Source organism: Streptomyces sp. NPDC058051, from assembly GCF_042885475.1.
In the GTDB taxonomy this organism is placed as follows: domain Bacteria; phylum Actinomycetota; class Actinomycetes; order Streptomycetales; family Streptomycetaceae; genus Streptomyces.
In genome coordinates this window covers 230,686-288,356 of sequence record NZ_JBHVRW010000005.1, presented here as the reverse complement: position 1 = coordinate 288,356, position 57,671 = coordinate 230,686, and the positions used below count along the sequence as shown (strand labels likewise).

Genomic DNA, 57,671 nt, shown 5'->3' with positions numbered 1-57,671 from the left:
TGATCTCCAGGACGGCCTGCTCACCGTCGCCGATGACCGCGCAGTCGATGAACTCGGCGATCGGCTCCGGGTTGAACGCGGCGTGTCCGCCGGCCAGCACGATCGGGTCGTCGACCGTGCGGTCCCCGGCGTCCAGCGGGATGCCCGCGAGGTCCAGGGCCGTGAGCATGTTGGTGTAGCCGAGCTCGGTCGAGAAGCTCAGCCCGAAGACGTCGAACGCCTTGACCGGTCGGTGGCTGTCCACGGTGAACTGCGGGACGCGGTGCTCGCGCATCAGTTCTTCGAGGTCCGGCCACACGCTGTAGGTGCGCTCGGCGAGGACGCCCTGGCGTTCGTTGAGCACCTCGTAGAGGATCATGACGCCCTGGTTGGGGAGTCCGACCTCGTAGGCGTCCGGGTACATCAGCGCCCAGCGGACGTCGCATTCGTCCCACGGCTTGACGGTGGAGTTCAGCTCACCGCCGACGTACTGGATGGGCTTCTGCACATGCGGGAGCAGAGCTTCGAGCTGTGGGAAGACCGAATCGACAGACATCGCGCACTTTCGAGAGCCGGCAAGGGTGACCATCAAGCGTACCCCGCCGCTCAGCCTCTCAGCGCAGCCGTCAGACGTGGCCCCGACGCCCGCTTCCAGACGTGCGGCAGCTCCCGTTCCCGGTCGGCGGCGGCCGCTTCCTCCCGCCCGTACAGCAGTCCCCAGGTGAACGTCGGCTCGCCCGCCGCGTGTGCCTGGACGGCCAGGGCGCGCAGGGCGTCACGGGCCACCACGCTGTCCTGGTGGTCGCCGAGGAGGCTCTGCACGGCCTTCATCCGTTCGGCGATCCGCTTGGCCGGCTTCCCGAGCGCGGGCCGGGCCGCCTCCGCCGCGTAGCGGGCGCGTTTGGCGGCCTTGCGGGCGTCGTGCAGGGCGAGGTCCCTGGCGTGGCCGGGCGGGAGGTCCAGGGCGTGGCCGACGCGGGTCGCGAGGCGTTCGTAGTCCTTCAGCACGGCGCGGGGCAGTGCCCGTTCGGGGGTGTGGGAGGCGGCGGGCAGCAGCGGCGGGGCGGCGAGCAGGGTGTCGAGGCTCTCCAGGAGTGCCAGGTACCGCTTTCCGTCGAGTACGGCGACGGTCCGGCGCCGGGATCCGCCGCTGCGGGCCACCGACCAGATCCTGAGCCTGCCGCGGACGGGGCCGAGGAGCAGGGTGCGGGGCAGCTCGTCGAGGCCGGACCGCAGCCGGGCGCCGAGGACCTCCTGGTCGCGGTCGACGCCGAGTTCGGCCGCCAGCCACTTCAGCTCGTCGCCGACCGGATCGGTGACGTTCCGGTCGAGGACCTTCCGGTACGTCCGCAGCGCGCTGCGCAGGCGGCGGGTGGCGACGCGCATCTGGTGCACGGAGTCGGGGAGGTCGCGGCGTACGGCGGGGTCGAGGGCGACGATCGCCTCGGTCTGGCGGCGGAGGTACGCGAGGACGTGGTCGCCCGCGGTGGGGTGGGGGGTCTCCTCCCCCTCGTCCCGCTTCCGCTGCCCCTCCGGTGCGGTCTCGGCGAGCGCCCTGGCCAGCTTGGACGGCAGGGCGGAGGGGAGGACGCCGGCTTTGCGCAGCAGGCGTTCGACGGCGTCGAGGAGGGCGGGGTCGCCGTCGTCGGCGAGTTCGACCTCGATCTCGGTCCAGCCGGCCGTGCCCCCGGTGCCCGTGAGCCGGTCGGCCCGCACCGTGTCGACACTGGCCTCGGCGAGCAGCGCGCCGTCGGCGTCGAGCAGGTGGTGGACGTCACGGGTGGTGCGCAGCCGTACGACGGGGACGAGTTCGCTCCTTCGGACCCGGGAGCGGAGCAGTCCTGCGAGGGAGCGCGGGAGTGTGTCGGAGAGCGGTTCCCGCAGTTCGTCCCGGATGCCGGAGGCGACCGGGAATTTGAGGTGCCAGCCCGCGTCGCCGCCTCCGGTGCGGCGGCGCAGGGTGAGGGCGTCCGCCGCGAGCCGGAGGTCTGCGGTGTCGTAGTAGACGGCGTCCAGTTCGTCGGTGCCCCGGTGGTCGACGGCTGCGACACCGGCCGCCCGGCCGAGGTCGGGGAGCCGGGTCTCCGCGGTGGCTTCGTACTTCCGCTCGATCTCACGCTTCGAGTCCGCCATGAACCGAATCTAGACGTGTTGCGCCCGGATGGGCAGTGCTCTCGACCTGGATCAGGCGCTTATCGGGCGCTGCACCCTGATCGACTGGAGCAGTCCGACGGCGACCCAGACGGCGAACATCGAGGATCCTCCGTACGAGACGAACGGCAGGGGAAGCCCGGCGACCGGCATGATGCCGAGGGTCATCCCGATGTTCTCGAACGCCTGGAAGGCGAACCACGCGATGATCCCGGCGGCGACGATCGTGCCGTACAGCTCGGTCGTCTCGCGGGCGATCCGGCAGGCGCGCCACAGGACGATGCCGAGGAGGACGAGGATCAGCCCGGCGCCGACGAAGCCGAGCTCCTCGCCCGCGACGGTGAAGACGAAGTCGGTCTGCTGCTCGGGGACGAACTGGCCGGTGGTCTGCGTGCCCTGGAAGAGGCCGGTTCCGGTGAGGCCGCCGGAGCCGATCGCGATGCGTGCCTGGTTGGTGTTGTAGCCGACGCCCGCCGGGTCGAGTGCGGGGTTGGCGAAGGCGGCGAAGCGGGCGATCTGGTACTCGTCGAGGAGACCGAGCTGCCAGATGGCGACGGCGCCCGCCGTGCCCGCGCCGAGGAGGCCGAAGATCCAGCGGTTGGAGGCGCCGGAGGCGAGGAGCACACCGAGCACGATGACGACCATGACCATCACGGAGCCGAGGTCCGGCATGCCCATGACGACGGCCATCGGGACGGCGGCCAGAGCGAGGGCCTTGGCGACGGTGCGGTGGTCGGGGTGGAGCTGGTCCCCCGCGTCGACGCGCTCGGCCAGCAGCATCGCCATGACCAGAATGATGGTGATCTTGGTGAACTCGGACGGCTGGAGCGAGAAGCCGCCGCCGATGATGATCCAGGCGTGCGCGCCGTTGACGGTGGCGCCGAGCGGTGTGAGGACCGCCAGCACGAGGAGCACGGAGATGCCGTAGAGGATCGGGACGGCGCCGCGCAGCGTGCGGTGGCCGAGCCAGAGCGTGCCGACCATCAGGGCGAAGCCGATGCCGGTGTTGAGGGCGTGCCGGAACAGGAAGTAGTACGGGTCTCCGTGGGTGAGCGAGTCACGGCCGCGGGTGGCCGAGTAGACCAGCAGCGAGCCGATGAAGGAGAGCGCGATCGCGGCCCAGAGCATCGGCCAGTCGAGTTTGCGCATGACGGAGTCGCGGGCGACGAGTTTGCCCCAGGCGGAGCGTTCGGGGGCGTACCGCGAGACGGAGAAGCCTGCCATCAGTCACGCCTCCCGAGCACCGCTGCGAGGGTCTGCTCCTGCGGCGTCTTCTGCGAGTCCGGGTCGTACGGCTTGATCTGCGGGGCGTCGATCGAGCCGTCGTGCTGGATCTTCGGCAGGGACTTCTGCGGGGTGGGCAGCAGTGCCTTCTTGAGGTCCTGCTTGCCGGAGTCGTCGAGTCCGTAGAGCGCGTCGTAGATGTTGCGCACGGCGGGCCCGGAGGCGCCGGAGCCCGTACCACCCTGGGAGATCGTCATGACGATCGAGTAGTCCTTGGTGTACGTGGCGAACCACGACGTCGTCTGCTTGCCGTAGACCTCGGCGGTACCCGTCTTGGCGTGCATGGGGATCTTGTCCTGCGGCCAGCCGCCGAATCGCCAGGCGGCCGAACCGCGGGTCGCGACTCCGGCGAGGGCGCCGTCGATCTGGTTGCGGGTCTTGCGCGAGAAGGGCAGCTTCCCGTGCGACGTGGGCTTGATCTCCTGGACGGTCTTTCCGTCGCCGCTGACGATCGCCTTGCCGACGGTGGGGTCGTAGAGCGTGCCGCCGTTGGAGATCGCGGCGTAGATGGTCGCCATCTGGATCGGGGTGACGAGGGTGTCGCCCTGGCCGATCGAGTAGTTGACGGAGTCACCGGCGCGCATCTTGTTGCCTTCGAGGCAGTTCTCGTACGCGATCTTCTCGACGTACGAGCCGTCCTTCTTGCCCTGCTTGCACCAGGCGTCCTTGTTCGCCTTGTAGAAGTCCTGCTTCCACTTGCGGTCGGGAACGCGGCCGCTGACCTCGTTGGGGAGGTCGATGCCGGTCTCCTTGCCGAGGCCGAACTGGTGGGCGGTCTTGTAGAACCAGTCCTTGGCGTTCTTCTTCGGGCTCATGCCGCCGTCCTTCAGCCACTCCTTGTGCGCGATGCCGTAGTAGACGGTGTCGCAGGAGACTTCGAGGGCCCGGCCGATGGTGATGTCTCCGTAGCCCTGCGACTCGAAGTTCTTGAAGGTCTGGCCGCCGACGTTGTACGAGCTGGGGCAGGGGTAGTGGCCGTCGAAGGCGTAGCCGGCGTTGACCGCCGCGGTCGAGGAGATGACCTTGAAGATCGAGCCGGGGGCGGCCTGTCCCTGGATGGCCCGGTTCAGCAGCGGGAAGTTGGACTTCTTGCCGGTGAGTTTGGCGTAGTCCTTGGCGGAGATGCCGCCGACCCAGGCGTTGGGGTCGTAGTTGGGCAGTGAGGCCATCGCGACGACGCGGCCGGTCTTGGCCTCCATGACGACGACGGCGCCGGAGTCGGCCTTGTAGTTCTCGCCGGTGTTCTTGTCGAACGACTGGCGGGCGACCTTCATGGCCTCGTTGAGTTCGTACTCGGCAACGGCCTGGACCCGGGCGTCTATGGACGTGACGACGCTGGAGCCGGGCTCCGCCTCGTCGTTCTTCGCCTGGCCGATGACGCGGCCGAGGTTGTCGACCTCGTAGCGGGTGACCCCGGCCTTGCCGCGCAGTTCCTTGTCGTAGGTGCGTTCCAGGCCGGAGCGGCCGACCTGGTCGGAGCGCAGGTACGGCGAGTCGGTGTCCTGGGCCTTGGTGATCTCTTCGTCGGTGACGGGCGAGAGGTAGCCGAGGACCTGGGCGGTGTTGGCCTTGCCGGGTGCCGGGTAGCGCCGTACGGCGGTGGGCTCGGCGGTGATGCCGGGGAAGTCCTCGGCGCGTTCGCGGATCTGGAGGGCCTGCTGGGTGGTGGCCTCGTCGGTGACCGGGATCGGCTGGTAGGGCGAACCGTTCCAGCAGGGCTGCGGCGTCTTCGCGTCGCAGAGCCGGACCTTGTCGAGGACCTCCTGGGGCTCCATGTCGAGGACGCCGGCGAGCCGGGTCAGTACGCCCTTGCCGTCGTCCTCCATCTTCAACAGCTCGGTGCGGCTGGCGGAGACGACGAGGCGGGTCTCGTTGTCGGCGAGGGGCACGCCGCGCGCGTCGAGGATCGAGCCGCGGACGGCGGGCTGGACGACCTGCTGGACGTGGTTGTTCTTCGCCTCGTCGCTGTACTCCTGGCCGTTGCGGATCTGGAGGTACCACAGGCGTCCGCCGAGCGTGAGCAGCAGGGAGAAGACGAGGACCTGGATGACGACGAGACGGATCTGGACCCGCTGGGTGCGGCCGGTCTCGGGGATGTTGCTCACGGGGCGCCCCCGGTGGTGGTCGGGCCGGAGGTACGCGAGGTGTCCCCGCTGGGGTACCGCGTCACAGTCGCTTGACTCCCTTGATCCGTCCGGCGCGTGCCGCCCGGTTGCGGGCGGCCTTGATGCGCAGTCCGCCGCGCTGGCTGCCGATCCGCAGTCCGGTGCCGGAGGCCAGCCAGCCGGCGGCGACGTCGCCGCCGCCGGACGACTCGGCGAGCGGATCGTTCACCGTGCGTCTGGCGATCGCCATGATGAGGGGCACCACGAACGGCGCGAGGAGCAGGTCGTAGACGGCCGCGGTGAACAGCAGGCTGCCGAGGCCCACATGACGGGCCGCCGTGTCCCCGACGAGTGCGCCGACGAGTGCGTACAGCAGCGTCGAGCCGATCGCCGCGCCGACGACCGCGACCATCGGGACGAAGGCCGACTTGAGCTGCCCGTTCTCGGGCTTGACCAGTCCGGCGAGGTAGCCGATGACGCAGAGGACCAGCGCGTAGCGTCCGGCGGCATGGTCGGCGGGCGGTGCCAGGTCGGCGAGGAGGCCGGCGCCGAAGCCGATGAAGGCGCCGCTGACATGCCCGTACACGAAGGCGAGTCCGAGGACGACGAGGAGCAGCAGATCGGGCACGGCGCCGGGGAGTTGGAGGCGGGCGAGCACGGAGACCTGGACGACGAGGGCGAACACGACCAGGACGACGGAGAGCAGAGTCCGGTTCAAGCGCATGGGGATCAGCTCTACCTCTGCTCGTCTACCGCGTTGTCGACGCCCGGTGAAGCGTTCGGACTGTCGTTCGGGTTCGGGCTGTTGCTGGGGTCGGGACTCTCGTGGATGTTCCCGACGACGTTGCCCTCGGTGTCGACGATGTCGCCGTTGGGCGAGATCGTGACGGTGACGGTCGGGGTGGGCTTGGGCTTGGCGGGCTTGGTGGGTGCCTTCGGCAGGACCAGGTCGCGGGGGTCCTCGCGGGGGGCCTGGACGACGACGCCGACGATGTCGAGCTTGGTGAACCCGACGAACGGGCGGACGTAGACCGTACGGGTCAGGCCGCCGCCGGACGGGTCGACGCGGACGACCTCGCCGACCGGGACGCCGGGCACGAACGGCTTGTTCTTGCTGGAGCCGAAGGTGACGAGGCGGTCCCCCTTGTTCACCTTGGCCTTGCCGTTGAGGAACTGGACGGACAGCGGCTGGGTTCCCTGGCCCGTGGCGAAGCCCAGCTCGTCGGTCTTCTCCATACGGGTGCCGACGGTGAAGTCGGGGTCGTTGGCGAGGAGCACCGTGGCGGTGTCCGGGCCGACGGTGGTGATCCGGCCGACGAGACCGTCGCCGTTGATGACGGTCATGTCGCGCTTGATGCCGTCGTCGGAGCCCGCGTCGATCGTGACCGTCCAGGAGAAGCCCTGGGCCGCTCCTATGGCGATGACCTCGGCGGCCTTGATGCCGTACTGTCCGGCGGCCGACTTCTTCAGCATCTTGTCGAGTTCGCGGACCCGGTTGCGGTTCTGGTCGTCGCTGCCGAGCTTCGTCTTGAGCGCGGCGTTCTGCTGCTCCAGTTGCGCGATGCGGTTGTGCCGTGTGCCGGAGTCGCGTACCGCCCCTATGGCGTTGCCCACCGGGTCGACGGCCGTCGCCACTCCGTTCTCGACCGGCCCGAAGACCGTGGCGGCGGCCCGCCGGGCACCGTCCACGGGTGACTCCTCACCGCCGCGGATGTCCACCGTGATCAATGCGAACGCGATGGCGATCAGCAGCACCAGGAGCAGCCGGCTCTCTCGTGTGTCCCTCACGTGCGGCGGCCGTGCCTTCCTCGTCGGAATGTTCGTGCCTGTATATCAACGTTCGGCCGTACGCAGCGGCAGTGGTCCGCGCGGCAGACCGCATGTCGCGTACGTCCGCGAGCCGTGCCGTGGACGCCCACGAGCCGTGCCGTGGACGTCTGCGGGGCCGGGCCTGCTACCTGCGGGGCTGGGCGTCCAGCACCTGCTGGAGCGCCTCGAACTCCTCGACGCACTTGCCGGATCCGAGCGCCACCGAGTCCAGCGGGTCCTCGGCGATGTGGATCGGCATGCCGGTCTCGCGGCGCAGCCGCTCGTCCAGTCCGCGCAGCAGCGCGCCGCCGCCGGTCAGGACGATGCCGCGGTCCATGACGTCACCGGACAGCTCGGGCGGGCACTTGTCGAGCGTGGTCTTCACGGCGTCGACGATCGCGTTGACCGGCTCCTCGATGGCCTTGCGGACCTCGGCGGCCGAGATGACCACGGTCTTGGGCAGTCCCGAGACCAGGTCACGACCGCGGATCTCGGTGTGCTCCTCCTTGTCCATGTCGTACGCCGAACCGATCGTGATCTTGATCTGTTCGGCGGTGCGCTCACCCAGGAGGAGCGAGTACTCCTTCTTGATGTGCTGGATGATCGCGTTGTCCAGCTCGTCACCGGCGACCCGGATCGACTGGGCAGTGACGATTCCGCCGAGCGAGATGACCGCGACCTCGGTGGTGCCGCCGCCGATGTCGACGACCATGTTGCCGGTGGCCTCGTGGACCGGCAGCCCGGAGCCGATGGCCGCCGCCATGGGCTCCTCGATGATGTGCACCTGGCGCGCGCCGGCCTGCGTCGACGCCTCGATGACGGCACGTCGCTCGACTCCGGTGATGCCGGAGGGCACGCAGACGACGACCCGCGGGCGGGCCAGGTAGCGGCGCTTGTGGATCTTCAGGATGAAGTAGCGGAGCATGCGCTCCGTGATCTCGAAGTCGGCGATGACGCCGTCCTTCAGGGGCCGCACGGCAACGATGTTGCCCGGCGTGCGCCCGATCATCTTCTTGGCCTCGGACCCGACCGCCAGGATTCCGCCGGTGTTGGTGTTGATGGCCACGACGGACGGCTCGTTCAGAACGATGCCGCGCCCCCTGACGTACACCAGCGTGTTGGCAGTCCCGAGGTCGATAGCCATGTCACGGCCGATGAACGACATTGAGTTCCCCTTGTTCCCCATGAGGATGCGTCGGGCCTTCCGAGAAAGCGATGATGGCTTGTTCTGGTCGGCGAGGTGAGCGCGGCGGGTGTGGAAGATTCCATCGTAGTGCCGTGAGCACGGCCACCGCGCGAGGGGCCTTCGCCGGTGTGGGCGGAACGGGTGGCCGTCCCACTCATGGTGACGTTACGTCGGAGTGATGCGTTCCCGCGATCCACGACCCTATGCCGAAGGGCGACCGAATTAATTCGGTCGCCCCAGGTCATCAGCGGCTGAACGGCTGATCCGAGGTCAGGAGAGCCCCGGGAAGAAAAGCTTCAGTTCGCGCTCCGCGGACTCCTCGGAGTCCGACGCGTGGATGAGGTTCTCCCGGGTGATCGTGCCGAAGTCACCACGGATCGAGCCGGGCGCGGCGGCGATCGGGTCGGTGGGGCCGGTCAGTGTACGGACGCCCTCGATGACCCGCTCGCCCTCGGCGACCAGCGCCACGATCGGGCCGGACTGCATGAACTCGACGAGCGGCTCGTAGAACGGACGCCCGACGTGCTCCGCGTAGTGCTGCTCCAGCGTGGCGCGGTCGAGGGTGCGCAGCTCCATTGCGGTGATCCGCCAGCCGGCCTTGCGCTCGATCCGCCCGACGATCTCGCCGACGAGTCCGCGCCGGACGGCGTCGGGCTTGAGGAGGACGAGGGTGCGCTGGGTCATGGTGTGCGGCTCCTTGCAGGCAAGCGGGTGCGGTGAGGCGAGGCTACAGGGGTACGGTGACGGGCCCGCGGCCGGGTTTGGCCCCGGGGCACCGGATCAGCCACCGGCGGGGCTGTCGGCCGCCTCCTGTGCGGTCGCCCAGCGGGCCTTCGCCTCGTCGATCTTGCGGCCGTAGTGCACCGAGGCCCACCACAGTGCGCCGAAGACCACGCCGAGGATGAACATCATGGGGACGAAGAAGCCGCTGAGCACCAGGGCGATCTGCAGCACCCAGCCGAGCTGCACCCCGCCCGGGCGGCTGATCATCCCGCAGAGCAGCACGGACAGCAGCATGCCGATGCCGCAGACCGTCCAGACCGTGGCGTTCGTCAGGTCGTCGGACTTCATCGCGACGAGTCCGGCGAAGCCGATCACGAAGAACTCGCCGATCAGTGTCGATGCACAGAGCGTACGCACGTCGGTCAGTGCCTTCCCAGGAGCAGTCGGGCCTCGCCGACCGTGATCACGGAACCGGTCACCAGGACTCCGGCTCCCGCGTACTCGTCCTCTTCCTCGGCGAGGGTGATCGCCGCCTCCAGCGCGTCGTCGAGGCGTGGTTCGACCTGGACGCGCTCGTCGCCGAAGACCTCGACGGCGACGGCGGCCAGCGCGTCGGCGTCCATCGCGCGGCTGCTGGAGTTCTGGGTGATGACGACCTCGGCGAAGATCGGCTCGAAGGCTTCGAGGAGCCCCTTGACGTCCTTGTCGCCGCTGGCGCCGACGACCCCGATCAGCCGGGAGAAGCCGAACGCCTCGGAGAGCCCGTCGGCGGTGGCACGGGCGCCCGCCGGGTTGTGGGCCGCGTCCAGGACGACGGTCGGGCTGGAGCGGACGACTTCGAGGCGGCCCGGCGAGATCACCGAGGCGAAGGCCCGGCGGACCGTCTCCGCGTCGAGCGCCCCGGGCTGCTCGGCACCGATCCCGAAGAACGCCTCCACGGCGCAGAGCGCCACCGCCGCGTTGTGCGCCTGGTGGGCGCCGTACAGCGGGAGGAAGACCTCCTCGTACTCGCCGCCGAGTCCGCGCAGCGTCAGCAGCTGCCCGCCGACGGCGATCTCGCGGGAGACGACGCCGAACTCCATGCCCTCGCGGGCGACCGTCGCATCGACCTCGACGGCCTTCTTCAGCATCACCTGCGCGGCGTCGACCGGCTGCTGCGCGAGGATGACCGTGGCGCCCCGCTTGATGATCCCGGCCTTCTCACCCGCGATCTCGGCCGGCGTATTGCCCAGCCGGTCGGTGTGGTCCAGCGAGATGGGGGTGACGACGGCGACGGAGGAGTCGATGACGTTCGTCGCGTCCCAGGTGCCGCCCATGCCGACCTCGACGACGGCGACATCGACCGGCGCGTCGGCGAAGGCCGCGTACGCCATGCCCGTCAGCACCTCGAAGAAGGAGAGCCGGTACGGCTGCTGGGCGTCGACCATCTCCACGTACGGCTTGATGTCCTGGTACGTCTCGATGAACCGCTCGGGATCCATCGGGGATCCGTCCAGACTGATCCGCTCGGTGATCGACTGGACGTGCGGCGAGGTGTAGCGGCCGGTACGCAGATCGAAGGCGCCGAGCAGGGCCTCGATCATGCGGGCCGTGCTCGTCTTGCCGTTGGTCCCGGTGATGTGGATCGAGGGGTACGCGCGCTGCGGCTCGCCGAGCACGTCCATCAGCGCGGCGATGCGCGTGACGGAGGGCTCCAGCTTGGTCTCGCCCCAGCGACCGGCGAGCTCCTGCTCCACCGCCCGCAGTGCCTTGTCCACCTCGGGGTCGGCGGGGCGGGCGGGGACGTCCTGACCCTGCGGCGGTCCGGAACGGGCGCGCAGCGTACGGCTCCCGGCCTCGATCACCGCCAGGTCGGGATCGCGCTGGGTCGCTTCGTCGACGATCTCCGCGAAGGTCTCGTCGGGATCGGAGGCGTCGTGCGGGTCGGAAGGGCGGGGCTCACTCACGGGGCCAGTCTACGGATGGGCGCGGACATCGCGCGCAGCGCCCGGTGGTGCGGGGGGCCGGGCCCGGCCGTACGCGGACGGCGAAGCCCCCGCACGGCCTGCTGAGGGCGTGCGGGGGCTTCGTCCCGGGTGGTCAGCCCTGCGGCAGATTCGCCAGCTGGGCGGTGATCCGCTCGATGTCCGCCTCGGCCTTGGCGAGCCGGCCGCGGATCTTGTCGACCACGTTGTCCGGGGCCTTGCCGAGGAACGCCTCGTTGGAGAGCTTGCCGACCGCCTGCGCCTTCTCCTTCTCGGCGGCGCCCAGGTCCTTCGTCAGGCGCTTGCGCTCGGCCTCGACGTTGATCGTGCCGGACAGGTCGAGGGCGACCGTGGCCCCGGCGACCGGCAGGGTGGCGGTCGCCTGGAAGCCGTCACCGGCGGGCTGCAGGCGCAGCAGCTGGCGGATGGCGGCCTCGTGCGGGGCGAGCGCGGTGCCGGTCAGGGTGAGCTGGGCCGGGACCTTCTGGCCGGGCTGCAGGCCCTGGTCGGAGCGGAACCGGCGGACCTCGGTGACGACCTGCTGGACGAGTTCGATCTCTCGCTCGGCCGCGTCGTCGCGGAACCCGGAGTCGCTCGGCCAGTCGGCGATGACGACGGACTCCCGGCCGGTGAGCGCGGTCCAGAGCGTCTCCGTGACGAACGGGACGACCGGGTGCAGCAGTCGCAGCATGACGTCGAGGACCTCACCGAGGACCCGGCCCGAGACCTCGGCCGGCTTGCCGCCCGCGAAGAACGTGGTCTTGGACAGTTCGACGTACCAGTCGAAGACCTCGTCCCAGGCGAAGTGCCGCAGTGCCTCGCTGAGCTTGGAGAACTGGAAGTCGTCGTAGTACGCGTCGACTTCGGCGACGGTCTTGCCCAGGCGGGAGAGGATCCAGCGGTCGGTCACCGACATCTCGTCGGCGGACGGCAGTTCGCCCTCGATCGTCGCGCCGTTCATCAGGGCGAAGCGGGTGGCGTTCCAGATCTTGTTGGCGAACTTGGCGGAACCCTGGACCCACTCCTCGCCGATCGGGACGTCGGTGCCGGGGTTGGCACCGCGCGCCAGGGTGAAGCGCAGCGCGTCGGAGCCGTACTTGTCCATCCAGTCCAGCGGGTTGACGACGTTGCCGAACGACTTCGACATCTTCTTGCCGAACTCGTCACGGACCATGCCGTGCAGGACGATGGTCTTGAAGGGCGGGACGCCGTCGTTGACGTAGAGGCCGAACATCATCATCCGGGCGACCCAGAAGAAGAGGATGTCGTAGCCGGTGACCAGGACGGAGTTCGGATAGAACTTCGCGAGGCTGTCGGTCCGCTCGGGCCAGCCGAGGGTGGAGAACGGCCACAGCCCGGAGGAGAACCAGGTGTCCAGGACGTCAGTGTCCTGCGTCCAGCCCTCGCCGGTGGGGATCTCGTCGTCCGGTCCGACGCAGACGACCTCGCCGTTCGGGCCGTACCAGACGGGGATGCGGTGGCCCCACCAGAGCTGGCGCGAGATCGTCCAGTCGTGGAGGTTGTCGACCCAGTCGAAGTACCGCTTCTCCATCTCCTGCGGGTGGATCGTGACGCTGCCGTCGCGGACGGCGTCACCGGCCGCCTTGGCGAGCGGCGCGACCTTGACCCACCACTGGAGCGACAGCCGGGGCTCGATGGTGGTCTTGCAGCGCGAGCAGTGGCCGACGGAGTGGAGGTACGGGCGCTTCTCGGTGACGATCCTGCCCTCGGCGCGCAGTGCGCCGACGATGGCGGAGCGGGCCTCCAGACGGTCCAGGCCCTCGAAGGGGCCGGGGACGGTGATGACGGCGCGCTCGTCCATGACCGTGAGGAACGGCAGGTCGTGACGCTTGCCGATCTCGAAGTCGTTCGGGTCGTGGGCGGGGGTCACCTTGACGGCGCCGGTGCCGAACTCCGGGTCGACGTGGTGGTCCGCGACGACGGGGATCGTGCGGTCGGTCAGCGGCAGCTTGATCTGCCTGCCGACGAGGTGCCGGTAGCGCTCGTCGTCGGGGTGGACGGCGACCGCGGTGTCACCGAGCATCGTCTCGGCGCGGGTCGTGGCGACGACGATCGTGTCGTCACCGTCCCCGTACGTCATGGAGACGAGCTCGCCGTCGTCGTCCTGGTACTCGACCTCGATGTCGGAGATCGCGGTCAGACAGCGCGGGCACCAGTTGATGATGCGCTCGGCGCGGTAGATCAGGCCGTCGTCGTACATCTGCTTGAAGACGGTCTGGACGGCGGTGGACAGGCCCTCGTCCATGGTGAAGCGCTCACGGGACCAGGCGACGCCCTCGCCGAGCCGGCGCATCTGGCCGGAGATCTGGCCGCCGGACTCGTTCTTCCACTTCCAGACGCGTTCGACGAACGCCTCACGGCCCAGGTCGTGGCGGGACTTGCCCTCCTTGGCCAGCTCACGCTCGACGACGTTCTGGGTGGCGATGCCGGCGTGGTCCATCCCGGGCTGGTACAGCGCCTCGAAACCCTGCATGCGCTTGCGGCGGACGAGGGCGTCGATCAGCGTGTGCTCGAAGGCATGCCCCAGGTGCAGGCTGCCCGTGACGTTCGGCGGCGGAATGACGATGGAGTACGGCGGCTTGTCGCTGTGCTCGTCGGCTTCGAAGTAACCACGTTCTACCCAGCGCTCATACAGCTTCCCCTCTACCTCGGCCGGTGTGTACTGGGTCGGCAGTTCGGGGTTGCTGGCTGGCGTCTGCTGAGTGTTCTCGGTCACGGGGGACAGTTTAGAGCCGTCGCGGTCGTGCATTGAAACGGGATTGTTCAGTAACGGTGTGCCTCCCGGCGCCCCACGACGGCGGACCTTCCGTCAAAATGTTCGAAACGCATAAGCATCACGAACAGGGGACACCGCTCATGAGCTACAACCAGCCGGGCCCGTACGGCGGCCAGCCTCCGCAGGGTCAGCCCGGCCCGTACGGCGGCCAGCCGCCTCAGGGGCAGCCGGGCCCGTACGGCGGTCAGCCTCCGCAGGGTCAGCCGGGCCCCTACGGCCAGCAGCCCGGACCGTACGGCGGCCAGCCTCCGCAGGGCCAGCCGGGTTACGGGTACCCGCAGCAGGCTCCCCCAGGTGTCCCGCCGCAGCAGCCGGGCTACGGCTACCCGCCGGCCCAGCAGCCGGGCCCGTACGGCCAGCAGCCGCCCACGCCCCCGTACGGTGGCCCGCAGTACGGCGGCCAGCCGCCGTACCCCCCGGCCCAGCCGAAGAAGAAGACGGGCCTGATCATCGGTGGCGTGGTCGTGGCGCTGGCGGTCATCGCGGGCGGGGTGTACTTCCTGACGTCGGGCGGCGGCGCGAGCAACAGTGATGTGGCGGACTCCACCAAGGGCTACAAGCTGACGCCGGCCGCGTCGGTGGGCGAGTACAAGAAGGAGTCGTCGGGTTCGACTGCGTCGGCGCCGTTGACCGGTGAGAGCAAGACGAAGGCCGAGGGCATGGGGATCAAGGATCCTCAGCAGACGGTGGCGCAGTACAGCATGGGTGACCAGAAGAACCAGCTGAGCGTCAAGGGCCTCACGCTCCAGGGCATTTGGGGTGACGTCACCGACCCGGCGAAGGTCATCGACAGTTCGTTCGCGAACAAAGAGAACGAAATGAAGCAGGAGAAAGACACCACAGGCATGGAGTACTCCCTCGTCGGCAGCCCGAAGGCGGTGACCCCGTCCGGGTTCGAGGGAGCGCTGATGAAGTGCCAGGACATCAAGGTGACCAACAGCAAGGGTGACGGAACCGCCCAGAACGGACCCAAGGAGTTCACCATCCCCACATGCGTCTGGGCCGACTACAGCACGGTCGGCGTGGTGAGCGGTGTCGACGTCGCGCTCTCCATGGCCGGCAAGGGCATGTCCCAGGACGATGTGGCCGCGCTGGCCGCCAAGCTCTACAACACCTCCCGCACCAAGGTCTGATCACGGCAACACCGAAGGGGCGCCCGCCAGTTCACCTGGCCGGGCGCCCCTTCGGTCTGTTCCGGGGACGGCTACGCGGACTTCTCGTGCCGTCCGTCGTCACCCTTGCCGATCGTCCGCGGCTCGCGCGGGACCAGGGTCGGGTTGACGTTGTTGCGGACCACGTCGGCCGTGATGACGACGCGGGCGACGTCCTTGCGGGACGGCACCTCGTACATCACGGACTGGAGGACCTCTTCCATGATGGCCCGCAGGCCACGCGCGCCGGTGCCGCGCAGGATCGCCTGGTCGGCGATGGCCTCCAGGGCCGGGCGGTCGAAGTCCAGCTCGACACCGTCGAGTTCGAACAGCCGCTGATACTGCTTCACCAGCGCGTTGCGCGGCTCGACGAGGATCTGCAGCAGCGCCTCGCGGTCCAGGTTGTGCACCGAGGTGAGGACGGGCAGCCGGCCGATGAACTCCGGGATCATCCCGAACTTCACCAGGTCCTCCGGCATGACCTCCTGGAACTGGTCACTCGCCTCGATCTCCCGCTTGGAGCGGATCGTGGCGCCGAAGCCGATGCCCTTGGCACCCGCGCGCGACTCGATGATCCTCTCCAGGCCGGAGAAGGCGCCGCCCACGATGAACAGCACGTTCGTCGTGTCGATCTGGATGAACTCCTGGTGCGGGTGCTTCCGGCCGCCCTGCGGCGGTACGGAGGCGGTGGTGCCCTCCAGGATCTTCAGCAGGGCCTGCTGGACGCCCTCGCCGGAGACATCGCGGGTGATCGACGGGTTCTCGCTCTTGCGGGCGACCTTGTCGATCTCGTCGATGTAGATGATCCCGGTCTCGGCCTTCTTGACGTCGTAGTCCGCGGCCTGGATCAGCTTCAGCAGGATGTTCTCGACGTCCTCGCCGACATAGCCGGCCTCCGTCAGCGCCGTCGCGTCGGCGATGGCGAACGGGACGTTGAGCATGCGGGCCAGGGTCTGCGCGAGGAGCGTCTTGCCGGAGCCCGTGGGGCCCAGCAGCAGGATGTTGGACTTGGCCAGCTCGATGGCGTCGTCCCGGCCCTGCGCGCCGCCGTTCTCGCCGGCCTGGACGCGCTTGTAGTGGTTGTACACAGCGACCGAGAGGGCCTTCTTCGCGGGCTCCTGCCCGACGACGTACCCCTCAAGGAACTCGTAGATCTCGCGCGGCTTGGGGAGTTCCTCCCACCGCACCTCGGAGGTCTCCGCGAGCTCCTCCTCGATGATCTCGTTGCAGAGATCGATGCACTCGTCGCAGATGTACACACCGGGTCCCGCGATGAGCTTCTTCACCTGCTTCTGGCTCTTTCCGCAGAACGAGCACTTGAGCAGATCGCCGCCATCACCGATGCGTGCCACGAGGTGCTTCCCCTTCGCCTGGGAGCAGCTTTGGTTCAGCGGCTCCTGGTGCCTCTATCCGACGGTACCTTGCCTTGCCCCCCGTTCGGGCCCCCCTTGGCGCGGTTCACACCGCCGATGCGGTGCGAACCGGCCGCGCCAAGGGGTGAAGACCGACGTCAGACGGCCGTGGCCGCCTGCTTGCGGGTCGACACGATCTGGTCGATGAGACCGTAGGCGAGGGCGTCCTCGGCGGTCAGAATCTTGTCACGCTCGATGTCGTCGCGGATCTTGTCCAGCGGCGTGGTGGAGTGCTTGGCCAGCATCTCCTCCAGCTGGGTACGCATCCGCAGGATCTCGTTGGCCGCGATCTCCAGGTCGGAGAGCTGCTCGCGGCCCGTCTGCGAGGACGGCTGGTGGATCAGCACACGGGCGTTGGGCAGCGCCAGCCGCTTGCCGGGCGTACCCGCGGCGAGCAGCACGGCCGCGGCGGAGGCCGCCTGGCCCATGCAGACCGTCTGGATGTCCGGCTTCACGAACTGCATCGTGTCGTAGATCGCGGTGAGCGCCGTGAACGAGCCGCCGGGGCTGTTGATGTAGATCGAGATGTCGCGGTCCGGGTCCATCGACTCCAGGCACAGCAGCTGCGCCATGACGTCGTTGGCCGAGGCGTCGTCGATCTGCACGCCGAGGAAGATCACGCGCTCTTCGAAGAGCTTCGCGTACGGGTCGTACTCACGCACGCCCTGCGAGGTGCGCTCCACGAAGCGCGGCACGATGTAGCGGTTGTCCACCTGCGGGCCCGTGTAGAGGCCGCTCGCGGAGGCGCCGGGGAAGTTGTTCATGTGGGTGTTCACCATCCTGGTGGCGTTCTGTGGCTGGGTTTCTCGGCGTACGAGAGGTGCGCGGGGCGGTGGAGCCGGATCCGGTGGTGACCGGATCAGGCGCCGGTGCCGCCGCCGCCCGGAACGCCCGACGCGATCGAGATGATCTCGTCGATGAGGCCGTACTCCTTGGCCTCCTCCGCGGTGTACCAGCGGTCGCGGTCGCCGTCGCGGATGATCGTCTCGACCGTCTGGCCGGAGTGGCGGGCGGTGATCTCAGCCATGCGCCGCTTGGTGCGCAGCAGGTACTGGGCCTGGATCTTGATGTCCGAGGCCGTACCGCCGATGCCGGCCGAACCCTGGTGCATGAGGATGTCGGTGTTCGGGAGCGCGAAGCGCTTGCCCGCGGTGCCGCCGGTGAGCAGGAACTGGCCCATCGAGGCCGCCATGCCCATACCGATGGTGACCACGTCGTTCGGGATGTACTGCATGGTGTCGTAGACCGCCATGCCTGCCGTCACCGAACCGCCGGGGCTGTTGATGTAGAGGTAGATGTCCTTCTCCGGCTCAGCGGCGAGGAGAAGCAGCTGCGCCGTGATCTTGTTGGCGATCTCATCGTCGACCTGCTGACCGAGGAAGATGATGCGCTCGCCGAGCAGCCGGCTGTAGACCTGGTCACCGAGGCCTCCACCGAGGGACGGCTCTCCGGCGGCGTAGGGCATCAGATTCGTCACGTATCCACCTGCTCGTCTCTGACGGCTCCGGCCGTCTCAGCGTCTTCGTACCGGGTGGGGCGGGGGCTCCCCTGCCCTTCCTATTCATGGACCCTAACGCGCAGGTGGGACAACGCCATCCCGCTTCCGCAACTGTTCGCTGGGAGCGCAAGCTCCGCAGTCCGCACAAGGGTTGTGGGGCACCGTGCGCCGTACGACGACGGGCTCCGGACGCGGGGAGCGTCCGGAGCCCGTCGTACGGGTTCAGCGCGAGGCTCAGGCCTCGGTCTTCTCGTCGATGGCCTCTTCCTCGTCGTCCTCCAGGTCGACGATCTCACCCTTGGTGTCGACGACCTTGGCGGCCTCGACGACCACGGCCAGCGCCTTGCCGCGGGCGACCTCGCCGACGAGCATCGGCACCTGGCCGCCCTCGACGACGGCCTGGGCGAACTGGTCGGGGCTCATGCCGGAGGAAGCAGCGCGCCGCATGAGGTGCTCGGTGAGCTCCTCCTGGTTGACGTTCAGCTTCTCCTTGTTGACGATCTCGTCCAGCAGGAACTGGGTCTTGATGCCCTTGGTCGCCTGCTCGGAGGTCTCGGCCTCGAACTCCTCGACCGTCTTGCCCTGGATCTCCAGGTACTTGTCGAGGGTCAGACCCATCTGACCGAGCTGGTGGTGCTCCAGGTTGTGCTTGCGGGTCTGGACCTCGTCCGCGAGCAGCTTCTCCGGGATCGGGATCTCGGCCAGCTTCAGCAGCTCGTCGAGCACGCGCTCCTGGGCCTGGGTGGCCTGGTCGTACTGCTTGGTGCTCTCCAGGCGCTTGCGGCTGTCGGCCTTCAGCTCGTCGAGGGTGTCGAACTCGCTCGCCATCTGGGCGAAGTCGTCGTCCAGCTCGGGGAGCTCGCGGGCGGCGACGGCGGTGACCTTGACGGTGACCTCTGCCTCCTTGCCCTCGGCCGAGCCGCCCTTCAGCTCGGAGGTGAAGGTGGCCTCGCCACCCGCCTCCAGGCCGGTGACGGCGGCGTCGATGCCGTCGAGGAGCTCACCGGAACCGATGGTGTACGAGACACCGTCGGCCACGCCGTCCTCCAGGACCTCGCCGTCGACCTTGGCCTCCAGGTCGATCGTCACGACGTCGCCCTCGGCGGCGGCGCGCTCGACCGGGTTGGTGGAGGCGAAGCGCTCGCGCAGCTGCTCCACGGCCTTCTCGATGTCCTCGTCGCTGACTTCGAGGGCGTCGACGGTGACCTCGATGCCGGAGTAGTCCGGGATCTCGATCTCGGGGCGTACGTCAACCTCGGCGGTGAAGGCCAGCAGCTCGCCGTCCTTCAGCTCGGTGATGTCGACCTCGGGCTGGCCGAGGACGTTGAGCTCACCCTCGTTGACAGCCTCGGTGTAGAACTTCGGGAGGGCGTCGTTGACGGCCTCCTCCAGCACCGCACCGCGGCCGAACCGCTGGTCGATGATCCGGGCAGGGATCTTGCCCTTGCGGAAGCCCTTCACCGTGACCTGCTGGTTGATCTTCTTGTACGCCGCGTCGAGGCTGTCCTTGAGCTCCTCGAAGGGCACCTCGACAGTGAGCCGAACCCGGGTCGGGTTCAGGGTCTCCACGGCGCTCTTCACGGTTCGGTCTCCTTGGTGGCTGACTTCTTGGGGTTCTGCTCCGCCGCCCCGGAGGCGGCTTCGCGGACCGAGCCCGGTACATCAGACACACGGGCACGCATTTTGCATAGTAACGGCAAGGAGACGCACTCCCACAATGCGCTCCCGCAGGCGGTCTGCGATCTTGCTTGCGGGCTTTCGGTCCTGCCGGTGGTCGGGGTGGCCGGATTCGAACCGACGACCTTCCGCTCCCAAAGCGGACGCGCTACCAAGCTGCGCCACACCCCGTCGGTGCGACACGTAGGGTACATGCAGAGAGGCAGTGCATCCGCCGCTTTGCGCGGGCGGCACCGCACGCGACAGTCGGACGATCGCCACGCGGTGTGCGGGCAACGCCCACGACCCGCTACGATGCTTCTCGTTGCCGCCGGTCCCCGGACCAGCGGTGCGGTGCTTGCGGGCGTAGCTCAATGGTAGAGCCCTAGTCTTCCAAACTAGCTACGCGGGTTCGATTCCCGTCGCCCGCTCCACGCTGGGCCCGGCCCGACGAATTCCTCGTCGGGCCGGGCCTTTCGCGTTGCGGCCGGGGCGCGTCGAGGCACGGATCGCCATTCCCGGAATCACGGAATCACGGCATCCCGAAGCACGGATCGCGGTCGTCGACGCGCGCTCGCGGAGTCATCGCGGTGCGTCGACGCGCGCTCGCGGATCGGGAGCGCCGAAGCCCGGATCGGGGCGCGGCCGGGTCAGAAGCTGATCTGGTTGATGGTCTCGGCTATCGAGTCCATGAACCTGTTGATCGACGGCGCCAGGCCGGTCGATGCGAGGAAGAAGCCGAAGAGCACCGCGACGATCGCGGGCCCGGGCTTGATGGAGCCGCCTCGGATCAGGACCACCAGGATGATCGCCAACAGAAGCACCACAGACAGTGAAATGGCCACGACTGATCACACCTTTGGTCGGTCCGCCTTGCCGGCCCGGAGGCGTGCGGCCGAGCACCCCTCCGTTCCACCCATCGTGCCACCAACTCCCCCCTTGTCGCTGCCAGGTGACGGATCGAACGGGCGGGATCGCGCCATCCTTGCGCCCCCCTGTGCGCCTGGGGGCGCACGGCTGCACACGAGAGGTGGCACGGAATATCGCCGGGACGCCACGCACCTGTGAGTCGCTTGTGAATCGAATAATCACAACAGCGAGGCGACGCAACGGTTTCCATACCCGCACACTTCATTCACATGGAATTCCACGACATGGTGCGATGAAATTCACTCACCTCGACAGCCTGCCGCTATGCCCTATTTAAGGTGGATGAATCGGGGCATAGCGGGCGGTTTTCGGCGGTTTCGCTTTTGATTGGACGCGGACACGCAATATCCGAGGACGGTTTTACGAATTGCAATCGGGGCGTCTAAGGTGCTTTAGATGTTCCACGCTCCGAACGTATTTCAGAGGGCCCCGCTCCCATCAGCGACCCGGGAGTCGGAGCCCAGACGTCAAGGGACGACGACCACCACCGCGCCACCTCCGGCAACGGTAACGAACAAGCCTTCGACCACCCCGCCGGCGAAGAAGCGCGACGCCTACTTCGACAACGTCAAATACCTGGCCATCGTGCTTGTCGCGGTGGCCCACGCGTGGGAACCGGTGATGGACGGCAGCCGGACCACCCGCGCGCTGTACATGGTCGCGTACACCTTTCACATGCCGGCGTTCATCATCGTCTCCGGCTATTTCTCCCGCTCGTTCGACATGTCGGCCCCCAAGGTAAAACGCCTGGTCACCGGCGTCGCCGTGCCGTATGTGGTGTTCGAGACGGCGTATTCGCTGTTCAAGCGGTACGCGGACCACTCGCCCGATCAGCCGATCAGTCTGACCGACCCCTTGTATCTCACCTGGTTCCTGGTCGCTCTGTTCATCTGGCGGATCACCACACCGCTGTGGCAGGCGCTGCGCCATCCACTGCCGGTGGCACTCGTCATCGCCGTGCTCGCTTCTTTCTCCCCGACGATCGGCGATGATCTCGATCTCCAGCGCGTTCTGCAGTTCCTGCCGTTCTTCGTGCTGGGGCTCCAACTCAGGCCCGAGCATTTCGAGCTGGTCCGTCGGCGTGAGGTGCGGATGCTCGCGCTCCCGCTGTTCGCCGGGGGCCTGGCTCTCGCGTACTGGCTCGCGCCACGCATGCAGTTGGGCTGGTTCTACCGCAGCAACAGCGCTCAGGAGATGGGCGCTCCGTGGTGGTCCGGCGCCGTGATGACACTCGTGATGTTCGCGTGCGCGCTGCTGCTCACCGTCGCTTTCCTGTCCTGTGTGCCGACCCGCCCCATGTGGTTCACGGTGCTCGGCGCCGGAACGATCTGCGGCTACCTGCTGCACGGATTCCTGATCAAGGGCGCCGGATACGCCGGGGTCTTCGACGCCCACGCGTGGCTCGCCGCGCCCGGCGGTCTGGTCCTCGTCTCCGTGGTCGCGGCCGGTGCCGTGACTCTGCTGTGCACGCCGCCGGTACGGCGGGTGCTGCGTCCGCTGACCGAGCCGGACATGAACTGGGCGTTCCGGCGCAACGCGTCCAGACTCTGATCCGTCCTCGATCCGACTTCGATCCGTCCTCGATCCGTGCTCGTCCGAACCCCCGGTCCGCCGTTGCCCGGACTCCGGTCGGAGTGGATCAGCCCTTCGCCGTGTTGGCTTGAACCGATTGCTCGACGGGGGTTCCGCCTGAGGTGAGCCCGAGCAGCCCCCGTACCAGCGCATACTTCTCGGCCAGCCGGGTACGGGTCGCCGCTTCCAGTACGGCGAGGCGGGCCGGGTCGGCGTTGTGCGCCAGGTCGGACTCCTTGATCAACAGGGCTCCCGGGGTGTCGAGGATGCGCCGGGTGTAAGAACCGAGGTCCTCGCCGTCACGTTTGGTCACGGCGAGGACCATGTCTTTGACCTGCTGGGGCAGCGCGGCGTCGGCCAGCCATTCCCGCGACAGCGCGTCGTCCTCGACGGCGTCGTGCAGCCAGGCCGCCGCGATCTGCTCATCGCTGCCGCCCCTGATCCGCACGCCCTCCGCGACCGCGGCGAGGTGCTCGGCGTACGGACGCCCCGCCTTGTCCCGCTGGTCGGCATGGGCCGTGCGGGCGATCGCCTCGACTTCGGCCAGGGTCAGATGTGCGCGCGGCGTGGTCATCGTCCGACCCTACGGCCGGACGGCCGTTCCGGGGGCGTCGCCGAGGTGAGCCCTGAAACCGCCGCGCCACCGGGTGGGCGCGACGTACGACCAGGCTGGGGCCCGCAGGATCCCCGAGGAGCCGAGCCGTGATCGTTCCTTGGTGTTCAACTCAGCGGTGTTACCGGTGGGATCCCTCATCCACAGGTCTGTCCACAGGTCTGTCCACAGGTCTGTCGGCCGTTACCCATGACGTGCACAATCGGTCACATGACGATCACTGCGGGCGCACCGCCCACGCACAACACGCCTGCCGACCTCGCTCGGGGGTTTCTGACGGGCGGCGTGATCGGGGCGTCGCTGACCGCCTTCATCGGTGGCTGTGTCGTCGAGAGTGCGCCGCTGATCGTCACGGGGCTGGTCCTGCCCGCGTTCTACGGGCTCCTCTTCTTCCTCGCCACGCTGCCGCGCCGGGCCCGGGAGGCTGCTGTCGCGCCGCGCGCGGCGCTCGCGGTGATCGAGAGTCTGGAGGCCGTCGGGGGTGAGACCAGCGACGTGCCGGTGCGGTTCGAGCTGTCCGTCGCGCCGGACGACGCACCCGCGTTCCGTGTCGAGATACGGCAGGACGTCAACCTCGTCGAGCTGCCCGAATACCGGCCGCGCGGGGTCGTGGTGGTGGAGTATCCGCCGGACCGACCGTGGAAGACGCGGATCGTGAAGCGGCCGACGCCGGAGTGGGAGGAACGGGCGGCCGTGGCCCAGGTGGACTCGGTGCCCGGTCCGGCCATGAAGAGCGAGACCCCGGGGGGCTGTTTCGGCGCGCTCCTCACTTTCCTCGGGCTGCTGCTCGGCGCGGCCGCAGTGCTCCTGCTCTTCCGTGCCGACCTGTTCGACTCCCACGAGGGCGAGAGCGGCGCCCCCAAGCCGTCCGTCTCTTCCTCCTCTTCCTCGTCGTCCACGACCACCGTGACGTCGGCGACGGGCACGGTCACCCTCGGCCCTGGCCAGTCGATGCTCGACGAGGGTGAACTGCGCAAGGCCGTCGAGTCGTTGACGCAGGGCGCGGACAAGCGTCAGGCGCTCACCGTCGTCGTCCAGGACCGCCTGCTGACGGTCGTCTTCTCCCCCACCGGCGTGAAGACCGCCGGGTTCGACCCGAAGTCCCTGCCCTACGACCGCGTCCCCGGCCTGGTCGAGGAGGCCAGGACCAGCCTCGGCGTCGAGTCCCCGCAGAGCTGGCAGCTCACCGCCGACGGCGTCACCGGCTCGCTCACGCTCAGGGTCATGGTCACCGGCGCCGGCGCCGGCGCCGGGGGCACGGGAACGCTGGAGGCGGACGGCCAGGGCAAAGTGCTGCGGCGCAGCGGAAATTGACCGGATCGGCAGGAGGAGGGGCGCATGGGGTGGAACGAGTTCCTGGTGCTGTGGTGTGCGGGGTGGGGTGTGGTGGCGCTGATCGGGTACGGCATGTCGCTGGCCGGAGTGACCAAGGCGCAGCGGACGGTCCGGCTCACAGGGCGGATCGAGCGGGTGCGGGAGCCCCGGCACGGCGGATCCCGGAGGGGCGGGATATCGGTGGTGGTCTCCTACCGCGACCCGGCCTCGGGTCAGGAGGTCACCGTGACGAACGACGGTGAGCGGGGCGAGATGATCACCTCCGCGTGGGAGGGCCGGGAGATCGGGGTCAGCCACCCGCGGGGCAGACCGCACGCCTACCGGTTCTCCCCCACTCCGGAGGAGCCCGGTCGTGGGCTGGGCCTGCCAGGTTTCGCGGTCTTCCTGGTCTACGTCGGGCTGGTGGTCCTCGCCGCGGTCGACTGGGGGTGGCCGTGGGCGCTGATCGGCTTCGGCGGGCCGTGGGCGGTCTCCGGCGCCGTTCAACTGCCCGGGGCAGTACGCGCCAAGAACCGCCGCATCGAGAGACTGGCCGCGATGGACACCGTGCGGGGACAGGTCGTCGCGGTCCTGAAGGACGTCAGTGTCGACCAGGACGACGGCCACACCTCGACCACCATCACCCCGGTCGTGTCGTTCACCACCCACGAGGGCACGGCCGTCACTGCCCACTGCACGTCGAACCTCCCGGACCAGGCCGGCGCGTACAGGCGTGACGTCACGGTCCACTACACGTCCGCCGACCCGGCCGAGTTCACCCTGGACCGCGCGGCAGAACACCGCTCGGAGGAGCGGGACGTGACGCTCCACGTCCTGGCGATCGTCGTGCTCGTGGCGACGGCCGTGGCGGGAGTGGCGCTGCTCTGAGGCCGAGCGAGGCTCTGGTGAGGCCCGAGAGGGCCGGGACGAGGTCGAGTCGGGGCGAGTGCGGGCGGCGCAGCAACGGAAGGTGCGGGCCGGGGCGAGGGCGGGTCCGCCTTCGCCCCGGGGGTGGTCATAGTTGCAACGTCAATCGTTCGGTAAACTAATTACTGACGTTCTCTTGACGATCTCTTGACCTAGCGAAGGATCGGGCTCATCGGACACGCAGACACACTCATCGCCATGGGCGGCGCCTTCCTCGCCGCCGCCGTTCTCGCCCGCGTCGGCAGCCGCATCGGACTGCCGACCATCCCCCTGTTCATCCTGGCCGGAATCCTGCTCGGCCCGCACACGCCGGGCATCGTGCTCGTCGCCGACCCGCACGATCTGGAGATGCTCTCCGCACTCGGCCTGGTGCTGCTGCTCTTCTACCTGGGCCTCGAATTCCACCTCGACGACCTCAAGGCCGGCGGCCGCAAGATGGCGCTCGCCGGCGGCACCTATCTCGCCCTGAACGTCGGAGCCGGGCTCGGCTTCGGATTCGCGCTGGGCTGGGGCACGTCCGAGGCGCTGGTCCTCGCCGGTGTGCTCGGCATCTCGTCCTCGGCCATCGTCACCAAGGTCCTCGTCGACCTGAGCCGTATCGGCAATCCGGAGACGCGACCGATCCTCGGCATCATCGTCGTCGAGGACGTGTTCCTCGCCCTCTATCTGGCCGCTCTCCAGCCGATCCTGTCGGGCGCGGACAGCCTCGCCGCCGCGGCGGTCGACGGCGGAAAGGCCTTCGGCTTCCTGCTGCTGCTCGCCCTGGCCGCGCGGTTCGGCACCAAGGTCATCGGCCGGCTGATCAACACCCCGGACGACGAACTCCTCGTCATCTCCTTCCTCGGCGCCGCGGTCTTCGTGGCCGGAGTGTCGGAGTGGTTCGGGGTCGCGGACGCGATCGGCGCGTTCATGGTCGGCCTGATGCTCGGCAGCACGACCTCGGGCACCCGCATCCTCAAGCTCGTCCACCCGCTGCGTGACGCCTTCGGTGCGATCTTCTTCTTCGCCTTCGGCCTCTCCATCAACCCGGGCGATCTGCCGACCGTACTGCGGCCGGTGCTGGCCGCCGTCGCGGTGACCCTCGCCATGAACGTCCTCGCCGGAATCGCCACCGCCAAGGTGTACGCGTTCGGTCCGCAGGCCACGGCGAACATCTCCACCACCCTGGTGGCCCGTGGCGAGTTCGCCCTGATCCTGGCCACGATGGCGGCGGCCACGGGGCTGGACGAACGGCTCTCGCCGTTCATCGCGGGCTATGTGCTCGTCCTCGCCGTCCTCGCACCACTGGCGGCAGGCAGGTCGCACTGGCTGGCCCGCTTCCTGCCCGGCGGACGGGGCCGGGGTGAGGACAGTGACCGCGAGAGCGACGCCGAACAGGTCACGGCCCCGGTCTGAGTCCACGGCCGCATGTCCGGGTACGGAGCCACGGCAGCCCCGCACCCGGGCATGTCGGTGTCCGCACCCGGACATGTCGGTGTCCGCGCTCGGGCGACGAGCCCGTTCCCGTGGGCTGTGCACGGTTCGGGCCGTCGACCACGGCCGGTCCGGACCGTGGACCGTGTCCGGTTCAGGCCGTGGACCGTGACCGGTTCAGGCCATCGACCACGGCCGGTTCAGGCCGTCGACCACGGCCGGTTCGGGCCGTGGACCGTGCCCGGTTCAGGACTTGCGTGACAGGAGCAGCAGCGCCCGGTCGTCGTTGACGTCCTTGGCGCATGCCTCGATCAGATGCCAGGCCGCGCCCTCGAAACCGGTGGCCACATAGCGGTCGGCCTCGCCGGTCAGCCGGTCGATGCCCTCCGCGATGTCGCGGTCGGCCGCTTCCACCAGGCCGTCCGTGAACAGCATCAGCACGTCGCCGGGGGCGAGCGAGCCCTTGACGGCGTCGAACTGCGCGCCGTCGTACACCCCGAGCAGCGGGCCCTCCGCGGCCTTCTCCTCCCACAGCCCGCTGCCCGAATGGAGCTGCAGCGCCGGTGGGTGCCCCGCCGAGAGGAGCTCGTAGTCGCCCGATTCGAGGTCCAGGACCAGATGGATCGAGGTGGCGAAGCCCTCGTCCCAGTCCTGGCGCAGCAGGTAGCCGTTGGCCGCCGGCAGGAAGCTGTGCGGGGGCAGCGAGCCGAGGAGACCGCCGAAGGCGCCGGACAGCAGCAGGGCGCGGGAGCCCGCGTCCATGCCCTTGCCGGAGACGTCGGTGAGTACGGCCTCCAGAGTCCGCCCGCCGTTGGTGCGCGCGGCGACGACGAAGTCACCGGAGAAGGACTGCCCGCCCGCCGGGCGCAGCGCCATCTCGCGGTGCCAGCCCTGCGGCAGCCGCGGCAGGGCGCTCTGCACCCTGATGCGTTCGCGCAGGTCGAAGAGCATGGTGCCGCCGCGCCGCCACGGCACACCGACCCTGGCCCGGAACTGGGCGAGGACCAGCCCGAAGAAACCGCAGGCCGCGACCACCAGGACGATGCCGGGTGTCACCCGCGCCGGGCCGTCCTCGTACGGGCCCAGTGCGAGCGACTCCACGATCAGGGCGGTGGCGGCGGTGGCGTACAGACCGAGCAGGCTCGCGGGCCGCAGCAGCAGTCCGCCCGCGACGATCGGCAGCACGAGCGCGGCCGGCGAACACCACACCGCGTCGAGCAGGGTGGCGCAGGTGATGGCCGGGATGGTGAGCAGCAGACCGGCCAGCGCGATCCAGTCCGACCCGTCGCCGCGGAAGTAGTCGACTCCGGATTTGCGCAGCGCGATGCGTGCCCGGTGCGCCGATTTCCGCAATCGGGCCGGGTACGTGTCTGCTCCTGCGCGACGGGCCATTGCCGGGACTTTATCCACCCGGCGGCCTCCGGTGCAGGGGGACCCCGTGACAATGTGTTCGAAATCGGGTCGACCGGCGGTCTTTCCCCTGGTAGGCATGGCTCATGACTACTGAGTTGCGCGTCCTGCGACCGTCCGAATGGAACGAATGGTTCGAGTGTCTGGAACTCGCGTTCGGCGGGATCGCGGAGCCGCCCGAGCAGCGGGCGCTGTACGAGCAGCTGACCGAGCACGAGCGGTCGATCGGCATCTGGGACGGTACCGACGTCGTCGCCACGGCCGGGGCGTTCAGCTTCCGGGTCGCCGTGCCGGGCGGGGCGCTGGTGCCTGCCGCCGGGATCACGATGGTGAGTGTCGCGTCCACCCATCGCAGGCGCGGGCTGCTGACCTCGATGATGCGCCGGCAGCTCGACGACTTCCGGGCGCTGGGTGAGCCGATCGCCGTGCTGACGGCCTCGGAACCGGCGATCTACGGCCGGTTCGGGTACGCCGTGGCCTCACGTCAGATGTCACTGGTGATCGACACGGACCGGGTGCGGCTGGCGGTGCCCGAGGGCACGGACGGGGTGCGTCTGCGGCATGCGAGGCCCGGTGAGGGGACGGCCGCGTGCGAGGGCGTGTACGCGCGTCTGGTGGCCGGCCGACCCGGCACCCCGGCCCATGGGCCCGGCTGGGAGAAGAAGCCGATGGTGGACCCGGTGAGCTCCCGGGAGGGCGGTTCGGCGCAGCAGTGCGTGCTGGCGGAGCGGGACGGCGAGGTCGTCGGCTGTGTGACGTATCGCATGAAGCCGGACTGGGACAAGGCCGGCCCCAAGGGCACCGTCCTGGTGAACGATCTCGCCGCGCTGGATCCGGCGGCGTACGCGGCGTTGTGGCGGTTCGTCTTCGAGATCGACCTGATGTCGGCGGTCGAGGCGCGGAACCGGCCGGTCGACGACGCGGTGCTGCACATGGTCTCGGATGTACGGCGGTGCGACGTCCGGGTCCGGGATGCGCTCTATGTGCGGCTGGTGGACGTGGGGGCCGCGCTGGAGGCGCGGGCGTACCGGGCGCCGGTGGATGTGGTGTTCGAGGTGGAGGACGCGTTCTGCCCCTGGAACGCGGGGCGTTGGCGGCTCACGGCTGACGCGAAGGGCGTCGCGTCGTGCCGGCGGACCGATGACGCGGCCGATCTCGTCCTTTCCGTGCGGGAGTTGGGTTCGGTGTATCTGGGCGGCGAGTCGCTGAGCGCGTTGGGCCTGGCCGGACGGGTACGGGAGTTGCGGGAGGGTGCGCTGGCGGAGGCGTCGCTGGCGTTCTCGTCGGACGCGGCGCCGTGGTTGCCCCGAGGGTTCTAGGGCGTCTCGTCCCCCGGCACCGGGCCGGAAGGCTCTGCGAGGTCTTCCGTCGGGATCGGGCGCCGGATCAGCGGCGCGACCCGGTCCGGTCCGGCCCGGGCGAAACGCCCTGGGCGGGCTGGCAGCCCGAGCACCAGAAGAGGTTGCGGGCGGCGAGATCGGCGGTGCGGATCTCGCCGCCACAGATGTGGCAGGCCTGCCGGGCCCTGCGGTACACGTACACCTCGCCGCCGTGGTCGTCGACGCGTGGCGGACGCCCCATCGCCTCCGGCATGTGCTCGGGACGGACCGTGTCGATCCGGTTGTTCCGTACGCCTTCGCGCATCAGCACCACCAGGTCCGCCCAGATCGCGTCCCACTCGGCGCGCGTGAGGTCCTTGCCCGGGCGGTAGGGGTCGATGCCGTGCCGGAACAGCACCTCCGCGCGATACACGTTGCCGACGCCCGCGATGACCTTCTGGTCCATCAGCAGGGCCGCGACGGTGATGCGGCTTCGGGAGATCCGCCGCCAGGCCCGCTCGCCGTCCTCGTCGGTGCGCAGCGGGTCGGGGCCGAGGCGGTCGTGTATCGCGCGCTTCTCCGGGTCGGTGATCAGCGCACACGTGGTGGGGCCGCGCAGGTCGGCGTGGTGGTCGTCGTTCACCAGGCGCAGCCGGACCGTGTCGGTGGGCGGCGGGGCCGGGGCCGTACCGAAGCCGAGCTTGCCGAAGAGGCCCAGGTGGATGTGGATCCAGCCGGCGCCCTCGAAGCCGAGGAAGAGGTGCTTGCCGTGGGCGTCGACGCCGGTGAACGTCCGGCCGTCGAGCAGCGCGGCACCGGCGGAGAACCTGCCCTGCGGGCTGCTCACCCGGACCGGCCGCCCGGCGAACCTGTCCCGGTGGTCCGCCGCGAGGCGGTGGATCGTGTGTCCCTCGGGCACGGCGGCGGCTCTCCTCGATGACGTGGGGGCGGGGTGGGACGCGGCGGCGGGGTGAGCGGAGGACCCCGGGAAACGGCTGTGCCGCCGGGAGCACCGGCGGCACAGGGGTGGAGGCCGGTCAGCCCTGCTGCGGGTGGTGGGCCGGGATCGGGGGGAGCTCGCCGGTCGTCTCGTACGCCGTCAGCATCTCGATGCGGCGGGTGTGACGTTCCTCGCCCGAGTACGGGGTGGCGAGGAAGATCTCGACGAACTTGGTGGACTCGTCCACCGAGTGCATCCGGCCGCCGATGGCGACCACGTTGGCGTTGTTGTGCTCGCGGCCGAGCGCGGCGGTCTGCTCGCTCCAGGCGAGCGCGGCACGCACGCCCTTGACCTTGTTCGCGGCGATCTGCTCGCCGTTGCCGGAGCCGCCGATCACGATGCCGAGGCTGTCCGGGTCCGCGGCCGTCCGCTCGGCGGCACGCAGGCAGAACGGCGGGTAGTCGTCCTGGGCGTCGTAGATGTGGGGGCCGCAGTCGACGGGCTCGTGGCCCTGGGCGGTGAGCCACTCGACGAGGTGGTTCTTGAGTTCATAGCCGGCATGGTCCGAGCCGAGGTACACGCGCATGTGACGAGTGTGGCACGAGCGTCGCCGGGTAGCCGCCATCGGGGTCGGAGCCTTCCTGCCGGACCGACGGCGGAACCGCGCAGGGGCTCCGTCTGCCCGCCCGTGTGCGCAACGCCACTCGGACAACGATCCGGAAGGAGGGGTTCCGCTTTCACGGCTCGGTGGGCTTCAATGCATCACTCGCCGTCGCACCCCGCCACGGCGATCGGCACACGGAGAGCGATCCGGACGAACGTAAGGACTCGATCCATGACATCGCAGACGACTCTGACCGGACCGGGCCATCGGCCCGGCGGTCCGGACCGGCCGGACGATCCCGGGACACCGGGTTCCTCCGACGGTCTCCAGGCAGGTCTCAAGAACCGCCATCTCTCGATGATCGCCATCGGCGGCGTGATCGGCGCGGGTCTCTTCGTGGGCTCCGGCTCCGGCATCGCGGCGGCGGGACCGGCCATCCTCGTGTCCTACGCCCTGGTCGGCCTCATGGTCGTCTTCGTCATGCGGATGCTCGGCGAGATGGCGGCCGCCCGTCCCAGCTCGGGCTCCTTCTCCGCCTACGCCGACCAGGCGCTGGGCCGCTGGGCCGGTTTCTCGATCGGCTGGCTGTACTGGTTCTTCTGGGTCGTGGTGCTCGCCGTCGAAGCCACGGCGGGTGCCAAGATCCTGGAGGGCTGGGTGCCGGGCGTCCCGCAGTGGGCGTGGGCGCTGATCGTGATGGTCGTGCTCACCGCGACGAACCTGGTCTCGGTGGGTTCGTACGGCGAGTTCGAGTTCTGGTTCGCCGGGATCAAGGTGGTGGCGATCAGCGCGTTCGTGGTCGTCGGACTGCTCGCCGTCTTCGGGCTGCTGCCCGGCTCGGACAACGCCGGCTCGGGGTTCGCCCACCTCAGCGACAGCGGCGGCTTCTTCCCCGAAGGGCCCGGCGCGATCCTCACCGGTGTGCTGATGGTCGTCTTCTCCTTCATGGGCAGCGAGATCGTCACCCTTGCCGCCGGCGAGTCCGAGAACCCGCAGCGCGCCGTCCAGAAGGCCACCAACAGCGTGATCTGGCGGATCGCCGTCTTCTACCTGGGCTCGATCTTCGTCGTGCTCACCCTGCTGCCGTGGAACGACGCCTCGATCCTGAAGGAGGGCAGCTATGTGGCGGCGCTCAACTCCATCGGTATCCCGCACGCCGGTCAGGTGATGAACGTCATCGTGCTGACGGCCGTACTGTCCTGTCTCAACTCCGGCCTCTACACCGCGTCACGGATGGCCTTCTCGCTCGGCGACCGCGGGGACGCGCCGAGGGCGTTCGCCCGGACGAACAAGCGCGGCGTGCCGCAGGCGGCCATCCTGTCCTCCGTCGTCTTCGGCTTCGTCGCCGTGTTCTTCAACTACCAGTGGCCGGACACCGTCTTCCAGTTCCTGCTGAACTCCTCCGGTGCGGTCGCCCTGTTCGTCTGGCTGGTCATCTGCTTCACGCAGCTGCGGATGCGGGCCATGATCCTGCGCGAGCAGCCGGAGAAGCTGGTCGTACGGATGTGGCTCTTCCCGTACCTCACCTGGGCGACCATCGCGATGATCTCGTTCGTCCTCGTCTACATGCTGACCGACGACGGCGGACGCGAGCAGGTGCTGCTCTCGCTGCTCGTCGCGGCCGTGGTGGTGGGCATCTCGCTGGTGCGTGAGGCCCGGAACCGCAAGAGCCGCACCGCCGGGGAAACACCCGGCTGAACCTCTCCTTCGCGGCGGGACCGCACCACGGGATCCCACGGTGCGCGGACGCACGAGAGGCTCGCCGGTCCGGTGTCGCGTCACGCCCCGGCGAGCCTCTTCGAAGGGAGTTGCGGCGTCAGCCGCGACGGCCGATGAGCTTCCAGGATGCGGGCAGCGCTCCCATCGCCAGCGCCGCCTTCAGCGCGTCACCGAGCAGGAACGGCACCAGGCCGGCCGCGATCGCGGCGCTCGCCGACATGCCGGTGGACAGCGCCAGGTACGGGACGCCGACCGCGTAGATGACCGCGGATCCGACCACCATCGTGCCCGCGGTGCGCAGCGCGGAGCGGTCGCCGCCGCGACGGGCCAGCGCGCCGACCACGGTGGCGGCGAGCAGCATGCCGAGGACGTAGCCGAACGAGGCGCCGCCCGCGCCGGAGCTGCCGCCCGCGAACCACGGCATGCCCGCCATGCCGATGAGCGCGTACACGGCGAGGGAAAGGAAGCCGCGGCGGGCGCCGAGCGCGGTGCCGACGAGGAGGGCGGCGAAGGTCTGGCCGGTGACCGGGACCGGGGAGCCGGGGACCGGAACGGCGATCTGGGCGGCGATGCCGGTGAGCGCGGCGCCACCGAGGACCAGGGCCGTGTCGACGGCGTAACGGTTCCTGGCGGCGGGCAGCAGGTCGGCGAGGACCGCTCCGGTACGGGCAGGGGCGGCGGCAGCAGTGCTCATCGGGACTCCGCGGGGTGAGGGCAGGTGGGGACAGACTGAGGCTGACGTTAGCCCACGGGTTAACGCTCGATCACCATCAGTGGCCCACAAAGCGGTGGCGGAGCCTTTGGTGGGGTTCACACAAAGCGGCGCAGGCCCTCACGCGACGACGTGACGCTTGTCACTGTGGTGGCCGAACGATCGGCCCGCCTTCTGCCGGAAGGACTCATCGAGAGAGACTGTAGGTTCTCGCCAATTCCGCCCAGGAGAGCACCCAGGAGCTCCAGGGCCGCCCCGCGAGCGCCCCGACCGCCCGGCGGCACCCTTATGCACACCTTGTGCGCACTTTGTGACCGTATAGCGGACAACGGTTCCCCCTGCACGGGGTGCACGGTCAGACTGTGTGCGCACATCCCCCACGTCTCACCTACCGAACAGAGCTTGTCCATGTCTCGGAATTCCGCGCCTCCCCCCACAGGCTCCCCGGCCGCCGTCTCCGAAACCGGTCCCGATACGGCGCTCACCCACGGGCTCAAGCAGCGCCATCTTTCGATGATCGCCCTCGGTGGTGTCATCGGCGCCGGACTCTTCGTCGGCTCGGGTGCGGGGATCGCCGCCGCGGGCCCGTCGGTCGTCATCGCGTACGCCGTCTCCGGCCTGCTGGTGATGCTCGTGATGCGGATGCTCGGCGAGATGTCGGCCGCGAACCCGGCCTCCGGTTCCTTCTCCGTCCACGCGGAGCGGGCGATAGGGCCGTGGGCGGGATTCACCGTGGGCTGGGCGTTCTGGGTGCTGCTCTGTGTCGCCGTGGGCCTGGAGGGCATCGGTGCCGCGAAGATCGTCACCGGCTGGCTGCCCGGAACGCCGGAGTGGGCCTGGGTCGCGCTGTTCATGGTGGTGTTCCTGGGCGCGAACCTGGCCTCGGTGAAGAAGTTCGGCGAATTCGAGTTCTGGTTCGCCGCGCTCAAGGTCGCGGCGATCACGCTCTTCCTGGTCCTGGGTGTGCTGGCGATCCTCGGCGTGCTGCCCGGAACCGACGCCCCCGGCACCACCAACCTCAGCGGCGAGGGCGGCTTCCTGCCGAACGGCTCCGAGGGCCTGGTGATCGGGCTGCTCGCCTCCGTCTTCGCGTACGGCGGTCTGGAGACCGTCACCATCGCCGCGGCCGAGTCCGAGAACCCGGTGCGGGGTGTCGCCAAGGCGGTGCGGACGGCGATGTGGCGGATCGCGCTCTTCTACGTCGGCTCGATGGCCGTCATCGTCACGCTGGTCCCGTGGGACGACCCGAAGGTCGTGGAGGTCGGGCCGTTCTACGCGGCTCTGGACCACCTCGGCATCGGCGGCGCCGCGGAGATCATGAACGTGGTCATCCTGGTCGCCCTGCTCTCCGCGATGAACGCCAACATCTACGGCGCCTCGCGCATGGCCTGTTCGCTGGTCGCCCGCGGCCAGGGGCCGAAGCGGCTCGGCCGGATCTCCTCGGGTGTCCCGCGCAGGGCCGTCCTGGTCTCGTCCGTGTTCGGCTTCCTGTGCGTGCTGCTCAGCTACTGGCGCCCCGACGACGTCTTCCCGTGGCTGCTCAACATGATCGGTGCGGTGATCCTGGTCGTCTGGATCTTCATCGCCGTCTCCCAGCTGATCCTGCGCGACCGGCTGGAGCGCGAGGCCCCGGAGAAGCTGGTCGTGCGGATGTGGCTCTTCCCGGTCCTGACCGTGCTGGCACTCCTGGCGATGGCCGGCATCTTCTTCCTGATGCTCCGGCAGCCCGACACGCGCGACCAGCTGATGGCCTCCGGCATCCTGACCGTCGCCCTGGTGGTCATCGGTGTCGTACGGCAGAGGCGGTCCGCACCGCTCAAGGGCTGACGTCCGGTGCGCACGGCAGGTTGAGGGAGAGCAGCGCACCGCCCTCCTCCCCGATGCGCACCTCACTCACCGCGGCGTTCCGCAGCCGCGGGAAGACCCGGCGGTAGGCGCCCAGCGGAATCGACAGCAGTTCGCACAGCACGAGTCTCAGCAGGGTGTTGTGCGCGACGACGAGTACCCGCTGCCCCGGGTGCCCGTCCGCGATCCGGCGCAGCGCCGTCGTTCCCCGGGCCGCCGCCGACCGGGGGTCCTCGGCCCCGGGAAAGGGATGGGTCACCGGGTCGGCGCGGTACTCCCTGGCCCGCTCCGGATGCTCGGCCGCGAACTCCGCCAGGGTGCGCCCCTCCGCCTCGCCGAAATCGCATTCGCGCAGGTCGTGTTCGCGCCGGGCGGCGATCCCGAGCGCCCAGCACGCGGGCTGCGCGGTCTCGATCGCGCGCGTGAGCGTGGACGTCCAGATCGCGTCGACCGGGTGCCGGGCCACCCACTCGCCCAGGTGCCCGGCCTGGCGGTGCCCTTCTTCGGTGAGGCCGATGTCACTGACTCCGGCGTAGCGGTTCTCCGCGTGCCAGACGGTCTGACCGTGACGGGCGAGCAGCAGGGCGGTGCTCGGGCGGTCGGTCATGGTCTCTCCGTTCGGGTGCGGGCGTGGGCGGCGACCGGTGCGGGGAGCCAGCCCCGTCGCTCCAGTTCGTCCACCAGCGTGAGGTACGGCTCGGAGTATCGCGCGGTACGCGCCGGATCGGGGCGCAGTACGTGCCGCAGGCGCACCATCCGGCTCGCCGCCTCGTGCAGGGTGGCCGTCGCCCGTGCCCCGTACGCGGCGAGGACGGCCATGCCGAGGGCGGGCTCGCTGTACTGCGGGATGTAGACGGTCCGGCCCAGGATGTCGGCGCGCAGCCGGCTCCAGTAGCCGCTGCGGACCGCGCCCCCGGTGAAGGTGACCGGCCCGTGCAGCGGGGCTCCGAGCAGGTCGAGGTAGTCGAGGCAGAGCCGTTCGACCAGGCCCACTCCGGTCAGCAGGGCCGCCCAGTGCTCGGCGTCGTCGGCGGGCTCGCCGAGCAGGAACCCGGTGGCCCGGGGCGCGACGAAGGGGAAGCGTTCGCCCGTCGCGACCAGGGGGTACGCCACCACACGCGCCGGCTCGTACGCACGGGCCAGGGCGTCCATGCGGGCCGGATCCACGCCGGGGAAGGCGGCGGCCAGCGCCCCGGCACCGACCCCCGAGGCGCCCCCCGGCAGCCGGCTCCCGTCCGGCGCCCGGTGGTTGTAGACCACACCGGCCCGGTCCACGACCGGCGACGCGGTGACCCCCTTGAGGACCAGCGTCGTGCCGAGCACCGAATTCCAGGAGCCCACGGTGAGCGCACCGGACGCGATCTGTGCCGCACACCCGTCCGTCATCCCGGCCACCAGGAGCGTGCCCGCCGGAATCCCGGTCTCCGCCGCGGCCGTCCGCCCCACCTCACCGATCCGCCGGCCCGGCCGCACCACGTCCGGGAGCAGTCCGTCCGGCAGGCCCAGCCCGGCGAACCGCCGGTGCGGCCAGGCGTCCCGCTCGACGTCGTAGCCGGTCTTCAGGGCATGGCTGGAGTCGGTGGGCAACGGCGTTCCGGCAAGCCGCGCCAGGACCAGATCGGCCTGATGCATGACGCGCACGGACCCGCCCCCGCCTGCCCCGTACTCCCGCAGCAGCCACATCACCTTGGGCAGCGCCCAGCTCGGCGGGGTTGCGGCCCTGGCCGCCTCGGTCACGGCGCGTCCGTCGTCGTACATCACCCCCGGGGTGAGGGGCCGTCCTTCCCGGTCGCCGAGCAGCACGGTGCCGGAGGTGGCGCAGACGGCGAGCGCACGTGGTGCGGGGCAGTCGCGCAGTGCCTGGCGGCTGGCCGCGCACACGGCCGTCCACCAGTCGAGGGGCCGCTGCTCATGGCGTACGCCGTCACGGGTGCCCGAGAGGGGGGCGGAGCCGCTGCCGAGGATCTCGCCCCGGTCTCCTGCCACCACCGCGCGGACGCTCTGCGTGCCGAGATCGATGCCCATCCACATATCGGCCCCCTCTGTGAACTTCTCACTCTGCACCGAGAATTTCCGTTGCGCGAGGGATTGACGGCCAACTTGCCTTGTTCCAAGCTCTGTTAACCAGTCGACTCAACGTGTGAACGGGCACTTCCGCCGCCTGTCCCCGGCCGGACCGTGGAGGTCACGGATGGACATGCACGCGCACGACCGGCACCGGTTCCTCTCCTTCGGCACGGCGGCGGCAGCGTCCGCCGGCCCGCGCCGGCGCGGTCACGGTCAGGAGCGACGGACGGCGGCTGCCCCGTGTCGTCGCGCGCGCCGACACGGAGGGCCCGGGCCCCGGCCGGTCGGTCCGGTTCTGCGGACCGCCTGAGAGTCTGCTGCTGTTCGAGGCCGACCGGCCGGCACGTCCAGGACGAAGGATCAGCACGTGAGCAACGTTCCGCAGCGGGGCCCCGCCCCGCGCCAGGCATCCATAGCCGAGTACGTCCTCGCACAGGGCGAGGTGAGCGCCGCCGAGCTGGCGACGCGTTTCGACGTCAGTCTGATGACCATCCACCGGGATCTGGACGAGCTGGAGCGGCAGGGCATCGTCCGCAAGTTCCGCGGCGGTGTCACCGCCCAGCCCTCCGGTGTCTTCGAGTCGAACGTCTCCTACCGGCTGAAGGCGATGCGCGCCGAGAAGGCCGCCGTCGCCGAGCGGGCCCTGGGGCTCATCGAGCCGGGCATGGCGGTGATGCTCGACGATTCGACGTCCACGCTGGAGATCGCGCGCCGACTGCGCTCCATCACTCCGCTGACCGTCGTCACGAACTTCCTCGAAGCGATCAATCTGCTGTCGCAGGAGCGCGGCATCCATCTGATGGGCCTCGGCGGCGACTTCGACCCGCTGCACTCCTCCTTCCTCGGCGTCTCGTGCGTGGAGGCGGTGCAGTCACTCCAGGTCGACCTCTGCTTCACCTCCACCTCCGCCGTGTCCGGCGGTTACGCCTACCACCAGGAGCAGCACATCGTCTCCGTGAAGCGGGCGATGCTCGACTCGGCGAGCCGCAATGTGCTGCTGCTCGACCACTCCAAGCTGGGCCGCGTCGCGCTGCACCGGCTCGCCCCGCTCTCCCGCTTCGACCTGCTGCTGGTCGACGACGGCGCGTCCGCCGGAGCGCTGCGGGAGCTCGACGAGTACAAGGTGCCCTACGAGGTCTGCGGCACCGGCCGGGAATCCGGAGCGGGGGCGGGGGGCGGCGATGACGGATGACGGAACCGGCGCCGCGGGGCCGGTGCCGGACCCGCGGCGGACGCGGCGGGGCCGCCGTCGAAGCGGTGTGCTCCCCCGGCATCGCGCCGCACCCCGTCCTCCCGTACGCGCCCGGCCGCGCCGCTGTCCGGCCGGGCGCCGCGGCCCGACCTGGACGACACCGCACGCATCACCGCCGAACCACAGCCCGACCTGGACGACACCGCACGCATCACCGCCGAACCACAGCCCGACCTGGACGACACCGCACGCATCACCGCCGAACCACAGCCCGACCTGGACGACACCGCACGCATCACCGCCGAACCACAGCCCATCCATGTCTTCGACGCCCAGACAGGAGACGCTCCGCGATGACCCGCTCCGCGATGCCCCGACCCGCGACGGTCCGACCCGCGACGAGGATTCTGATCGCCGGTGACCACTTCGTCCGCAACTCCCTGATCGCCGAGGCGCTGCACCAGGTGCTCGGCCCCGATCCCCATCTCACCGAACTCACCCTCCGCTGGCCCCTGGAACCCTTCGGCAAGGTCGCCGAGGTGGACGAGGCGAGCGACGCCGAGGACGCGCTGATCGCCGCCCTGGACGGGGTCGAGGTGTGTGTGACGCAGATGGGCCCGTTCACGGAGCGGGTCCTCGCCGCCGCACCCGATCTGCGGCTCGTCGTGGTCTGCCGGGGCGGCCCGGTCAACGTGAACGCGAGCGCGGCACGGGCCCGGGGCGTACGGGTGTGCTTCGCGCCGGGGCGCAACGCGGCGGCGACCGCCGAGTTCACCGTGGGGCTGATGCTCTGCGCCCTGCGGCGCATCCCCGAGGCCCATCACTCCCTCGCCGTGGACGGCCTCTGGGACGCCTCCCACTACACGTACGAGAACTGCGGTCTGGAGCTGGAGGACACTCCCGTCGGACTGATCGGTTACGGCGCGGTGGGCAGCCGGGTGGCCCGGGTCCTCTCCGCGTTCGGCGCCGAGGTCGAGGTGTACGACCCGTATGTGCGCGGCGACGTCCACGGCATGCGCGCCGCTTCGCTGGAGGCGCTCCTGGAACGCTCCCGTGTCCTCACCCTGCATGCCCGGCTCACCCCGGAGACCCGGCATCTCGTCGGAGCCCGCGAACTGGCCCTCCTGCCGCGTGGCGCGGTCCTCGTGAACGCGGCCCGGGGCGGACTGCTGGACACGGACGCGCTGTGCGACGCCCTGGACTCGGGGCAGTTGCGGGCCGCGGCGCTCGACACGTACGAGCAGGAGCCGCCCCCGCCCACGTCCCGGCTCCTGCGCACCCCGCACCTGCTGATGACCCCGCATGTGGCGGGCGCCAGCCGGTCGGTCGCGCGGAAGGCCGCCCGGATCGCGGCGGCCGAGGTGGCGCGCTACGTGCGGGGCGAAGAGCTCGCCCACGCCCTGTGAGAGGAGCCGGCTCCATGACGAGGTACATCGGCATCGACGTCGGCACCTCCGTGGTCAAGGCCGCGGCCTTCGACCGGCGGGGCCGCACGCTGGCCGTCGAGTCCCGACCGGTGGGGCTCACGATCCGCGGCGGCTTCGTGGAGCAGGACATGGACGAGGTGTACGGCGCGGTCCGCGAGGTACTTTCCGCACTGGGCTCCGACGGGGTCGCGTTCGCCGGCCTCACCGGTCAGGGCGACGGCGTCTGGCTGGTCGACGCGGCGGGCCTCCCGGTCCGCACGGCGATCTCCTGGATGGACGGCCGGGCCCATGAACTGGTCGACGACTGGCTGGTGTCCGGTGTCTTCGGGGCCGTCTACCGGCGCACCGGCAGCGCGATGTTCCCGGGCTGTCCGGGCCCGGTGCTGGCCTGGCTCGACCGTCACGACCCCGGCTCGCTCGACGCCGCGACGACCGCCCTGTACTGCAAGGACATGGTGTTCCAGCGGCTGACGGGGGTCCGGGCCACGGATGTCTCCGATGCGTCGATGCCGTTCCTGGATCCGATGACCCGTACGTACTCCCTGGATGTCGTGGCCGCGCTGGGCCTCGGCCACCGGGCCTCGCTCCTCGCCCCGGTCAGCGACCCCGTCGCCACCGCCGAACTCCCTTCCGGGTTACGGATGTCCAACGGACCGTACGATCTGCCGGCCTGTGCCCTGGGCGCGGGCGTCACCCGTCCCGGTGACGGCCTGCTGATCGTCGGCACCTGTCTGGCCGCCCTGGTGGCCACGCGGCGGCTCGACCTGGACGGCGAGCCGGCCGGGCTGCACATCTCCACCGACCGGCCGGGCCACTGGCTGCGCGCCATGCCCGCGATGGTCGGCACCGCGGCCCTCGACTGGATCCTGAAGACCACCGGCGTACGCCACACGGAGGTCGACTCGCTGCTCGCCACCGCCCCGCCCGGAGCGCACGGGGTCCGCGTGCTCCCCTACTTCGCCCCGTCCGGCGAACGCGCCCCGTTCGTCGAGCCGCGTCTGCGGGCCGAGCTGACCGGTGTGTCCCTGGAGACGACTCCGGCGGACCTGGTCCGGGCGGTCTGCGAAGGCATCGGTTTCGCCGCCCGCCACTGCCTGGAGGCCGCGGGCCTCACCGGCACGCTCGCCCTGTGCGGCGGCGGCACCCGCTCCCCGGCGTGGATGCGCCTGTTCGCCGATGTGCTGGGCCGGCCGGTGCGGATCGTGGAGGGCGAGGTCGGTGCGCGGGGGGCGGTGCTCGCGGCGGCGCGGCGGTTCGGTGCGGAGCTGGACACGGCGGCCTGGACGGCCCCGACGTCGGTCGTCGAACCGGATGCGGAGCGGGCGGCGTTCTACGCGCGGGCGTACGAGGACCACCTGACCCGGCTCGACGGGGCCCGTGCGCGTGCCCGCACGTGATCACGGGTGCCGGTACGTGAGCGCTCGGGCCCCTGCGTGAGCACGCGTGCCCGGTGTCCGGGAACACGTTCAAAACCACGTCCGGGAGTACGTCGGGGACTTCGGCCGGGAACGTGCGAAGCCCTCAATGGTGGAGCTGGGCGAAGGTGGCACTCGCGAGCACGGTGCCGTCCGGGTTGAGCAGGCGGAGGCCGGTGACCGGTGAGGTGTCGGCAGGGTAGGGCGCGCCCCAGGAGCCGTAGCCCTCGCTGTCGAGTGCGAAGGAACCGACCTGGACGGTGGAGCCGTCGGCCCGTTGCAACTCGCAGCGGACGGTGCCGGAGTGCCCTTCGGCGTCCACCGCCATGTACAACCAGGGCGATGCCCCGGTGTAGAGGTAGACCTGCCCGAACGGGTGGCCCGCGTGGGTGAGTCCGGCAGTGACCAGCCGTGCCTGCACCGGGGAGACGATGGGCGTGACCGGCGCAGGCCGGCCGGCCGACGCACCGAGCACCCAACCGCCTCCGCCGAGGGCCAGGCTCGCTGCCGCCGCCGCCGCGGCGAGGCCGAACCGCCGCCACCGCACGCCCCGGAGCGGGCGCCGTCCGGCGGTGAGTCCGAGCCGGTCGATCACCCTGTCCTCGAAGCCGGCCGGCGGTTCGCTGACCGGCACGAGGCTCAGCAGCGCGTCCGAGGTGGCGGTCAGCTCGTGGATGTACTCGCGGCAGCCGGGACAGTGCTCCAGGTGGTCCATCGCCTCGGCCCGCTCCCTGGCCGGCAGCACGCCGAGTGCCAACTCCGCTCCGATCTCGCGCAGTTGCTCACAGGTGAACCCGTCCTTGTCAGTCATGGTCCACCTGCCTGCTCTCCAGGGATGCCCGGACCTTGCCCATGGCTGCCCTGATCCGGGTCTTGGCGGTACCGAGCGGTATCTCCTCGAAGTCGGCGACCTGCTGAGCCGTCATGCCGTAGATACCGGCCATCACCAGGGCGCGAGCCTGCTCCCGTGGCAACGAGCCGACCGCACGGCGCAGTTCCACCGCGGTTTCGGCGGCGAGCGCATGCCTCTCCGGTGGGTCCGCGATGGTCTCCATCATGTTCTCCAGGTCTGCGGGATCGACTGGAGTGGCCTTGCGCGCGCGGACGGCGTCGATCGCGAGGTTGTGCGCGATGACCGCCAGCCAGGTGGGCACCGAGCCCCGGCGCGGGTCGTAGACCTGAGCGTGCCGGCAGGCGCGCTCGAAGGTCTGCTGCGCGATGTCCTCGGCGAGCTGGACGTCGCCGACCACGGCGACGGCCACGCCGAAGACGCGACGCTGGAACCGCCGGACGAAGGCCACAGCGATCTCGGGATCGCCGGTCATGAGTCCGGCCAGCAGCGCTTCGTCGGGCACCCGCTCCAGGGGGATGCCATTCCTGCGCATACCTCTTACGTAACACGGGCCCGTGAGGATTGCCTGCCCCGAAGGAGCCCCGGAGCGGTGGAAGGACCGCCCCCGGAACGGTCGAAGAACCGGCCCCGGTGCGGTGAAAGGGCCGGCACAGGGCCCGGCATCCGTGCGCGGCGAAGACGGCGGACGGACCCGGGACGGCGGACGGACCCGGCGGACGAGCCGAAGACGACGAGCCGGAGACAGCGGGCCGGAGACAGCGGGCCGGAAACGACGGGCCTGAGGCAGAAGGCCGGCGACAGCGGGCCGGAGACGACGGGCCGACCTGACACGGCAGGCGAACCGGAGCAGGGATTTTTCCCCAAGAGGCAATCCCCTGGGAGCTCTGGAGCGTATTTCCATCTGGAAGCCTCTTCAGGAGGGAAGCTCAAGCCTCTTCAGGAGGAAAGCTCATGGCGATCTTCAGTCGTCTCATCCCCACGAGTAGGCGTCATGACATGAGGGACATGTCGCGGCGCTTCGACGACCACGGAAGGGACCGTCGTCACGGCCGTGACCACTTCCACGACCACGGTGACGGCGACCACCACCGCGATCACCGCTGGTGATCGGGCGGGACGGCTGAGCGGGCCCGGGCTCTTGGTCCGCTCGGCCGGCGCCCCGTCGGCGCCCCCGTCGGCGCCCCCGTCGGCGCCCCTTTCGGCGACCCTTGAGGAACGCGTCTTATGGGGCGTGTCTCGCTTCACGCGCTGCGGCGGCTGCTGTCGGTGGCCGATGACCCCGACGCGGTCGTCGCCGCCGCGCCGCCCGTAGCGCCGCGTGAGGCGTTCCGGCGGTTCTGGCCCTACACGCGCGGTGGCCGCCGCTGGCTCATTCCCGTACTCGTCTTCAGCATGGTCGGACCCGTCGTCGACGCGGCCGAGATCTGGCTCTTCAAGGTCGTGGTGGACGACGTCCTCGTACCGCGCGATCTGCGTCCCTTCCTCTGGATCGCCCTGGCGTACACAGGGCTCATCATCTGTTCCGGCGTTCTGGGATTCGCCGACGACGTGACCTCCACCTGGGTCAGCGAGCGTTTCCTGCTGGCCCTGCGCTCGGATGTCTTCCGGCACGTCCAGGGCCTCTCACTCGGGTTCTTCGAACGCCGGCGGCTGGGGGACGTCCTGTCGCGTATCACCGGCGATGTCGACGCGGTCGAGACGTTCCTCCTCTCGGGGGTGGCGGACGGCCTGTACTACGTCATCCAGTTGGGCGTCTTCCTCGGCCTGCTGTTCTTCCTGCGATGGGATCTGACCCTCCTCGCGCTCGTGATCGTGCCGCTCTTCTGGTGGGCGGCCCGGCGCTTCTCCCGCCTGATCAAGGACACTTCGCGCGAGCGGCGGCGGCGCAGCGGGTCGATCAGCGCGATCGCCGAGGAATCGCTCGCCAACGTCGCGCTGGTGCAGGCGTACAACCGGCAGGAGTCGGAGGACCGCCGGTTCGAACGCGAGAGTGTGGGCAGGCTGCACGCGGCGATGGCCTCGGCGCGCATCCGTGCCGTCTACGGCCCGGTCGTCGAGGTCATCGAGCTGACCGGCGGGCTGGCCGTCATGGGGCTGGGCACGTGGAAGCTGGCACAGGGTCAGCTCACGCTGGGCGGGCTGCTGGTCTTCCTCGCACTGCTGGGCAATCTCTACAGTCCGATCCGCGACCTGTCCCACCTCGCCAACACGTTCTACGCGGCCGCCGCCTCCGCCGAACGGATCATCGAGCTGCTCGACCAGCGCCCGCAGGTCGTCGAAGCCGCCGCGCCCCGGCGGATCGGGCGCGCCCGGGGCGACATCGAGTTCCGCGGCGTCTGCTTCCGCTATCCGGGTACGCCCCGGTGGGCACTGTCCGACGTGTCGTTCCACGTGCCGCCGGGCACGACGCTGGCACTGGTCGGCGCGAGCGGTGCCGGTAAGTCCACGGTCGGAAAGCTGCAACTGCGCTTCTACGACCCGGACCAGGGGGCGATCCTCCTCGACGGCACCGACCTCAGGGAGCTGCGCCTGTCCGAGCTGCGCGAGAACGTCGCGGTGGTCCTCCAGGAGACGCTGGTCTTCCACGGCACCGTGCGGGAGAACATCGCCTACGGCCGTCCGGACGCGACAGAGGCGGACATCGTCGCGGCGGCCCGCGCCGCCGACGCCCATGACTTCATCCAGCAGCTGCCCGAGGGCTACGACACCGTGGTGGGCCAGCGGGGCCGGACATTGTCGGGCGGGCAGGCCCAGCGGCTCGCGATCGCCCGCGCGATGATCAGGGACGCGCCCGTCCTGGTGCTGGACGAACCGACCACCGGCCTCGACGCCCGGTCGGGCCACCGGATCATGGAGCCGCTGCGCCGGCTCATGGCCGGGCGGACCACCGTCGTCATCTCCCACAATCTGCTCACCGTCCGCGACGCCACGTCCACCGTGGTGCTGGACCGCGGCCGGGTCGTGGAGAGCGGCACACACGAGGACCTGCTCCTGCGCGGCGGGACCTACGCCCGGCTGCACCGGCTGAACGGCGTCCCCGGCCCGGCCCCCGCCGGCCCTCCGTCCCCGTGGAAGGTCCGCTCATGAACCGCGCCTCGGCACGACCGACTCCGGCCCCTCCTGCTGCTAGCCTGCTCTTGCATATTGGTTGCAATAACAACAGGACGGCACCTGGAGGGGTCGACCCATGGCCACGTACACGCTTCCGGAACTTCCGTACGACTACGCGGCGCTCGAACCGGTCATCGATCCGCAGATCGTCGAGCTCCACCACGACAAGCACCACGCCGCCTACGTGAAGGGCGCGAACGACACCCTGGAGCAGTTGGAGGAGGCGCGCGACAAGGGGGTCTGGGGAGCGGTCAACGGGCTCCAGAAGAACCTCGCGTTCCATCTGTCCGGCCACATCCTGCACTCGATCTACTGGCACAACATGACCGGCGACGGCGGCGGCGAACCCCTCGCGACGGACGGTGTCGGTGACCTCGCGGACGCGATCACGGAGTCGTTCGGCTCGTTCGCCGGCTTCAAGGCCCAGCTGACAAAGGCCGCGGCGACGACGCAGGGATCCGGCTGGGGCGTCCTCGCGTACGAGCCGGTCAGCGGCGGGCTGATCGTCGAGCAGGTCTACGACCACCAGGGCAATGTCGGCCAGGGATCCGTCCCGGTCCTGGTCTTCGACGCCTGGGAGCACGCCTTCTACCTCCAGTACAAGAACCAGAAGGTCGACTTCATCGAGGCGATGTGGGCCGTCGTCAACTGGCAGGACGTGGCGCGGCGTTACGCCGCCGCCCGGGAGCGCGCCGACGTACTGCTGCTCACCCTCTGACGCCAGGACTCATGAACGTCCTGCCTCGTGATCGTCTTCTCACCCTTCACCGGGCAGGCGGATGAAGGGAGGACCCCTGCCTGGACGTGACAGGCGGGGGCCCTTCTGTCATGTCACGGGACACGGGACACGGGTGGCGCCCCCCGGGCGCGGCCGGGCCGAGGGCCGTCGCTCCCACCGGCTTCGGCGACCCGGCCTCAGCCGGTGACCAGCGCCATCATCAGCCCGTCGTATCCCTTGCTGCCCACGGTCTGCAGCGCGGTCGCGCTCAACGTCGGCTCGGCCGCGACAAGTTCGGTGAAGCGGCGCACGCCCTGCACCTTCGGGTCGTCGCTGTCGCCGTCGACCACCTCCCCGTCGCGCACGACGTTGTCGGCGATGATCAGACTGCCGGGCCGGGTCAGCTTCAGCGACCAGGCCAGGTAGTCGGGGTTGCTCGGCTTGTCGGCGTCGATGAACACGACGTCGAACGGCCCGTACCTCTGTTCCGCCAGCACCGGCAGTACGTCGAGGGCCCGGCCCACCCGGATCTCGACGACGTCCGCCAGACCGGCCCGCTCGATGTTCCCGCGCGCGACCTCGGCGCACTCCGGATCGGCTTCCAGCGTCACGAGCCTGCCGCCCTCGGGCAGCGCGCGGGCCAGCCAGATCGTGCTGTAGCCGCCCAGAGTGCCGATCTCCAGCACGGTGCGCGCCCCCTGGAGACGGGTCAGCAGGTGCAGCAGCTTGCCCTGGTTGGCGGCCACCTGAATGGCCGGGAGCCCGGCCCTGTCGCTGGCCTCGACCGCCGCGTCCAGCGCCTCGTCCGGGCCCACCAGCAGGCCGTTGAAGTAGTCGTCGACCTCGGTCCACTGCGCCAGCGTCACGGCGGGTCCTCTCTCGGTACGTGTTAGTTCCTAAAAGGAACTTACACGATGCGAGGTGAATGCGATGATGGGCGTCATGGGCCTCGCTCTCACGGAGGGGCCCGCTCACCCAGCACTTCCCCAGGCACATCCGCACCACCATGTCCGGCAGCCTCGACCTCGAAGCGGCCGCCCCGGAGGGGACATCGTGACGATCACCGTTCGAGAGCTCGTCCACTACCCGGTCAAGGGCTGCGCCGGGACCGTGGTCGATGCGGCACGGGTCACCGCCACCGGCCTCGCCCACGACCGGACGTTCATGGTGGTGGACGCGGCGGACGGCGCGTTCCGCAGCCAGCGGACGCATCCTTCGATGGCCGCGATCAGGGCCGACGTCCTCGACGACGGGGCAGCGCTGGCTCTGTCCGCCGAGGGTGTCGAGCCACTGCGCCTGGACGTCGACCCGGACGGCCCGCACCGCGAAGTCAGCATGTTCGACCGCCCCCTGGGCCCGGCGGCGGACCAGGGGGACGCAGCCGCGGACTGGTTCTCCGACGTGCTCGGTACGAAGTCCCGCCTGGTACGCGTGGTTCCCGGCTTCGACCGGGACGGCTGGGGCGAGACCCCCGGCAAGGTCAACTTCGCGGACGCCCACGCCGTACTGGTCGCCTCGACGGCCTCACTGGACGGCCTCAACGCCCGCATCGCCACCCGGGGCGGCGCCGCGCCCGTCCCGATGGACCGCTTCCGCCCCAACATCGTCCTGACCGGCCGCGCCGAGCCGCACTTCGAGGACCGGGTACGCCGGATGACCCTCGGCTCCGTGGAACTTGCCTACTCGGTACGGGCAACGCGGTGCAGCGTCCCGCTCGTCGACCAGCGCACGGGCCGCCGCGCGGGCCCGGAACCGGTCCGGACCCTCGCGACGTACCGGCGCGAGCCGGAGTACAAGAACAAGGTGAGCTTCGGCGCGAAGAACGCGGTGGTCCACGAGGGCGTGGTGACCGTCGGGGACGTGGCCGAGGTCACGGACTGGCTCAGCCCGTGAACGCCCCTGTCCTGACGCCGTCGACGGACACGGCCCACCCCTCCGGGGCGTAGGAACCGACCGGCCTCCGGGTGTGGAGACCGACTGGTCCGCGCGCCCCGTGCGGACTGCCCGTCCGCCCCAGCCGGGCCCGCACCGGGTTCGTGTCGGTCGTGCGGGGTCCGGACGTCGCCGGACCCCGCACCTCACCGCACCACGTGCGTCAGTCGAAGACGGGGCCCTGCGTGCGGGTCCGCTTGATCTCGTAGAAGCCGGGGATCGACGCCACGAGCAGCGTGCCGTCCCACAGCTTCGCCGCCTCATCGCCCTTCGGGGCCGGGGTGACGACCGGGCCGAAGAAGGCGATCTGCTCGCCGTCCGGGCCCGGCACGGCGATGACCGGGGTACCGACGTCCTGTCCAACCTTGTCGATGCCCTCCTTGTGGGAGGCGCGCAGCTCGGTGTCGTACGCGTCCGAGTCCGCGAAGTCCGCCAGCTCGGCCGGCAGGCCCACGTCCTGGAGCGCGCCCACGACGGCCTCGCGGGTGGGGCCCTCGCCCTGGTTGTGGAAGCGGGTGCCGAGCGCCGTGTACAGCGGGCCGACGATGTCGTCGCCGTGCTTCTGCTGGGCGGCGACGACGACGCGTACCGGCCCCCATGCCTTGTTCTGCAGCATGTCGCGGTACTCCTCGGGCAGCTCGTCGAGCCTGTCCTCGTTGAGTACGGCGAGGCTCATCACGTGCCAGCGCACCTCGACGTCGCGGACCTTCTCCACCTCCAGCATCCAACGGGAGGTCATCCAGGCCCAGGGGCAGAGCGGGTCGAACCAGAAATCGGCAGGGGTCTTGCCGGTCGCCGTGCTGTTGTCAGACATGTCTCTCCTCGTAAGGGCATTCGCACCTGTGACCGAAACACCGCGGGGCGCATCGGCCATTCCCGCCTGCCGGGCCGATCGGCGACATGGGAGGATCAAACCATTCGAACGTGACACAAAAGCGTGACACAAAGGAGTGTGCCGGTGCCCGGTGAGAATCTGTCCCGCGACGAGGCCCGCGTGCGGGCAGAGCTGCTGAGCGTCGACGGCTACGAGGTCGGGCTCGACCTGCGTTCCGCCGTCGGCGGGCCGGACGGGGAAGGCGACGGAGCCTCGGCCGGTCCGCGGACCTTCCGCTCGGTGACGACGATCCGGTTCCGCACCGCGCGCGCGGGGGTGTCCACCTTCGCGGATCTGGTCGCGCCGGGCGTGACCGCGGTGACGCTGAACGGGCAGCCGCTCGACCCCGCCGCCGTGTTCGACGGGACGCGCGTGGCACTGGACGATCTGCCGGAGGGCGACAACGTCCTGGTGGTGGACGCGCAGTGCGCGTACAGCCGGACCGGCGAGGGCATGCACCGGTTCGTCGACCCGGAGGACGGCGAGGTCTACCTCTACACGCAGTACGAGCCGGCCGACGCGCGACGGGTCTTCGCGAACTTCGAACAGCCCGATCTGAAGGCCCCCTTCCGCTTCGAGGTGACGGCACCCGAGGGCTGGACGGTCTGGAGCAACGGGGCCGTGGAGGCGCAGGACGGCGAGGTGTGGCGGTTCGCCGACACGAAGCCGATCTCGACGTACATCACGGCGGTCGTGGCCGGTCCGTACCACTACGTGACGGACTCCTACAGCCGTACGTTCGACGACGGTACGACGCTGGAGATCCCGCTCGGCGCGCTGTGCCGCAAGGGGCTCGCCCGGCACTTCGACGCGGAGGACGTCTTCCTCGTCACCAAGCAGGGCCTGGACTTCTTCCATGACCACTTCGACTACCCGTACCCGTTCGGGAAGTACGACCAGGCGTTCGTGCCGGAGTACAACCTCGGCGCGATGGAGAACCCGGGCTGTGTCACGTTCCGCGAGGAGTACATCTTCCGCGGCAAGGTGACGCGGGCGTCGTACGAGAGCCGGGCCAACGTCATCCTGCACGAGATGGCCCACATGTGGTTCGGCGACCTCGTCACCATGCAGTGGTGGGACGACCTGTGGCTGAAGGAGTCGTTCGCCGACTTCATGGGCGTCTTCGCCATGGTCGAGTCGACCCGCTTCGAGGACGGCTGGATCACCTTCGCCAACAACCGCAAGTCCTGGGCGTACCGCGCCGACCAGCTGCCGTCCACGCACCCGATCACGGCGGACATCCGTGACCTGGAGGACGCCAAGCTCAACTTCGACGGCATCACGTACGCCAAGGGCGCCTCGGTCCTGAAGCAACTGGTGGCGTACGTGGGGCGGGACGCGTTCCTGGAGGGCGCCCGGCGCTACTTCAAGAAGCACGCCTACGGCAACACGCAACTGGGCGATCTGCTGTCGGTCCTGGCCGAGACGTCCGGGCGCGACATGACCGCCTGGTCCCGGTCGTGGCTCCAGACCGCGGGCGTCAACTCGCTGGCCCCGGAGGCGACATACGACGCGGCGGGCCGGATCACGGAGCTCGCGGTGCGCCAGGAGGCGGCCGAATCCCACCCGGAGCTCCGGCCGCACCGGGTCGCGGTCGGCCTGTACCGGCGGGCCGCCGACGGCGGCCTGGTGCGCTACGCGCGCGCCGAGGTGGACGTGGCGGGACCGCGCACGGTGGTCGGGGAGCTGGCCGGGGCCGAGCGGCCCGAGTTGATCCTGGTCAACGACGACGACCTCACGTACTGCAAGGTCCGCTTCGACGAGGTGTCCCTGGCCACGCTGCGGGAGCACCTCGGTGACGTGACCGACCCCCTGGCCCGGGCGCTGTGCTGGTCCGCGCTGTGGAACATGACCCGGGACGGCCTCATGCCGGCCCGCGACTTCGTCTCGCTCGTGCTGGCCTTCTCCGGCCGGGAGTCCGACATCGGCGTCCTGCAGATGCTGCACGCCTGGACCCGGACCGCACTGGTCCACTACGCGGCGCCGGAGTGGCGCGAGGAGGGCGGCCGGGCGCTGGCCGAGGGTGCGCTGCGGGAGCTGCGGGTGGCCGAGCCGGGCAGCGAGCACCAGCTGGCGTGGGCGCGGTTCTTCGCGTCGGTCGCCGACTCGGACACGGACTTCCAGCTGCTGTCCGGGCTGCTCGACGGTTCGGCGCGGATCGACGGGCTGGATGTCGATCAGGAGCTGCGGTGGGCGTTCCTGTCGCCGCTGGCCGCGCACGGGGTGGCCGACGAGTCGGTGATCGACGCCGAACTGGCCCGCGACGACACGGCGTCCGGGAAGCGGCACCAGGTGCGGTGTCTGGCCTCGCGGCCCTCGGCTGCGGTGAAGGCGCAGGCCTGGGCGGGCGTCGTGGAGTCGGAGGCACTGTCCAACGCGTTGGTGGAGGCGACGATCACGGGCTTCGAGCAGGCGTCGCAGCGTGAACTGCTGGCGCCGTACACACGGCTGTACTTCGACGCGATCGAGCGGGTGTGGGCCGAGCGGTCGATCCAGATCGGGATGGCTGTGGTGAGGGGCCTGTTCCCGGCGCTGCAGGACGATCCGGCGACGCTGGCGGCCACGGACACGTGGCTGACCGCCCACGCGGACGCGGCGCCGGCCCTGCGGAGGCTGGTGCTGGAGGCCCGGGACGACCTGGCCCGGGCGTTGCGCGCGCAGCAGTGCGACGGCGCGGCGGCAGGGGCCGGGGTCTGACGGACGCGCCGGGAACACGGCCGGCACTGTGTTCCCGGCTGTGTTCCCGGCTGTGTTCCCGACCGAGTTCCCGGAGCCGGACGGGCTCGACAGGGACAGGAGGACGGGGAGCAGCCCGGCCGGTGGAACAATCCCCCAGGACGGCCCATTTCGGCCATCGAACGCGCGTACTTTAGGACGGCGTTGTCCTGGATTGTCGACGGGCATGTAACAGGGGTTAGGGCCGCGACCGCTTGCGGGATACACCGGAGCATGACCAAGAACACCCCGCTCTCCCCGTGTCACCGCCGCGACACCGGCGACGTCCGTCAACGTGTGCTGTCCGCAGCGCAGTTGAGGGCGCATGGCGTGTCCGCCGCACAGGCCGCCGCGCAGTGCAGGACCGGCGGGCCGTGGCAGCAGCCGCTGCCCGGCGTGTACGTCCTGCACCCGGAACCGCCCACCGGCGAGGAGCGGCTGCGTTCCGCCCTGCTGTACGCGGGCCGGCCGTCGGCCTCCGGCCGGGGGTCCGCGACCGCCCAGCAGCCGCCGGACGCGGAACCCGAGTACGGCGAGGCCGTGGTCACCGGGTTCGCCGCGCTCGCCCTGCACGGGATCGCGGTCACGCCGCCCGCGTCGTCGGACCGGATCGACGTGCTGGTGCCCCGCACCCGCCGGACGCGCTCGGTCCGGTACGTCCGCCTGGTGCGGACCTCCGAGCCGCCCCGCCCCGAGCAGGTGCGGGGCCTGCCCGTGGCACCGGCGGAGCGGGCGCTCGCGGACGCGGTCGCCGGGCTCGGGGACGCCGCGGTCGTACGTCGCCTGCTCATCGAGGCGGTGCGCGGCGGGCACTGCGAGCCCGCCGCCGTCGTGGGCGAGTTGAGCCGGGCCGGACTGCTGGGCCGCCCTCAGGTGGTGAACGCCGTCGAGTCACTGCTCGCCGAGGGCCGGGCACTGGCGGAGAGCCGGCTGTACGACATGGTGCGGGCGTATGGTCTGCCGGAACCGCTCTGGAACGTGGACCTGCGACTGCCCGGCGGTCCGCATCTCGGCGCGGTGGACGCCTTCTGGCCGCAGGAGGCGGTCGCCGCGGTGCTCGACACCAGGGCGCCGCGGCACAGCAGACTCGACGACGACCGGCGCCAGGAGGAGCACGACACGCAGTGGACCGCGTACGCCGCCAAGCGGGAGCATCTGGAACGGCTCGGCGTCACGGTCGTCCATCTCTCGCCGAAGAAGCTGCGCGACGCGCGGGAGCAGCAGGCGGTCGTGGTACGCACGGCGCTGATGGCGGCGGCCGATCGTGAACCGGCCGCGTACGTGATGGTCCTCCCTCGCTGAAAACGGGCCACAGCGGCCACTTATCCACCTTTTTGCTCCTGATGGCACATCAGCCACGTTGGCGGGATTGCGCCATGTCAACATCTCGCCCCCTGCAACTCTCCACAAACCCCTGTCATTTACGAAAGGGTGAGCGGTCATCCGGTACCGAATTCCGGACTCTCTCTTTCAATTCAGGGATGCTGATGACCTCCGAGTCCCCCAGTTCCATACCCGGGGCGAGACGCGTGGCCCGAGTGGCGGCTGCCGCCGGTCTGGTGGCCGCGCTGGCCGCCACCGGCGCCGCCCCGGTCTTCGCCGCCGATGACCCCGCTCCCGCTCCGGTCAAGTCCGCCGCAGGCGGCGCCACGGCCGACAAGCTCGGCAAGGCCGACGCCGATGTTCTGGCCAAGGCCAAGGCCGAGGGCGAGAAGAGCATCACGATGATGGTCGCCACCGCTCCCGGTGCGACCGAGCAGGTCACCCAGCAGTTGGACGCCGTCAAGGGGTCCGTGCTGGGACGTACGTACGACAAGCTCGGCTACGTGCGGGCCACCGTGCCCACCTCGTCCGCCGAGGCGACGATCAAGGCGGCCTCCAAGCTGTCGTCCGTCTACGGCATCGATCTCAAGCAGGAGATCAAGCTGGACGACCCGACGCCCACGGCCGACCGGGCCGCCGGCGCGACGGCGAAGTCCACCGGCACCTACCCGGCGCCGGGCAAGAACACCCCGGCGAAGAACCCGTACAACCCGTCCTTCGAGACGGGCGCGGTCGACTTCGTCAAGCAGCACCCGAAGGCCGACGGCCGGGGTGTGACCATCGGCATCCTGGACTCGGGGGTCGATCTCGGCCACCCGGCGCTCCAGAAGACCACCACCGGCGAGCGCAAGATCGTCGACTGGGTGACGGCCACCGACCCGGTCAGCGACGGCGACGGCACCTGGCTGCGGATGTCGGCCTCGGTGTCCGGCCCGACGTTCGCCATCGGCGGCCGGACCTACTCGGCGCCGACCGGTTCGTACAAGATCCAGCTCTTCTCCGAGGCCGCCACCAAGGGTGGCGACATGGCCGGGGACCTGAACCGGGACGGCGACACCACCGACGTCTGGGCCGTGCTCTACGACCCGGTCGCCGGCACCGTCCGCGTCGACCTGAACAACAACGCCGACTTCACCGACGACGCCGTCATGAAGCCGTACAAGGACGGCCACCAGGTCGGCTACTTCGGCACGGACAACCCGGCGACCGATGTCGTCGAGCGCATCCCGTTCGTCGTGGAGACCCGCAAGGACGTCGTGTACAACGCGGCCGGCGACAAGGCCGACTACGTCAACATCGGCGTCATCGAGTCCGAGCACGGCACCCACGTCGCGGGCATCACCTCCGCCAACGGGCTCTTCGGCGGCGCGATGAACGGCGCCGCGCCCGGCGCGCAGATCGTCTCCTCGCGTGCCTGCACCTGGTCCGGCGGCTGCACCAACATCGCGCTCACCGAGGGCATGATCGACCTCGTCGTGAACCGCGGTGTCGACGTCGTCAACATGTCGATCGGTGGCCTGCCGCCGCTCAACGACGGCAACAACGCCCGCGCCGAGCTCTACAAGCGGCTCATCGACATCTACGGCGTCCAGCTGGTCATCTCGGCCGGCAACGACGGCCCGGGTGTCAACACCATCGGTGACCCCGGTCTCGCCGACCACGTCATCTCCGTCGGCGCGGCCATCTCCAAGGAGACCTGGGCCGCGAACTACGGCTCGAACGTCACCAAGAAGTACGACATGCTGCCCTTCTCCTCGCGCGGTCCGCGTGAGGACGGCGGCTTCGCGCCGATCCTGACCGCCCCGGGTGCGTCGATCAACACCACCCAGACCTGGCTGCCCGGCGGCCCGGTCAAGGAGGCGGGCTACAGCCTGCCGGCGGGTTACTCCATGCTGCAGGGCACCTCGATGTCCTCGCCGCAGGCCGCCGGTGCGACGGCACTGCTGCTGTCGGCCGCCAAGCAGAAGCACATCGAGCTGCCCCCGGCCGATCTGCGGACCGCACTGACCAGCACCGCCACCCACATCAAGGACGTGCCCGCGCACGCCCAGGGCGCCGGTCTGATCAACATCGTCGGCGCCTGGAAGCAGATCGAGAAGCAGGGCTCCCCGGCGCACGAGTACACGGTGAAGGCCCCGGTCGACACCTCGATCGACTGGGCGCTGAAGACCCCCGGCTTCGGTACCGGTCTGTACGACCGCGAGGGCGGCCTGAAGGCCGGCCAGAAGAAGTCGTACGACGTCACGATCACCCGCACCACGGGTCCGGACAAGGACGTCAAGCACAAGCTGTCGTGGAAGAACAACGACGGCACCTTCAAGCTGACCGGCTCCGGCACGGTCTCGCTGCCGCTGGGCAAGCCGGTCACCGTCAAGGTTCAGGCGCAGCCGCGCAGCGCGGGTGTGCACAGCGCGATCCTGCAGGTGGACGACAGCAAGACCGTCGGCGTGGACCAGCAGATCCTCTCCACGGTCGTCGTCTCCACGCCGCTCGTGAAGCCCTCCTACGCGTTCAAGGCGTCCGGCTCGGTGCAGCGCAACGGCACCACGTCGTACTTCCTGACCGTGCCGGAAGGCGCCAAGACCCTTGAGGTCGCGATGAGCGGGCTGCGCTCGGGCAGCCAGACCCGCTTCATCTCCATCCACCCGTACGGGGTGCCGATCGAGGACAGCTCCACGATCTACTGCTACCCGAACTACGAGAACCCGGCCAACACCTGCCGCCCGGACGTGCGCTCCTACAAGGACCCGCAGCCCGGCGTCTGGGAGATCGAGGTCGAGGCACGGCGTACGTCGCCGCTGCTGGACAACCCGTACAAGCTCGATGTCTCGCTGCTCGGTGCGACCTTCGACCCGGCCGTGCAGACCATCGACGAGGCGAAGGTCGGTACGCCGGCCGCGGTGGACTGGACCGTCACCAACAACGCCGGTGACCTGGAGGGCACGCTCCAGGGCGGCTCGCTGGGCTCGGCCAAGGTCGACACGCCGTCGATCGGCACGGGCGACGAGCAGGAGTACACCGTCACCATCGGTGAGGGCGTCGAGAAGCTGGACGTCGCCATCGGCGGTACGTCGGACAACAACGCCGACATCGACCTGTACGTCTTCAAGGGCAGCACCCAGGTCGGCAGCTCCACCACGGCCGGGTCCGAGGAGTCGGTCAGCCTGGTGAACCCTGCCGCCGGCACGTACACCATCGTGATCGACGGCTACAGCGTCCCGGCCGGCACGACCACGTACAACTACCGCGACGTGTACTACGCGCCGTCGCTCGGCACGATCAAGGTCGACGAGTCGAAGGCCGTGAACCTGGCCAACGGCGCCTCGGCGCAGATCGGCGCCGAGGTCTCGGTCGGCGGAGCGGCACCCGAGGGCCGGCAGTTCTTCGGCGAGGTCCACCTGGTGAACAGCCACGGGACCGCGGCGGGCACCGGCAGCGTCGTGATCGAGAAGGTCACGCAGTAGCGGGTGGCACCACGGCGGTGACCGCGGTCACCGTGTGATCCGTACGACAGTGGGGCGGGCGCTCGGAAGAGCTCCCGCCCCACTGCTCTGCGCCCGGCCGGGCGCCGGAAGAGCACCCGTCCCACCGCCGAGCGCCTCCGCCGGGCAGGCACTGTCCGCAGCGCGGACAATGGATTGGACAAGGAAGCCGTGGACATACGCATCATGGACCGGCAACCTGCCAGTTCGTACGTTCGAAGGAGTCCCTGTGAAGGTCGGAATCGTCGGCGCCACCGGTCAGGTCGGCACAGTCATGCGCAGGATTCTGGCCGAGCGGAAGTTCCCGGCCGACGAGCTGCGACTGTTCGCGTCCGCGCGCTCCGCGGGCTCCACGATCGAGTGGCAGGGCCGGGAGATCACCGTCGAGGACGCCTCCACGGCTGATTACTCCGGGCTCGACATCGTGCTGTTCTCGGCCGGTGGAGCGACGTCGAAGGCGCTCGCCGAGAAGGTCGCCGCGCAGGGTGCCGTCGTGATCGACAACTCCTCCGCCTGGCGCAAGGACCCCGAGGTCCCGCTCGTCGTCTCCGAGGTCAACGCGCACGCGATCGCGCACCGGCCCAAGGGCATCATCGCCAACCCGAACTGCACCACGATGGCCGCCATGCCCGTGCTCCGCCCCCTGCACGACGAGGCCGGCCTCCAGACGCTGACCGTCGCCACCTACCAGGCGGTGTCCGGTTCCGGCCTGGCCGGTGTCGCCGAGCTGCACGGCCAGGCCTCCAAGGTCGTCGCCGACGCCGACAAGCTCACCCACGACGGCGAGGCCGTCGACTTCCCCGAGCCGGACGTCTACAAGCGTCCGATCGCCTTCAACGTGCTGCCGCTGGCCGGCTCCCTCGTCGACGACGGCTCCTTCGAGACCGACGAGGAGCAGAAGCTCCGCAACGAGTCCCGCAAGATCCTGGAGATCCCGGAGCTCAAGGTGTCCGGCACCTGCGTCCGGGTGCCGGTCTTCTCCGGCCACTCGCTCCAGGTCAACGCGCGTTTCGCCCGCCCGATCAGCGTCGAGCGCGCATACGAGCTGCTGAAGGACGCCCCGGGCGTCGAGATCTCCGAGATCCCCACCCCGCTGCAGGCGGCCGGCAAGGACGCCTCCTTCGTCGGCCGTATCCGCGTCGACGAGACCGTGGAGAACGGCCTCGCGCTCTTCGTCTCCAACGACAACCTGCGCAAGGGCGCGGCGCTGAACGCGGTGCAGATCGCGGAGCTGGTGGCGGCCGAGCTGAACGGCTGACGCGTCCGACGGCGGGCGCGGGGCGGCGACCGGGGAGCGGGGCGCCGGGGCGCCGGGGCAGGGCCACGGAGCGACGACCGGGGAGCGGGGCCCGCCCCGCATCACCCGCCCCGCAGCACCCGCCCCGCATCACCGGGGGCGGCGCACCTCGAACTGGAAGCACCCGTATTCCATGGCCCTGACGTGCACCAGTGCCACTTCCGGGTCGGCGAAGGCCGCGGCAAGGGCCTCGTCGTACCCCCGCTCCTCGTCGGCCGGGATCTCCAGCAGC

At 70.0% G+C, this 57,671-nt stretch carries 47 protein-coding genes and 2 tRNA genes (2 of these 49 only partly in view); 20 read left to right on the top strand and 29 right to left on the bottom strand.

Annotation, left to right across the window (positions count from 1 at the left end; all coding sequences use genetic code 11):
- The 11 genes from ACFVUT_RS11260 to ACFVUT_RS11210 all read right to left on the bottom strand — a co-directional run.
- On the bottom strand, positions 1–535 hold the 5' portion of the coding sequence (locus ACFVUT_RS11260; RefSeq protein ID WP_389645450.1) for a TIGR03960 family B12-binding radical SAM protein. 1,397 nt of this gene lie to the left of the window's left edge; 535 of the gene's 1,932 nt are visible here — the first part of the coding sequence; it begins with the start codon at positions 533–535; the stop codon falls past the left edge of the window.
- Positions 536–585: 50 nt separating this feature from the next.
- The gene (locus ACFVUT_RS11255; RefSeq protein WP_389645448.1) at positions 586–2,112 is read right to left on the bottom strand and encodes a CHAD domain-containing protein; all 1,527 of its coding nucleotides are present in this window, start codon (positions 2,110–2,112) and stop codon (positions 586–588) included.
- 51 nt (positions 2,113–2,163) lie between these two features.
- A complete protein-coding gene (gene rodA, locus ACFVUT_RS11250; RefSeq protein ID WP_389645446.1) occupies positions 2,164–3,354 on the bottom strand; it encodes a rod shape-determining protein RodA in 1,191 nt (396 codons plus the stop codon).
- On the bottom strand, positions 3,354–5,519 hold the full coding sequence (gene mrdA, locus ACFVUT_RS11245; protein ID WP_389645445.1) for a penicillin-binding protein 2: 2,166 nt from the start codon (positions 5,517–5,519) through the stop codon (positions 3,354–3,356). Before mrdA ends, rodA begins: the two co-directional genes overlap by 1 nt.
- A 61-nt stretch (positions 5,520–5,580) precedes the next feature.
- Entirely contained in the window at positions 5,581–6,243 is a 663-nt protein-coding gene (gene mreD / locus ACFVUT_RS11240; protein ID WP_389645444.1) for a rod shape-determining protein MreD, read from the bottom strand.
- 11 nt (positions 6,244–6,254) lie between these two features.
- Positions 6,255–7,307, bottom strand: a complete 1,053-nt coding sequence (gene mreC / locus ACFVUT_RS11235) for a rod shape-determining protein MreC (protein ID WP_389645442.1) — start codon at positions 7,305–7,307, stop codon at positions 6,255–6,257.
- Positions 7,308–7,473: 166 nt separating this feature from the next.
- The gene (locus ACFVUT_RS11230; protein WP_389645439.1) at positions 7,474–8,493 is read right to left on the bottom strand and encodes a rod shape-determining protein; all 1,020 of its coding nucleotides are present in this window, start codon (positions 8,491–8,493) and stop codon (positions 7,474–7,476) included.
- 291 nt (positions 8,494–8,784) lie between these two features.
- Positions 8,785–9,198 (bottom strand): nucleoside-diphosphate kinase, encoded by a 414-nt coding sequence (gene ndk, locus ACFVUT_RS11225; protein WP_389645436.1) that lies wholly within the window; start codon positions 9,196–9,198, stop codon positions 8,785–8,787.
- A 96-nt stretch (positions 9,199–9,294) separates the two neighbouring features.
- A complete protein-coding gene (locus ACFVUT_RS11220) occupies positions 9,295–9,654 on the bottom strand; it encodes a DUF4233 domain-containing protein (protein ID WP_389645433.1) in 360 nt (119 codons plus the stop codon).
- A 5-nt stretch (positions 9,655–9,659) separates the two neighbouring features.
- Positions 9,660–11,183, bottom strand: a complete 1,524-nt coding sequence (locus ACFVUT_RS11215) for a bifunctional folylpolyglutamate synthase/dihydrofolate synthase (RefSeq protein WP_389645430.1) — start codon at positions 11,181–11,183, stop codon at positions 9,660–9,662.
- 133 nt (positions 11,184–11,316) lie between these two features.
- Positions 11,317–13,938, bottom strand: a complete 2,622-nt coding sequence (locus ACFVUT_RS11210) for a valine--tRNA ligase (RefSeq protein ID WP_389645427.1) — start codon at positions 13,936–13,938, stop codon at positions 11,317–11,319.
- Positions 13,939–14,078: 140 nt separating this feature from the next.
- Between ACFVUT_RS11210 and ACFVUT_RS11205 the strand changes: the two genes are divergently transcribed.
- A complete protein-coding gene (locus ACFVUT_RS11205) occupies positions 14,079–15,131 on the top strand; it encodes a hypothetical protein (protein WP_389645424.1) in 1,053 nt (350 codons plus the stop codon).
- Positions 15,132–15,202: 71 nt separating this feature from the next.
- On the opposite strand, the gene clpX is transcribed toward ACFVUT_RS11205, so the two are convergent.
- The 5 genes from clpX to ACFVUT_RS11180 all read right to left on the bottom strand — a co-directional run bounded on the left by clpX (position 15,203) and on the right by ACFVUT_RS11180 (position 19,907).
- Positions 15,203–16,501, bottom strand: coding sequence for an ATP-dependent Clp protease ATP-binding subunit ClpX (clpX, locus tag ACFVUT_RS11200; protein WP_114244485.1), 1,299 nt, complete (start codon positions 16,499–16,501; stop codon positions 15,203–15,205).
- 158 nt (positions 16,502–16,659) lie between these two features.
- Positions 16,660–17,340, bottom strand: coding sequence for an ATP-dependent Clp protease proteolytic subunit (locus ACFVUT_RS11195; RefSeq protein WP_389645421.1), 681 nt, complete (start codon positions 17,338–17,340; stop codon positions 16,660–16,662).
- A gap of 80 nt (positions 17,341–17,420) precedes the next feature.
- Entirely contained in the window at positions 17,421–18,026 is a 606-nt protein-coding gene (locus ACFVUT_RS11190) for an ATP-dependent Clp protease proteolytic subunit (protein WP_389645767.1), read from the bottom strand.
- A gap of 267 nt (positions 18,027–18,293) precedes the next feature.
- On the bottom strand, positions 18,294–19,640 hold the full coding sequence (tig, locus tag ACFVUT_RS11185) for a trigger factor (protein WP_389645418.1): 1,347 nt from the start codon (positions 19,638–19,640) through the stop codon (positions 18,294–18,296).
- Between the two features lie 190 nt (positions 19,641–19,830).
- Positions 19,831–19,907: transfer RNA gene (locus tag ACFVUT_RS11180), tRNA-Pro, on the bottom strand.
- Positions 19,908–20,075: 168 nt separating this feature from the next.
- On the opposite strand from ACFVUT_RS11180, the gene ACFVUT_RS11175 reads away from it, so the two are divergent.
- A tRNA-Gly gene (locus tag ACFVUT_RS11175) sits at positions 20,076–20,149 on the top strand.
- A 216-nt stretch (positions 20,150–20,365) separates the two neighbouring features.
- On the opposite strand, the gene ACFVUT_RS11170 is transcribed toward ACFVUT_RS11175, so the two are convergent.
- A complete protein-coding gene (locus ACFVUT_RS11170) occupies positions 20,366–20,560 on the bottom strand; it encodes a hypothetical protein (protein ID WP_389645415.1) in 195 nt (64 codons plus the stop codon).
- A gap of 481 nt (positions 20,561–21,041) precedes the next feature.
- Here ACFVUT_RS11170 and ACFVUT_RS11165 point away from each other — a divergent pair, with 481 nt between their 5' ends.
- The gene (locus ACFVUT_RS11165; protein WP_389645412.1) at positions 21,042–22,196 is read left to right on the top strand and encodes an acyltransferase family protein; all 1,155 of its coding nucleotides are present in this window, start codon (positions 21,042–21,044) and stop codon (positions 22,194–22,196) included.
- Positions 22,197–22,284: 88 nt separating this feature from the next.
- Here ACFVUT_RS11165 and ACFVUT_RS11160 read toward each other — a convergent pair whose 3' ends face one another.
- The gene (locus ACFVUT_RS11160; RefSeq protein ID WP_389645409.1) at positions 22,285–22,791 is read right to left on the bottom strand and encodes an HD domain-containing protein; all 507 of its coding nucleotides are present in this window, start codon (positions 22,789–22,791) and stop codon (positions 22,285–22,287) included.
- Between the two features lie 249 nt (positions 22,792–23,040).
- Between ACFVUT_RS11160 and ACFVUT_RS11155 the strand changes: the two genes are divergently transcribed.
- From ACFVUT_RS11155 to ACFVUT_RS11145, 3 genes are all read left to right on the top strand, one after another.
- Complete coding sequence (locus ACFVUT_RS11155; RefSeq protein WP_389645406.1) at positions 23,041–24,144, top strand: hypothetical protein; 1,104 nt, start codon at positions 23,041–23,043, stop codon at positions 24,142–24,144.
- 24 nt (positions 24,145–24,168) lie between these two features.
- Positions 24,169–25,032, top strand: a complete 864-nt coding sequence (locus tag ACFVUT_RS11150) for a DUF3592 domain-containing protein (RefSeq protein WP_389645403.1) — start codon at positions 24,169–24,171, stop codon at positions 25,030–25,032.
- Positions 25,033–25,269: 237 nt separating this feature from the next.
- Positions 25,270–26,466 (top strand): cation:proton antiporter, encoded by a 1,197-nt coding sequence (locus ACFVUT_RS11145; RefSeq protein WP_389645401.1) that lies wholly within the window; start codon positions 25,270–25,272, stop codon positions 26,464–26,466.
- A gap of 264 nt (positions 26,467–26,730) precedes the next feature.
- Here ACFVUT_RS11145 and ACFVUT_RS11140 read toward each other — a convergent pair whose 3' ends face one another.
- The gene (locus ACFVUT_RS11140; RefSeq protein WP_389645398.1) at positions 26,731–27,876 is read right to left on the bottom strand and encodes a PP2C family protein-serine/threonine phosphatase; all 1,146 of its coding nucleotides are present in this window, start codon (positions 27,874–27,876) and stop codon (positions 26,731–26,733) included.
- 104 nt (positions 27,877–27,980) lie between these two features.
- Between ACFVUT_RS11140 and ACFVUT_RS11135 the strand changes: the two genes are divergently transcribed.
- Positions 27,981–29,213 (top strand): GNAT family N-acetyltransferase, encoded by a 1,233-nt coding sequence (locus ACFVUT_RS11135; RefSeq protein ID WP_389645395.1) that lies wholly within the window; start codon positions 27,981–27,983, stop codon positions 29,211–29,213.
- Between the two features lie 67 nt (positions 29,214–29,280).
- On the opposite strand, the gene ACFVUT_RS11130 is transcribed toward ACFVUT_RS11135, so the two are convergent.
- Complete coding sequence (locus ACFVUT_RS11130; RefSeq protein ID WP_389645393.1) at positions 29,281–30,132, bottom strand: Fpg/Nei family DNA glycosylase; 852 nt, start codon at positions 30,130–30,132, stop codon at positions 29,281–29,283.
- Positions 30,133–30,250: 118 nt separating this feature from the next.
- A complete protein-coding gene (locus ACFVUT_RS11125; RefSeq protein WP_389645390.1) occupies positions 30,251–30,739 on the bottom strand; it encodes a ribose-5-phosphate isomerase in 489 nt (162 codons plus the stop codon).
- Between the two features lie 249 nt (positions 30,740–30,988).
- On the opposite strand from ACFVUT_RS11125, the gene ACFVUT_RS11120 reads away from it, so the two are divergent.
- Positions 30,989–32,455, top strand: a complete 1,467-nt coding sequence (locus ACFVUT_RS11120) for an amino acid permease (protein WP_389645387.1) — start codon at positions 30,989–30,991, stop codon at positions 32,453–32,455.
- 118 nt (positions 32,456–32,573) lie between these two features.
- Here the strand turns inward: ACFVUT_RS11120 and ACFVUT_RS11115 are convergent, their stop codons facing one another.
- A complete protein-coding gene (locus ACFVUT_RS11115; protein WP_389645384.1) occupies positions 32,574–33,170 on the bottom strand; it encodes a biotin transporter BioY in 597 nt (198 codons plus the stop codon).
- A gap of 426 nt (positions 33,171–33,596) precedes the next feature.
- Between ACFVUT_RS11115 and ACFVUT_RS11110 the strand changes: the two genes are divergently transcribed.
- Positions 33,597–35,015: an amino acid permease gene (locus tag ACFVUT_RS11110; RefSeq protein WP_389645381.1), complete on the top strand. Its 1,419-nt coding sequence runs from the start codon at positions 33,597–33,599 to the stop codon at positions 35,013–35,015.
- Here ACFVUT_RS11110 and ACFVUT_RS11105 read toward each other — a convergent pair.
- Positions 35,005–35,640, bottom strand: a complete 636-nt coding sequence (locus ACFVUT_RS11105; protein ID WP_389645378.1) for a histidine phosphatase family protein — start codon at positions 35,638–35,640, stop codon at positions 35,005–35,007. The genes ACFVUT_RS11110 and ACFVUT_RS11105 overlap by 11 nt on opposite strands.
- Positions 35,637–37,064: an FGGY-family carbohydrate kinase gene (locus tag ACFVUT_RS11100; RefSeq protein ID WP_389645763.1), complete on the bottom strand. Its 1,428-nt coding sequence runs from the start codon at positions 37,062–37,064 to the stop codon at positions 35,637–35,639. Before ACFVUT_RS11100 ends, ACFVUT_RS11105 begins: the two co-directional genes overlap by 4 nt.
- Before the next feature lie 403 nt (positions 37,065–37,467).
- On the opposite strand from ACFVUT_RS11100, the gene ACFVUT_RS11095 reads away from it, so the two are divergent.
- From ACFVUT_RS11095 to ACFVUT_RS11085, 3 genes are all read left to right on the top strand, one after another.
- Positions 37,468–38,292 carry a DeoR/GlpR family DNA-binding transcription regulator gene (locus ACFVUT_RS11095; protein WP_389645375.1) on the top strand — a complete coding sequence of 275 codons (825 nt, stop codon included), beginning with the start codon at positions 37,468–37,470 and terminating at the stop codon, positions 38,290–38,292.
- A gap of 353 nt (positions 38,293–38,645) precedes the next feature.
- Entirely contained in the window at positions 38,646–39,698 is a 1,053-nt protein-coding gene (locus tag ACFVUT_RS11090) for a 2-hydroxyacid dehydrogenase (RefSeq protein WP_389645372.1), read from the top strand.
- Positions 39,699–39,712: 14 nt separating this feature from the next.
- Positions 39,713–41,116: an FGGY family carbohydrate kinase gene (locus tag ACFVUT_RS11085; RefSeq protein ID WP_389645370.1), complete on the top strand. Its 1,404-nt coding sequence runs from the start codon at positions 39,713–39,715 to the stop codon at positions 41,114–41,116.
- Between the two features lie 124 nt (positions 41,117–41,240).
- Here the strand turns inward: ACFVUT_RS11085 and ACFVUT_RS11080 are convergent, their stop codons facing one another.
- Positions 41,241–41,945 (bottom strand): hypothetical protein, encoded by a 705-nt coding sequence (locus ACFVUT_RS11080; protein ID WP_389645366.1) that lies wholly within the window; start codon positions 41,943–41,945, stop codon positions 41,241–41,243.
- Positions 41,938–42,519 (bottom strand): RNA polymerase sigma factor, encoded by a 582-nt coding sequence (locus tag ACFVUT_RS11075; protein ID WP_389645364.1) that lies wholly within the window; start codon positions 42,517–42,519, stop codon positions 41,938–41,940. Before ACFVUT_RS11075 ends, ACFVUT_RS11080 begins: the two co-directional genes overlap by 8 nt.
- Positions 42,520–42,938: 419 nt before the next feature.
- Between ACFVUT_RS11075 and ACFVUT_RS11070 the strand changes: the two genes are divergently transcribed.
- The 3 genes from ACFVUT_RS11070 to ACFVUT_RS11060 all read left to right on the top strand — a co-directional run bounded on the left by ACFVUT_RS11070 (position 42,939) and on the right by ACFVUT_RS11060 (position 45,816).
- Complete coding sequence (locus ACFVUT_RS11070) at positions 42,939–43,094, top strand: hypothetical protein (RefSeq protein ID WP_389645362.1); 156 nt, start codon at positions 42,939–42,941, stop codon at positions 43,092–43,094.
- Positions 43,095–43,211: 117 nt separating this feature from the next.
- The gene (locus ACFVUT_RS11065) at positions 43,212–45,074 is read left to right on the top strand and encodes an ABC transporter ATP-binding protein (RefSeq protein ID WP_389645359.1); all 1,863 of its coding nucleotides are present in this window, start codon (positions 43,212–43,214) and stop codon (positions 45,072–45,074) included.
- Positions 45,075–45,174: 100 nt separating this feature from the next.
- Positions 45,175–45,816 (top strand): superoxide dismutase, encoded by a 642-nt coding sequence (locus tag ACFVUT_RS11060; protein ID WP_389645356.1) that lies wholly within the window; start codon positions 45,175–45,177, stop codon positions 45,814–45,816.
- A gap of 197 nt (positions 45,817–46,013) precedes the next feature.
- Here the strand turns inward: ACFVUT_RS11060 and ACFVUT_RS11055 are convergent, their stop codons facing one another.
- Complete coding sequence (locus ACFVUT_RS11055; protein ID WP_389645354.1) at positions 46,014–46,682, bottom strand: O-methyltransferase; 669 nt, start codon at positions 46,680–46,682, stop codon at positions 46,014–46,016.
- Positions 46,683–46,869: 187 nt separating this feature from the next.
- Here ACFVUT_RS11055 and ACFVUT_RS11050 point away from each other — a divergent pair, with 187 nt between their 5' ends.
- Positions 46,870–47,709: an MOSC domain-containing protein gene (locus tag ACFVUT_RS11050; protein ID WP_389645351.1), complete on the top strand. Its 840-nt coding sequence runs from the start codon at positions 46,870–46,872 to the stop codon at positions 47,707–47,709.
- A 202-nt stretch (positions 47,710–47,911) separates the two neighbouring features.
- Here the strand turns inward: ACFVUT_RS11050 and ACFVUT_RS11045 are convergent, their stop codons facing one another.
- On the bottom strand, positions 47,912–48,562 hold the full coding sequence (locus tag ACFVUT_RS11045) for a DsbA family protein (RefSeq protein WP_389645348.1): 651 nt from the start codon (positions 48,560–48,562) through the stop codon (positions 47,912–47,914).
- A gap of 144 nt (positions 48,563–48,706) precedes the next feature.
- On the opposite strand from ACFVUT_RS11045, the gene pepN reads away from it, so the two are divergent.
- From pepN to ACFVUT_RS11025, 4 genes are all read left to right on the top strand, one after another.
- On the top strand, positions 48,707–51,319 hold the full coding sequence (gene pepN, locus ACFVUT_RS11040; protein ID WP_389645345.1) for an aminopeptidase N: 2,613 nt from the start codon (positions 48,707–48,709) through the stop codon (positions 51,317–51,319).
- A 252-nt stretch (positions 51,320–51,571) separates the two neighbouring features.
- Complete coding sequence (locus ACFVUT_RS11035; RefSeq protein WP_389645342.1) at positions 51,572–52,639, top strand: hypothetical protein; 1,068 nt, start codon at positions 51,572–51,574, stop codon at positions 52,637–52,639.
- Positions 52,640–52,818: 179 nt separating this feature from the next.
- Positions 52,819–56,124: a S8 family serine peptidase gene (locus ACFVUT_RS11030; RefSeq protein ID WP_389645339.1), complete on the top strand. Its 3,306-nt coding sequence runs from the start codon at positions 52,819–52,821 to the stop codon at positions 56,122–56,124.
- Positions 56,125–56,371: 247 nt separating this feature from the next.
- Complete coding sequence (locus ACFVUT_RS11025) at positions 56,372–57,400, top strand: aspartate-semialdehyde dehydrogenase (RefSeq protein ID WP_389645336.1); 1,029 nt, start codon at positions 56,372–56,374, stop codon at positions 57,398–57,400.
- Positions 57,401–57,529: 129 nt separating this feature from the next.
- On the opposite strand, the gene ACFVUT_RS11020 is transcribed toward ACFVUT_RS11025, so the two are convergent.
- On the bottom strand, positions 57,530–57,671 hold the end of the coding sequence (locus ACFVUT_RS11020) for a DUF1203 domain-containing protein (protein ID WP_389645333.1). 362 nt of this gene lie beyond the right edge of the window; the window shows 142 of its 504 coding nt (coding positions 363–504); its start codon lies beyond the right edge, outside the window; it ends in the stop codon at positions 57,530–57,532.

Coding starts and splice junctions, on each gene's coding strand:
- ACFVUT_RS11255 (WP_389645448.1), bottom strand. CDS start 2,112: ATGGCGGACTCGAAGCGTGAGATCGAGCGGAAGTACGAAGCCACCGCG.
- rodA (WP_389645446.1), bottom strand. CDS start 3,354: ATGGCAGGCTTCTCCGTCTCGCGGTACGCCCCCGAACGCTCCGCCTGG.
- mreD (WP_389645444.1), bottom strand. CDS start 6,243: ATGCGCTTGAACCGGACTCTGCTCTCCGTCGTCCTGGTCGTGTTCGCC.
- ACFVUT_RS11230 (WP_389645439.1), bottom strand. CDS start 8,493: ATGTCGTTCATCGGCCGTGACATGGCTATCGACCTCGGGACTGCCAAC.
- ndk (WP_389645436.1), bottom strand. CDS start 9,198: ATGACCCAGCGCACCCTCGTCCTCCTCAAGCCCGACGCCGTCCGGCGC.
- ACFVUT_RS11205 (WP_389645424.1), top strand. CDS start 14,079: ATGAGCTACAACCAGCCGGGCCCGTACGGCGGCCAGCCTCCGCAGGGT.
- ACFVUT_RS11195 (WP_389645421.1), bottom strand. CDS start 17,340: ATGGTGAACACCCACATGAACAACTTCCCCGGCGCCTCCGCGAGCGGC.
- ACFVUT_RS11190 (WP_389645767.1), bottom strand. CDS start 18,026: ATGCCCTACGCCGCCGGAGAGCCGTCCCTCGGTGGAGGCCTCGGTGAC.
- ACFVUT_RS11165 (WP_389645412.1), top strand. CDS start 21,042: ATGTTCCACGCTCCGAACGTATTTCAGAGGGCCCCGCTCCCATCAGCG.
- ACFVUT_RS11160 (WP_389645409.1), bottom strand. CDS start 22,791: ATGACCACGCCGCGCGCACATCTGACCCTGGCCGAAGTCGAGGCGATC.
- ACFVUT_RS11155 (WP_389645406.1), top strand. CDS start 23,041: ATGACGATCACTGCGGGCGCACCGCCCACGCACAACACGCCTGCCGAC.
- ACFVUT_RS11150 (WP_389645403.1), top strand. CDS start 24,169: ATGGGGTGGAACGAGTTCCTGGTGCTGTGGTGTGCGGGGTGGGGTGTG.
- ACFVUT_RS11145 (WP_389645401.1), top strand. CDS start 25,270: ATGGGCGGCGCCTTCCTCGCCGCCGCCGTTCTCGCCCGCGTCGGCAGC.
- ACFVUT_RS11140 (WP_389645398.1), bottom strand. CDS start 27,876: ATGGCCCGTCGCGCAGGAGCAGACACGTACCCGGCCCGATTGCGGAAA.
- ACFVUT_RS11135 (WP_389645395.1), top strand. CDS start 27,981: ATGACTACTGAGTTGCGCGTCCTGCGACCGTCCGAATGGAACGAATGG.
- ACFVUT_RS11125 (WP_389645390.1), bottom strand. CDS start 30,739: ATGCGCGTGTACCTCGGCTCGGACCATGCCGGCTATGAACTCAAGAAC.
- ACFVUT_RS11120 (WP_389645387.1), top strand. CDS start 30,989: ATGACATCGCAGACGACTCTGACCGGACCGGGCCATCGGCCCGGCGGT.
- ACFVUT_RS11115 (WP_389645384.1), bottom strand. CDS start 33,170: ATGAGCACTGCTGCCGCCGCCCCTGCCCGTACCGGAGCGGTCCTCGCC.
- ACFVUT_RS11110 (WP_389645381.1), top strand. CDS start 33,597: ATGTCTCGGAATTCCGCGCCTCCCCCCACAGGCTCCCCGGCCGCCGTC.
- ACFVUT_RS11105 (WP_389645378.1), bottom strand. CDS start 35,640: ATGACCGACCGCCCGAGCACCGCCCTGCTGCTCGCCCGTCACGGTCAG.
- ACFVUT_RS11100 (WP_389645763.1), bottom strand. CDS start 37,064: ATGTGGATGGGCATCGATCTCGGCACGCAGAGCGTCCGCGCGGTGGTG.
- ACFVUT_RS11090 (WP_389645372.1), top strand. CDS start 38,646: ATGACCCGCTCCGCGATGCCCCGACCCGCGACGGTCCGACCCGCGACG.
- ACFVUT_RS11085 (WP_389645370.1), top strand. CDS start 39,713: ATGACGAGGTACATCGGCATCGACGTCGGCACCTCCGTGGTCAAGGCC.
- ACFVUT_RS11080 (WP_389645366.1), bottom strand. CDS start 41,945: ATGACTGACAAGGACGGGTTCACCTGTGAGCAACTGCGCGAGATCGGA.
- ACFVUT_RS11075 (WP_389645364.1), bottom strand. CDS start 42,519: ATGCGCAGGAATGGCATCCCCCTGGAGCGGGTGCCCGACGAAGCGCTG.
- ACFVUT_RS11070 (WP_389645362.1), top strand. CDS start 42,939: ATGGCGATCTTCAGTCGTCTCATCCCCACGAGTAGGCGTCATGACATG.
- ACFVUT_RS11065 (WP_389645359.1), top strand. CDS start 43,212: ATGGGGCGTGTCTCGCTTCACGCGCTGCGGCGGCTGCTGTCGGTGGCC.
- ACFVUT_RS11060 (WP_389645356.1), top strand. CDS start 45,175: ATGGCCACGTACACGCTTCCGGAACTTCCGTACGACTACGCGGCGCTC.
- ACFVUT_RS11045 (WP_389645348.1), bottom strand. CDS start 48,562: ATGTCTGACAACAGCACGGCGACCGGCAAGACCCCTGCCGATTTCTGG.
- ACFVUT_RS11035 (WP_389645342.1), top strand. CDS start 51,572: ATGACCAAGAACACCCCGCTCTCCCCGTGTCACCGCCGCGACACCGGC.
- ACFVUT_RS11030 (WP_389645339.1), top strand. CDS start 52,819: ATGCTGATGACCTCCGAGTCCCCCAGTTCCATACCCGGGGCGAGACGC.